Source organism: Paraburkholderia sp. BR13439 (assembly GCF_040948805.1).
GTDB lineage: Bacteria > Pseudomonadota > Gammaproteobacteria > Burkholderiales > Burkholderiaceae > Paraburkholderia > Paraburkholderia youngii.
In genome coordinates this window covers 112,368-163,602 of record NZ_JBFPKN010000020.1, presented here as the reverse complement: position 1 = coordinate 163,602, position 51,235 = coordinate 112,368, and the positions used below count along the sequence as shown (strand labels likewise).

Genomic DNA, 51,235 nt, shown 5'->3' with positions numbered 1-51,235 from the left:
CTACCACCCGGCACTGCTTCGTTTGCGTCGCTGCGTCTGCAGCAGAGAAGCGAGATTATGGAGAACTTTCACCGGATCGTCAACAGGTTTTTATCACTTGCTTAACCTGCCCACGCCGCTGAAGCCCCCGCCAACAAAGCTTCCCGCTTCCCCGCGCCCCGGCGTCCGGAGCACGAAAGAGCGGAATTCTAGTCGCCGCCATCGCGACTTGCAAGCGATCTTTTGACAAATGTATTAACGATGTTTGAAAACCGGTTTGCGCTTTTCTACGAACGCGGCCATGCCCTCCTTCTGGTCTTCGGTAGCGAAGAGCGAATGGAACAGGCGGCGCTCGAAATGCACGCCCTCCGCGAGCGTCGTTTCATAGGCTCGATTGACCGATTCCTTGACCATCAGCACCGCCGGCAGGGGGAATTCCGCAATGGTGGCAGCCGCGGCAACCGCTTCGTCAAGCAACGATGCAGCCGGGATCACGCGCGAAACGAGTCCGGCGCGCTCCGCTTCGGCGGCATCCATGAAACGGGCGGTCAAACAAAGGTCCATCGCCTTTGATTTTGACACCGCCCGCGGCAAGCGCTGCGTGCCGCCCGCGCCCGGCATGATCCCGAGCTTGATTTCCGGCTGACCGAACTTCGCCGTGTCGGCGGCGAAAATGATGTCGCACATCATCGCCAGTTCGCAGCCGCCGCCGAGCGCGAAGCCCGCCACCGCGGCAATGATCGGCTTACGGATCGAGCGAACCGTTTCCCAGTTGCGAGAAATGTAGTCACCCTTGTAGACATCCATATAGGTGTAAGACGCCATCATGCCGATATCCGCGCCGGCCGCGAACGCCTTCTCGCTGCCCGTTACGACGATTGCGCCAATCGACTCGTCGCCGTCGAATTCGCGCAACGCAGCGCCCAGTTCGTCCATCAGTGCGTCGTTCAGTGCATTTAGAGCCTTCGGACGATTGAGAGTAACCAGTCCGACCCGCCCTCGCGTCTCAACCAGAATGTTTTCGTAAGCCATGCCACCTCCATAAGGGTTAATCGCACGCGAAAAACGCTTCGCGCATAGTTCGTAGTGATGCTACCATTCCCCAACCAACCGGTCGGTCAATTATTTGACAGGTTTTCCCCCAACGTACAGCCGAGCCCCTTTGCCATGACACATCCGCTATTCACCAAGCACGAAGACACGCTGCACAAAGCGCTCGCCGCGCTCGAAACGCGCGGCTACTGGAGCCCGTTCGCCGAGATGCCCAGTCCGAAAGTGTACGGGGAAACAGCCAACGCGGACGGCGAAGCCGCGTTCAACGCGCATCTAGACAGGACCTTCGACCTGGACCAACCGTCGACGGGAGAGACCGTCGGCGCGGAAGTTTCGCCGTTCGGCTTCCCGCTCGGCGTGCGTTACCCGAAAGCCGATCCGAACGCGCTTATCGCCGCATCCACTGCGGCGCAACGCGAGTGGCGCGCGGCCGGCCCGCAGACATGGATCGGCGTGAGCCTGGAAATCCTCGCCCGTCTGAATCGAGCCAGTTTCGAACTCGGCTACAGCGTGATGCACACGACCGGCCAGGCGTTCATGATGGCCTTCCAGGCGGGCGGTCCGCACGCCCAGGATCGCGCGCTCGAAGCGGTCGCGTATGCCTGGGATCAACTGCGCCGGATTCCCGCCGACGCGCATTGGGAAAAACCGCAAGGCAAAAACCCTCCGCTCGCGATGCACAAGCGCTACACCGTCGTGCCGCGCGGCATCGGCCTCGTGCTCGGCTGCTGCACATTCCCGACGTGGAACGGCTATCCGGGCCTGTTCGCCGATCTGGCCACCGGCAACACGGTAATCGTCAAGCCGCATCCGGGCGCAATCCTGCCGCTCGCGCTGACCGTGCGCATCGCGCGTGACGTGCTGCGCGAGGCGGGCTTCGATTCGAACGTCGTCACGCTGCTGGCCACCGAGCCGAACGACGGCGCCCTCGTCCAGCAACTGGCACAGCGCCCGGAGATCAAGCTGATCGACTTCACGGGCAGCACCCAGAACGGCACCTGGCTCGAGCGCAACGCGCACCAGGCGCAGGTCTACACCGAGAAAGCCGGCGTCAACCAGATCGTTATCGACTCGGTCGACGACATCAAGGCGGCCGCCCGCAATATCGCGTTCTCGCTGGCGCTGTACTCGGGCCAGATGTGCACCGCGCCGCAAAATATCTATGTGCCGCGCGGCGGCATTCGCACCGCAGATGGCACGCTCAGCTTTGACGAGGTCGCCCAGGCGCTTGCCGGTGCGGTGCAAAAGCTCGTCGCCGATCCGGCCCGCGCAGTCGAACTGCTCGGCGCGATCCAGAACGAAGGTGTCATGCAGCGCATCGACGAAGCCGCCAAACTTGGCCGCGTTCTCGTCGCGAGCCAAACGCTCGAGCATCCGGCGTTTGCGGGCGCTCGCGTGCGCACTCCGCTCGTACTGCAACTCGACGCCGCAACCGATCATGCCCAGTTCACGAAAGAATGGTTCGGGCCGATCTCATTCGTCATCGCGACGGACTCGACCGCGGAGTCGCTCGACCTCGCTGGCGAGATTGCCGCCGAGCACGGCGCGCTGACGCTGGCGGTCTACAGCACGGACGACGCAGTGCTCGAAGCCGCGCACGAAGCGTCGATTCGCGGCGGTGTTGCGCTGTCGATCAACCTGACCGGCGGTGTGTTCGTCAACCAGTCCGCGGCTTTTTCGGACTTCCACGGCACCGGCGCCAACCCGGCCGCCAATGCCGCGCTGGCCGATGCCGCTTTCGTCGCGAACCGCTTCCGTGTCGTTCAAAGCCGCGTTCATGTTGAACCGAAAACGCCGCCGGCGGTAGCTGGCTGAACGGCATAAGACACGGCTTCAACGCTACGCACGACTTCGTCCTATGCCGTTCGGCGGATGGACTGGGTCGTGCGCTCTGACTAGCATCAGACATCGGGTCGGCATCACGCGCCGACGCAGCCGAGCCACCGTGCCCATCGGCCAAAGAGAGTTTGAGGAGACACCCCATGTCATATGAAGCGATCCGGCTGGACATCGACTCATCGAGCCACGTCGCCACTATCACGCTGAACCGCCCGGACAAGCTCAACAGCTTCACGCGTGTGATGCATCAGGAACTCGGCGCGGCGCTCGACCAGGTCGAAAACTCCGGTGCCCGTGCGCTCGTGTTCACCGGCGCAGGCCGCGGCTTCTGCGCCGGCCAGGATCTCGCCGACCTCGATTTCACGCCCGGCGCGATGACCAACCTCGGCGCCGTGATCGATGAATTCTTCAATCCGCTGATCCGCCGTCTGCAGGCGCTGCCGTTTCCGGTGATCGCGGCGGTCAACGGCACGGCCGCTGGCGCGGGCGCCAATCTGGCGTTCGCGTGCGACCTGGTGCTCGCGGCTCGCTCCGCGAGTTTCATCCAGGCATTCGTGAAGATCGGCCTCGTGCCGGATTCGGGCGGCACGTGGTTCTTGCCGCAGCGCGTTGGCATGGCCCGCGCGCTCGGCCTCGCAATCACCGGCGACAAGCTCAGCGCCGAAAAAGCCGAAAGCTGGGGCTTGATCTGGCAAGTGCTCGACGACGCCGAACTGGCGCCGGCAGCGACAAAACTCGCGGCCCAGCTCGCGCAGCAACCGACGCGCGCGATCGCCGCGATCAAGCAGGCGATGCGTGCGGGCACGACGCAAACGCTCGACCAGCAACTCGATCTCGAGCGCGATCTGCAGCGCGAACTAGGCGCCTCGCACGATTATGCGGAAGGCGTGCAGGCATTTATCGAAAAACGCGCGCCGCGCTTCGAGGGACGTTGAGATGCCCACACAAACCACCTGGCCCGACCAAATGACGGCAGACGAACTCGCCCGCGCGACGGCCGCCGCGATGTACGAAAACGACGCCTGCAGTCGCGCGCTCGGGCTCGAGATTCTCGAAGTGCGCCCCGGCTATGCGCGGCTGCGCATGGCGGTGCGCGACGACTTCCTGAACGGGCATCAGATCTGCCACGGGGGCCTGATCTTCACACTCGCCGATTCGACCTTCGCGTTCGCCTGTAACACCTACAACATCAATACAGTCGCCGCCGGCTGCTCGATAGAGTATCTGCGGCCGGTCCACGGCGGCGACGTGCTGAGCGCCGAAGCGGTCGAACAGACATTGAGCGGGCGCACTGGAATCTACGATATTCGCGTGACGAATCGCGCCGGCGAGACTGTCGCAATGTTTCGCGGCAAGTCGGCGCAAATCAAGGGTAACCTGATTCCCACCGGCGACTAACGATTGGCGGCGGCCAGCCAGAACCGCCCGCGCGGGCAATTGTCCGCGTGGGCGGTTCTGGCGCCAATGCGTCACATATCAGACCCAGATACTGAGGCAGCAAGGAGACATTCGATGAGCACCGCTCTTCCGCTCGATCCGATCGAGACCGCCAGCCGCGACGAGCTCGCCGCGCTCCAACTTGAACGGCTCAAATGGTCGCTCACCCATGCGTATGAAAATTCGTCGGTGTATCGGCGCAAGTTCGACGAAGCCGGCGTTCATCCGCGCGACGTTAGGTCGCTCGCGGACATCGCTCGGTTTCCGTTCACGACGAAAAAGGATTTGCGCGACAACTACCCGTTCGGAATGTTCGCCGTGCCCCAAGAGCAGATTTCGCGAATCCATGCGTCGTCTGGAACGACCGGCAAGCCGACTGTCGTCGGCTATACGGCGCGCGACATCGACACGTGGGCGAATCTCGTCGCCCGTTCGGTACGCGCCGCCGGCGCGAAGCGCGGCGACAAGGTGCACGTGAGCTATGGCTACGGCCTCTTCACCGGCGGCCTCGGCGCGCACTACGGCGCCGAGCGCGCGGGGCTCACCGTGATTCCGTTCGGCGGTGGCCAGACCGAAAAGCAGGTGCAGCTGATCCAGGATTTCCGGCCGGACATCATCATGGTGACGCCGAGCTACATGCTGTCGATCGCCGACGAATTCGAACGCCAAGGTATCGACCCGGCCAGCTGCTCATTGCGCATCGGGATCTTCGGCGCTGAGCCGTGGACCAACGACATGCGCGAGGCGATCGAAAAACGTATGGGCATCGACGCGGTCGACATCTACGGTCTTTCCGAAGTGATGGGACCGGGCGTCGCCTCGGAGTGCGTCGAAACAAAAGACGGTCCGACGATCTGGGAGGACCATTTCTATCCCGAGATCATCGACCCCGAAACGGGCGAGGTGCTGCCCGATGGCGAACTCGGCGAGCTCGTGTTCACGTCGCTGACGAAAGAAGCGCTGCCGATCATCCGCTACCGCACGCGCGATCTCACGCGCCTGCTGCCGGGCACCGCCCGCACGATGCGGCGTATGGAAAAGATCACGGGCCGCTCGGACGACATGATGATCGTGCGCGGTGTCAACGTGTTCCCGACCCAGATCGAAGAACTATTGCTCAAGCAGCGCGCGCTTGCGCCGCACTATCAGATCGTGCTGACGAAGGAAGGGCCACTCGATGTGTTGACGCTGAACGTCGAACCATGCCCCGAAAGCGCGCCGGATACCGCGGCGCTAACCGCCGCGAAAAACGCGCTGGCTTACGACATCAAGGCGCTGATTGGCGTGAGCGCGGTGGTGAACGTGCTGCCGGTGAATGGAATCGAGCGCTCGGTGGGCAAGGCGCGGCGCGTGATAGACAAGCGCAAGTCGGGCCTCTAAGTCGGGCAAGATGCAACGGGCAACGACGCGCAGCGTACTAGCCCAACGAAAAACGGCGTCGAGCACGGTTTCTGATCCACACGTGACGCCGATTTCAAACGACATCTATTTGAGGCTTCGCGGTAGCCTCAAACCCGCCTTGCGAAAACTGCTGCTAGTCAAACGGCAGTCACGCTTCCGTCTCCGCCCCACCGCCTCACGAATTCGGCAGCAGCAACCACATCCGGCCGCCCTGCTTCATCTTGCCAGCCAGATCGCCGGCATCGTCGCCGAGGCCCCAGAAGTAGTCGGCGCGCACGCCGCCTTTGATCGCGGTACCAGTATCCTGCGCGAACACGAGACGGTTCATTGGCGAATTCGTCAGCGGCCGCGTGGTCTGCAGGAACACCGGCGTGCCGAGCGGAATCGCGCTCGGATCGACCGCAATCGAGCGCTCCGGCGTCAACGGTACGCCGAGCGCGCCGATCGGACCGTCTGCGCCGCCGCTCGGCACACTTTCGGCCGACGGCATCTCGCGGAAAAACACGAAGCGCGGATTGGTGTCGAGCAGGCCATCGACGCGCGTCGGATTCGCGCGGGCCCATGCCTTGATGCCCTGCATCGTCGCCTGCGCCGGCGTGATCTCGCCATGATCGAGGAGCCAGCGCCCGATCGACTTGTACGGCTGATTGTTGGTCCCGCCAAAGCCGACGCGCATCACGCTGCTGTCTTCCATCACGATGCGCCCGGAGCCTTGCACCTGCAGAAAGAACGCTTCGATCGGATCGTCGACCCACACGAGTTCGTTGCCGCTGAGCGCGCCCGAGCGTTCGAGCTGGGCGCGAGCCGGCAACGGCGCCCCCGCGCGATAGCCGGCGGGCCAGCGGTACAGCGCGGTCTGATACACGCCGTGCCGCGTGCGCGAGCCCCGCAGCAGGGGCTCGTAGTAACCGGTAACCAGACCGTCGAGCGTGCCGTCGCTATTCGCGAGTTGGAACGGCGTGAAGTAGGCTTCGAAGAAGGCGCGCGCGCTGGTGACGTCGAGATCGTCGATTTGCGCGGCCGCCGCGCACGCACGCGACCAGTTCGGCTGACGCGCGAGCCTCGTGCAGTTTTGCCGCAATGCGGCGGTCGCGCCGATCAGCGAGTCGTCCTGCCAGCCCGGCACCTGTTGCCATGCAACCGCGGTCAGGCGCGCCGACGCGATCTGGCCGGGGATGATCGCCGCACCGCTCGGCGGTGAAGGTCGGATCGCGCCGCCGCCACCGCAGGAGGCAAGCAACACTGCAACCGACAACGCTCCGAGCCACGCGCTGGCCCTGCGGACAAAACGCATACAATGTTCGTTCTTGATGGAAACCGCCATGTCTGATCTGTTCGACGAATACCCGATGCTCATCTTCGCGCTGGAATCGCTGGTCGCGCTATTCCTGCTCGTCTTTATCGTTGTGTGGACGTCGTCCGGCAAGAAAAAAGCGCGACGTGCCAGCTCGGCGGCACGGTCCCAACAGCAAAAGCCGCATTGACCTTGACCTGCGGGCTGCACGCAGAACCGCGCCACCCCTCGTGCATCGAGTGCTCGCCCGAGCGCTCATCCAACCTGCCACTCAACCGCCCGCTGCTTCGCGCGCCCACACGAACTCATTAATGACCGCGCAGGACCGCGCCGGTTCAATGCAACGTTCGCGGCATGCGCAACACGAACTCCGGCACCGGCGCCTCGAAGCGCTCGCCATCCTCCGCCACGCAGAAATAATCGCCGCGCATCGTGCCGACCGGCGTCGCGATCACTGCCCAACTCGTGTATTCGAAATGCTCGCCCGGTTTGAGCAGCGGCTGATGACCGACCACGCCCAGGCCTTTGACTTCCTGCACGGTGGTTTCGCTGTCGGTGATGATCCAGTGACGCGCGATCAACTGTGCAGGCACCTGGCCGGTGTTACGGATGGTCAGGGTGTAGGCAAAGGCGTACTGGCGACGCTCCGGGTCCGATTCTTCGGGCAGGTATTGCACCTGCGCCGACACGCTGAATTCGTACTGGCTCATCCTGATTCCGATCTGATCAAACGGGCTGTGAAAAATCGTGGGAGGCCCCGAACGCCAATGGTCTGCCGGTGCAGCGGCGATGGGGCGCTCATGGAGTGGCATTCTGCTTGATGCGCGGCATGGCCGCAACCAGACACGCCTTTCGGCCAGGAGTGTCTAAGACGTTGGGACACGGCTGCTGGCCGCGCCGCCTTTCGATGCCGTTGTTGCGCCGGCACTTTGCGACGTTTCATCGCGCGATTCCGCCACGCCAACCGCGGCCAGCGCGCCGGTCCGCACGCGCAAAAACGGTAAAATGGCGCTTTCCCGCTTGCATCTGCCTCCCGTCATGACCCAATTTCGCATCGCCCCCAGCATTCTCTCGGCCGATTTCGCCCGTCTGGGTGAAGAGGTCCGCAACGTCGTCGCTGCCGGCGCCGACTGGATCCACTTCGACGTGATGGACAACCACTACGTGCCGAACCTGACCATCGGCCCGCTCGTTTGCGAAGCGATCCGCCCGCACGTCGACGTGCCGATCGACGTGCACCTGATGGTGCGCCCGGTCGACCGCATCGTGCCGGACTTCGCGAAAGCCGGCGCGAACCTGATCAGTTTTCACCCGGAAGCGTCGGATCACATCGACCGCACGCTGTCGCTGATCCGCGATCACGGCTGCAAGGCCGGCCTCGTGTTCAATCCGGCGACGTCGCTGAACTATCTCGATCATGTGATGGACAAGGTCGATCTCGTTCTGATCATGTCGGTGAATCCGGGCTTTGGCGGCCAGTCGTTCATCCCCGAGGCGCTCAACAAGCTGCGCGAAGCGCGCAAGCGCATCGACGCGTACAGCGAGCGCACCGGCCGCGAGATCCATCTCGAAGTGGACGGCGGCGTGAAGGTCGACAACATCGCGGAAATCGCGGCGGCCGGCGCGGACACGTTCGTGGCCGGCTCGGCGATCTTCGGCCAGCCCGATCACAAGGTCGTGATCGACAAGATGCGCGCCGCCCTCGCCACCGTCCAGCGCTGACCCGACGATGACTGCTCCGTACCCCGCTCCGTCCTTCGCCGGCCCGCGCCTCGAAGCCGCGATCATCGACCTCGACGGCACGATGATCGACACCGCCGACGACTTCACCGCCGGCCTGAACGGCATGCTCGCTCAGCTCGACGCGGAGGAAACGACGCGCGAGGAAGTGGTCGGCTATGTCGGCAAGGGTTCGGAGCATCTGATCCGCAGCGTGCTCGCCCCGCGCTTCGAAACCGAACACGCGCAAGAGCGCTTCGACGAAGCGCTCGCGATCTATCAGGCCGAGTACGCGAAGATCAACGGCGTGCACACACGGCTTTATCCGGACGTCGAAGCCGGTCTGCGCGCGCTGCGCGACGCGGGCCTGAAGCTCGCCTGCGTGACCAACAAGCCGCACCGCTTCGCGCTCGAGTTGCTGCAGCAATACGGACTGGCGCAGTATTTCAGTGTCGTGCTCGGTGGCGACAGTCTCGCGAAAAAGAAACCGGACCCGCTGCCGATGCTGACCGCCGCCGCTCAACTCGGCGTCGAACCGAGCGCCACGGTCGCGATCGGCGACTCGGAAAACGACGCGCTGGCGGGCCGCGCGGCCGGTATGGCGACGCTGACCGTGCCCTACGGCTACAACCACGGCCAAGCTATACAAACAATAAAATCCGATGGTATAGTTGCCTCGCTGCTCGACGCCGCCAGGGCGATCGCAGCGCACCAATCCACGACTTAACAGTCCTTCATCTTCATGTTTCTGAATAAAAAACGGAGTCTGATTAGCATCGACCGGGGAGCCTGGCCCTGGCGTCGCTGGTCGCGCTAACCTCGCCTGAGGTAGGCTGAAGCTTGTCTTCGGCAACCGTTTTTTACTTCGCTGCGCTTACGCGCCATTTCCATCGTTTTGTATTTGCGCTGCTGCATCGGCTGATTGGGCCTGCGCGTACCCGCAAGGTACTGTCGCTCACCCGCACCGCTCGCACGCGCCGATGGAAGACCCGCGCCGGTCGGTATCATCGTGTCGAGAACGTCGACCCACGCCCTGACCGGAGGCGCTTCGCCCCGCTTTGCCCGACGCTTGCTGCCGCCGGACCACCGTACAGGATCGGAACATGACCGAACTCGAATTCCAGTCCCTCGCCAACGAGGGTTTCAACCGCATCCCGCTGATCGCCGAAGCGCTCGCCGACCTCGAAACGCCGCTGTCGCTGTACCTGAAGCTCGCGCAGACCGAGCGCAACGGCGCAAACTCGTTCCTGCTGGAATCGGTGGTCGGCGGCGAACGCTTCGGGCGTTATTCGTTCATCGGGCTGCCGGCGCGCACTCTCGTGCGCACGCGCAACGGCGTGTCGGAAGTGGTGCGCGACGGCAAGGTCGTCGAAACGCACGACGGCGATCCGCTCGCCTTCATCCAGCAGTTCCAGGCGCGCTTCAAGGTCGCGCAACGCCCGGGGCTGCCGCGCTTCACGGGCGGTCTCGCCGGCTACTTCGGCTATGACGCGGTGCGCTACATCGAGAAGAAGCTCGCGCACAGCGCGCCGAAAGACGATCTGAACCTGCCCGACATTCAGTTGCTGCTGACCGAGGAAGTGGCCGTCATCGACAACCTCGCGGGCAAGCTCTATCTGGTGGTCTACGCGGACCCGACCCAAGCCGAGGCCTATACGAAAGCGAAGCACCGTCTGCGCGAACTGCGCCAGCGGCTGCGCGTCACCGTCGAGCCGCCCGTCGTGTCGGCTAGTGTGCGCACCGAGATCTACCGCGAGTTCGCGAAAGACGATTACCTGGCCGCCGTGCGCAAGGCCAAGGAATACATCGCCGCCGGCGAACTGATGCAGGTGCAGGTCGGCCAGCGCCTGACCAAGCCGTACCGCGACAATCCACTGTCGCTGTATCGCGCGCTGCGCTCGCTGAATCCGTCGCCGTATATGTATTACTACAACTTCGGCGACTTCCACGTGGTCGGCGCGTCGCCGGAAATCCTGGTGCGCCAGGAAAAGCGCGGCGAGGACCGTATCGTCACGATCCGCCCGCTCGCTGGCACGCGTCCGCGCGGCAACACGCCCGAGCGCGACGCCGCGCTCGCGACCGAACTGCTGAACGACCCGAAGGAAATCGCCGAACACGTGATGCTGATCGACCTCGCGCGCAACGACGTCGGCCGCATCGCGCAGATCGGCTCGGTCGTCGTGACCGACAAGATGGTGATCGAAAAATACTCGCACGTGCAGCACATCGTCAGTTCGGTCGAAGGCAAGCTCAAGAACGACATGACCAATTTCGACGTGCTGCGCGCCACCTTCCCGGCCGGCACGCTGTCGGGCGCGCCGAAGGTCCGCGCGATGGAGCTGATCGACGAGCTCGAACCCATCAAGCGCGGCCTCTACGGCGGGGCGGTCGGTTATCTGTCGTTCACCGGCGAGATGGATCTGGCCATCACGATCCGCACCGGCGTGATCGCGAACGGCAATCTGTATGTGCAGGCGGCCGCGGGCGTGGTCGCCGATTCAGTGCCGGAATCCGAATGGCAAGAGACCGAGAACAAGGCGCGCGCGGTGCTGCGCGCTGCCGAGCAGGTCCAGGACGGCCTCGATAGCGACTTCTGACCGGAGACACACCATGCTGCTCATGATCGACAACTACGACTCGTTCACCTACAACCTGGTGCAGTACTTCGGCGAACTCGGCGAAGACGTGCGCACCTACCGCAACGACGAAATCACACTCGATGAAATCGCCAGGCTGAACCCCGAGCGCATTTGCCTGTCGCCGGGTCCAAGCAATCCGCAACACGCGGGCATCACGCTCGACGTGCTGCGCGAATTCTCCGGCAAGACGCCGATTCTCGGCGTGTGCCTCGGCCACCAGGCGATCGGCGAGGCATTCGGCGGCCGCGTCGTGCGCGCGCAAACCATCATGCACGGCAAGGTCAGTACGATCGAAACCGACTGCAAGGGCGTATTCGCGGACCTGCCGAAGCATTTCACGGTGACGCGCTATCACTCGCTCGCGATCGAACGCGAATCGCTGCCCGACTGCCTCGAAGTATCGGCATGGACCGAAGACGGCGAGATCATGGGCGTGCGCCACAAGGAACTCGCCGTGGAAGGCGTGCAGTTCCACCCGGAATCGATCCTCTCCGAACACGGCCACGCGCTGCTCGAAAACTTCGTCAAGCAGTCGAAGCTCGCCGTCGGCGGCAAGGCTGCGCATCATCCGGCTTCCCGCAATGCCTGACCAGAAGAGAGACGAGATCATGTCCATTACGCCCCAGGAAGCCCTGCAGCGGACCATCGAGCACCGCGAGATTTTTCACGACGAAATGCTGCACCTGATGCGCCTGATCATGCGCGGTGAGCTGTCACCGGTGATGTCGGCGGCGATCATCACCGGCCTGCGCGTCAAAAAAGAGACCATCGGCGAAATCACCGCGGCCGCCACGGTGATGCGTGAATTCGCCCGGCACGTCGACGTGCAGGACAACTCGAACTTCGTCGACATCGTCGGCACCGGCGGCGACGGCGCGCACACGTTCAACATTTCCACCGCGACGATGTTCGTATCGGCCGCGGCCGGCGCGAAGGTCGCGAAGCACGGCAATCGCGGCGTATCGAGCAAGTCGGGCAGCGCGGACGTGCTCGAGGCGCTCGGCGTCAATATCGATCTGCAGCCGGAGCAGGTCGCCGAATCGATTGCGGAAACGGGCATGGGCTTCATGTTTGCGCCGAACCATCATCCGGCGATGAAAAACGTCGCGCCGGTACGCCGCGAACTCGGCATCCGCACGATCTTCAATATCCTCGGGCCGCTCACCAATCCGGCCGGCGCCCCGAATCAGCTGATGGGCGTGTTCCACCCCGACCTCGTCGGCATTCAGGTACGCGTGATGCAGCGCCTCGGTGCCAGGCACGTGCTCGTCGTGTACGGGGTGGACGGCATGGACGAAGTGTCGCTCGGCGGCGCCACGCTGGTCGGCGAGTTGCGCGACGGCGAAATCCGCGAGTACGAAATTCATCCGGAGGACTTCGGCATGCAGATGGTGTCGAATCGCACGCTGAAGGTGGCCGACGCGAACGAGTCGAAGGTCATGCTGCTCGACGCGCTCGACAACAAGCCCGGCGTCGCGCGCGAGATCGTCACGCTGAACGCCGGCACAGCGCTCTATTCGGCGAACGTCGCGGCCACGATCGCGGACGGCATCGTGCTCGCGCGCGAAGCGATCGCGAGCGGCAAGGCGCGCGCGAAGGTCGACGAACTGGTGCGCTTCACCCAGCAATTCAAGCAGTAATCACGTAGCGAGACATTTATGAGCGACATTCTCGACCGCATCATCGCGGTCAAACGCGAAGAAATCCGGGCGGCCGAACAAAGCGTGCCGCTCGAAGAACTGCGGCTCGAAGCGTCGTCGCGCGACCTGCGCGACTTCGTCGGCGCAATCCGCGCCGAGCACACGGCGGGTCTCGCCGCGGTGATCTCGGAAGTGAAGAAGGCAAGCCCGTCGAAGGGCGTGCTGCGCGAGCACTTCGTGCCGGCCGACATCGCGCGTTCGTATGAAAAGCACGGCGCGGCGTGTCTGTCCGTGCTGACCGACGTGCAGTTCTTTCAGGGCAGCGTCGCCTATCTGCAGCAAGCGCGCGCCGCGTGCCAGTTGCCGGTGATCCGCAAGGACTTCATCGTCGATCCATATCAGGTCGTCGAAGCGCGCGCGATGGGCGCCGACGCGATCCTGCTGATCGCCGCCGCGCTCGAAACCGCCGAGATGCAGGACCTCGAAGCGCTCGCGCATTCGCTCGGTCTCGCGGTGCTCGTCGAAGTGCACGACAGCGATGAACTCAAGGAAGCGCTGACGCTGAAGACGCCGCTGATCGGCATCAACAACCGCAATCTGCGCACCTTCGAGACCTCGCTCGACACGACGCTCGGCATGCTCGACGCGATTCCCGACGACCGCATCGTCGTGACCGAATCGGGCATCCTGTCGCGCGACGACGTCGAGCGCATGCGCGCGCGCAACGTGCATACGTTCCTCGTCGGCGAGGCGTTCATGCGCGCGGACGAGCCGGGCGTGGAGCTTGCGCGGATGTTTTTCTGAGCACGCGCTCGCATAAGCAAGGACACGCATCATGAGCATGGAACGCGAAATCAAGCTGGCACTGCCGGCTTCGCAGGTGCAGGCGGCAACGCACTGGTTCGCCGCGCGCGCCGGCAGGAAAGGACGCGCGATCAAGCTCGTGAACATTTACTTCGACACGCCGCAGTTGACGCTGGCGTCATCGAAGAGCGCGCTGCGTCTGCGCCAGACGCCGGACGGCTGGCTGCAGACCTTCAAGACGGTCGGCACGGCGACCAACGGCCTGCATAGCCGGCACGAATGGGAAATGCCGGTCGCCGGCGCGAAACTCGAAATCGATTCGTTGCTGAACGCTTGCGACGAACCCGCCGCCGCGGACGCTCTGAAACAGGCCGCGCCTGCGCTGATCGAGCTGTTCCACACCAATTTCACCCGCACGCTCTGGCTGCTCGATACCGACGGCGCTCAGATCGAGGCAGCGATCGATCAGGGCGACGTGCTCGCCGAAGTCGACGATCAAACGCGCCGCGCGCCCATTTCGGAGATCGAACTCGAACTGAAGTCGGGCGACGAAGCGGCGCTTCACACGCTCGCCGCCGAACTCGGCAAACGGATTGCCGGCCTCGCGCCGGATGACATCAGCAAGGCGCAGCGCGGCTATCGGTTGCGCGCGGGGTAAGCGCGGGATGGGCGCGGAATGGCCGCGGGTTGACGAAACCCGCGGCACCTCATGCGCTCGCTCGCCGCACCTTGAGCTAGCCAGCGTTTGCTGCGACACTTCCCCGCCATGACCTCCGCTACCCGTACCCGCTCCAGTTCGCCGCAGGCGTCGTTGTTCGACGATGCCGCGCCAGCTCCCGCCGCAGCCTCGGCCGACACCACCGCCGCTGCCCCGCCCACGCTCGAAGCCCAATTCGCCGCGCTGCCGGCGGCTTGGCGTGCGCATTTGAAACCCTTCATCGACAGCGACACCTACGCGCCGCTGTGCCGCTTCGTCGACGGCGAGCGTGCTGCCGGCAAAACCATCTATCCGGCCGACGTGTTCCGCGCGCTGCGCCTGACGAGTCCCGACGAAGTGAAAGTCGTGATCCTCGGCCAGGACCCGTACCACGGCGAAGACCGCGGCACACCGCAGGCGCACGGTCTCGCGTTTTCGGTCGCGCCGCACGTGCGGCCGCCGCCGTCGTTGCGCAACATCTTCAAGGAAATCGGCGCGAGTCTCGGTCACGCAACGCCGCAGCACGGGTGCCTCGACAGCTGGGCCAGACAGGGCGTGTTGCTGCTGAACACGGTGCTGACCGTCGAGCGCGACAGCGCCGCGAGCCACGCGAAACGCGGCTGGGAAAAATGCACGGACACGCTGATCCACGAACTGGCTACGCGGCATCAGAATCTCGTGTTCATGCTGTGGGGCGCGCATGCGCAGGCCAAGCGCGCGCTGCTCGGCGGCAAGTCGCACTATGTGCTGGAGGCGCCGCATCCGTCGCCGTTGTCCGCGCATCGCGGCTTTCTCGGTTGCGGTCATTTCGCGAAGGCGAACGAATATCTAATGCAGCACGGCCGCGAGCCGATCGACTGGCGTCTGCCGGACGACGCGCAAATGCTTGCGTGACGGCGTCGCCGTCGGAAGATGTCGATACGAAGCGAAAACGCCACGGAGGGTGAACCCATCCGTGGCGTTTTTTATTTCACCGCTTGCGCCGCATCGAAGCGGCGCAATGCGGCACGACGAAGCCGCTTAAACCGCGGCGATCGCTTCGCGTGCCGAGCTCAGCGCGGCGGTCGCGGCGTCCGGGCCCATGTTCAGGCCTTCGGCGTAGATGAAGTTCACGTCGGTCATGCCGAGGAAGCCGAGGAAGCTCTTCAGATAGGGCGTCTGGCTATCGTTCGGCGTGCCCAGATACTTGCCGCCGCGCGCCGACACGACGTGGACCTTCTTGCCCGTCACGAGGCCTTCCGGGCCGTTCGCGGTGTAGCGGAACGTGATGCCCGCACGCGCGATGAAGTCGAAGTACGTCTTCAGTTGCGACGAGATGCCAAAGTTGTACATCGGCGCGCCGATCACGATGACGTCGGCGGCTTGCAGTTCGGCGATCAGCGCTTCGCTGCGCGCGGCGATCTCGGCCTGTTCCGGCGTGCGCTGCTCGGCCGGCGTGAAAAACGCGCCGAGCACGGCGTCGTCGAGGTGCGGCAGCGGTTCGGCTTGCAGGTTACGGACGACGACTTGCGCGCCCGGATTCGACTGTTGCAGCTTTTCGGTCAGTTCGTTGACGAGAAGCGTCGAGTTCGCGCCTTGCGAACGGGCTGCCGAGTTGATTTGCAGGATCGTGGTCATGGTTGACTCCAGTAGGGGGCGCGCAGTGTTGCGCGAGTGGAGCCATTGTGTTTTTTTACCGAGCGGCGAAAAAGCCGTCTGGCGGCGACGGATTGTTGCATGGGTAGAACAATCCACCGCCCTCCTCCGCCGATTGATGACGAGACGGGCGACGATCGGTGGACCGCCCGGTGCGGCCCACCGCCACGCCGTTCACTTCGTCAGCCAGCGCTCGAGGGCTTTGCGCGCGGCGGGACGGTGATCGCTGACCGTGAGCTTGTAGCGCGCCACTTCGGGACCGTCGAGCTTCACTTGGGTGACCCGCAGCTCCTCGCGGCGGAACGCGTGCACCTCGACTTTCGCGCCCGGCTGGTAGCGCGCCAGCAGCGCATCGATATTCCCGCCGGTCACGCGCAGGCCATCGAGCGCGATCAGCACGTCGCCAGCGGAAAGGCCCGCTTTCTGCGCGGCGCTGCCCTCGTGCACCGTCGCGAGCCCGCAGTCCGCGCCGCCGCGCAGCCGCACGCCGAGCGACGGCTTGCCGTTCTTGTCGACGTCCGGCGCGAGCGTCACGCCGAACGGCGCGAGCAACGCGTCGAGCGGCAGATCGCGCGTGCCGCGCACGCCCTCGGCGAACAGTTCGGCAAGTTCCGCGCCGCTCGCTTCCGCAAAAATCGCCTCGATCTCGCTTTCGTCGACGCCGACCGGCTTGCCGCGATAAAAATCACGGCCAAAGCGCTTCCACAGCAGACGCATCACGTCGTCGAGCGATTTCTGATTGCCGGTTTGCGCGCGGATCGTCAGATCGAACGCGAGCGCGATCAGCGAGCCCTTCGTGTAATAGCTGACGATCGCGTTCGGCGCGTTCTCGTCCTGCCGGTAGTACTTGACCCATGCGTCGAACGAGCTTTCGGCGACGCTCTGCTTCAGGCGCCCGCTGCCGCGCTGCACGCCGCCGATCACCTTGCCGAGCAGGCCGAAATAGTCGTCCTGCGAGATCACGCCGCTGCGCACGAGAATCAGGTCGTCGTAATACGACGTGAAGCCCTCGAACAGCCACAGCAGCGACGTGTAGTTTTCGACGCCGAGATCATACGGCGCGAACACGGCCGGCTTGATCCGCTTCACGTTCCACGTGTGGAAATACTCGTGGCTGCACAGACCGAGATAAGTCCGGTAGCCCTCGCTCATCGCATCGCGGCCCTGCACCGGCAGATCGGTGCGATTGCAGATCAGCGCGGTCGACGCGCGATGCTCGAGACCGCCGTAACCGTCGGTGACGGCCTGCGTCATGAACACGTAGCGCTCGACCGGCGCCTTCTTCGATTTCGGTTCGAACAGTGCGATCTGCGCCTCGCAGATGCGCTTCAGGTCGCGGCACAACCGCTCCATGTCGAGCCCGATCACTCGGCCGCCGATCACGACGTCGTGCGGTACGCCGTGCGACTTGAACGTCGCGAGCGCGAACTCGCCGAGCGTCACCGGATGGTCGACCAGCTCGTCATAGTTCTGCGCGCGGTACTCGCCGAAGCCGTAGCGCCGGGTGCCGCGCGCTTCCGGCAGCGCGGTCGCGACGCGCCAGTCGCGATACGCGGCGCCCTGCGGCTTCTGGATATCGACCACGCACTGCGCGTCTTCGTGGCCGAGCGGCGACAGGAACACGCTCGTGCCGTTGAAAAAGCCGATGGTGGCGTCCAGATGCGCGGCGCGCACCGACATGTCCCATGCGTACACCTCGTAGCGCAGCGTCAACGCTCCCTTGACCGGCGCGGCCTGCCACGTGTGCTTATCGACCTTCTCGACGCGCACCTTGCGGCCCGCGTCGTTGACCGCGCGCAGCGTCACGATGTTGCGCGCGAACTCGCGCACCATGTAGCTGCCCGGAATCCACACCGGCAGCATGAAACGCTGGCCGGCCGGATCGGGATCGGCGACGGTCACGGTGACTTCGAACAGGTGGGCGGCAGGGCTACTCGGAACGATGGTGTAGCGGATCGGCTTCATCGGCGGCGTTTGGGAGTGTCAGGAGAGTGAGACGAAGAAGTTCGGGGCTCGATGCGAAAGGAGGCGCTGCGTGCGCCTCCTTTCGTTTGAACGTTGCATCTGTTGCGCGCCTGAGGCGTGCGGGGTGCTGCGTGCAGCGCGCGGCTCAGTGCACCGCCGACAGTTCCTTGTCGAGCCGGTCGGCCGGCACGGCGCCCGGCAGTCGGCGGCCGTCGGCGAGGAACACAGTCGGCGTGCCCTCGACGTTCATCGAACGGCCGAGCGCGAGGTTCTTGTCGATCGCGGCGGTGTCGCAGGTGGCGGCGGCGGTCGGCGCCTGACGGTCCTGCATCCACGATTCCCACGCCTTCGCGCGATCGGCCGAGCACCAGATCGACTTCGACTTGGCCGTCGAATCCGGCGACAGCACCGGGTACAGGAAGGTGTAGACCGTCACGTTATCGATCGACTGCAGCGTTTTTTCGAGCTGCTTGCAGTACGGGCAGTTCGGATCGGAGAACACCGCGATCTTGCGCGCGCCGTTGCCGCGCACGACCTTCACCGCGTCGCCGAACGGCAGGGTCGCGAAGTCGATGCGGTTGGTTTCCGACAGGCGTGCCTCGGTCAGATTCTTGCGCGTCTTCGAGTCCACCATGTCGCCGAGCATCAGGTAGTCGCCGCTCGCATCGCTGTAAATGATCTGCGTGCCGAGGTTCACTTCGTACAGGCCCGCGATCGGCGTCTTCGACACGCCCTTGATCGTCACGTCGGACAGACGGTTTTGCAGGGTGGCTTTGAGCTTGTCGGTGGTCTGGTCGGCCTGCGCCGAGCAGCCGAGCGTGACGGCAGCGATCGCGAGGGCGGCGGCGGCGATGCGGAAAGTCTTTTTCATGCTGGAGTCCTGGGGGTCATTCGCGCACCTGCGCGTTCGTTACGTTCCGGCCGCGCGCGTTGGCCGCCTATCGGTTCGATCAGGCTCGATCAGGTTCGATCGGGTTCGGATAAGGGCCGGATAGGGGCGGATCGCAGCGCGTCGATCCGGTCATGATACCTGTCCCGGGCGCCCGCGACCGGCCATCGGCTATCCGCGCGACGCCTCGTTGCGGTTTACCCCAGCGCGGCCGACACGAGCCAGCGCTTGATGAATGGCTGCGCGCCGACGAACGCCATGCCGGTATTGCGCACGGCGCGCGCGAGCGGACCGGACACCGAAAACAGTTTCTGCAGGCCGTCGGTGGCGATCATCAGCGCGCGGATGTCTTCGCGGCGCGCGCGTTCGTAGCGACGCAGCAGCACCATGTCGCCGAGATCGCGAAACGACTCCTTGCCACCGATCGTGCTCGCGAGCGCGGCGACGTCGCGCAAGCCGAGGTTCATGCCCTGCCCCGCCAGCGGGTGGATCAGATGCGCGGCATCACCGACCAGCGCGACACGCGGCGCGACCAGCCGGTCGACGGTTTGCAGCGCGAGCGGGAAGCCCTGCGCGGGCGTGACACACTCGAGCGCGCCGAACTGTTCACCGCTCACGTGCTCGACTTCGGCGGCGAGCCGCTCGGGATCGAGCGCGAGCAATTGCTCGGCGTGTTCGGTGCGGGCCGACCAGACCAGCGACAGGTGGCCGTCCGGCATCGGCAGCAACGCGATGATCTCGCCGTCGCGGAACCACTGGTACGCGGTTTCGCCGTGCGGCTTCGCAGCCTTGAAATTGGCGACCACGCCGATCTGCCGATAGTCGCGGCGCACCATCTTCGAGCCGATCTGGGCGCGCACCCACGAGTGCGCTCCGTCCGCGCCGACTACGAGGTCCGCTTCGAGCACGTTGCCGTTCGCGAGGCCGACGCTCGCGCTGACGACGGAGAAATCGAGTGCCTGCGCGCGCGTGTCGATCCATGTGAGGTTCGGCTGGAAGCGCAGCGCGGCATCGAGCGCACGCTCGATCACCGACGACTCGACGATCCACGCAAGCTGCGGCACCGATGCCTGAAACGCGGAGAAATGCAGTTCGGCGTGGGCGTCGCCGTAGACGCGCATGTCGTAGACGGGACCGAGCCGTGAGTGATCGAGCGCCTGCCAGACCCGCAGCCGTTCGAGCAAGTCCTGCGAACTCGACGACAACGCATAGACGCGCGAGTCGAAGGCAGCACCCGCCGGCAGCGCCGCGCAAGGCTGCGCGAGCAGTGCGACGCGCAGTCCGGCTTGCGTGAGCGCGAGCGCCGCGGTCTTGCCGACGAGCCCGCCGCCGATCACGGCGGCATCAAAGGTCTGGTGGTGTGCGTTCATGCGCGCATTATAGCCGCGGGGGGTGCGGGGGACGGATCGACGGGCGCGGGCATTTGGGCTCCATGCGCGGGCCCCTGATGGGTCGTGCTAACGCGTCGCGGCGCTCGCCGCGAGCGCCGCGTTCGCCTCGCGCATGCGCATGAAATCGCGATCAGACGAGAGGTTGCGCCATGCGGCCGCCTCGAGCTCGGCCTTGCGATCGCGCTGATCGCTGCGCACCGCGCAGTCGGGGAACACGCGGTCGAACACGCTCCACAACGAGTCGTAGTCGTTCTTGTCAGCGAACCGTGCGATGTCGGCGCGATCTGCGTGCGACAGGTGGGTCGACAAACAGTCGATCGTCTGACGGTCCGTGGTTGCCTGGGCTTCGTCGAAATCCGGCGCGACCCATGCCGCGACCACGCCTACCACGATCGCGGCGGCGACGCCAATTCCGACCCATCTCATCATTCGCACGCTGGTCCTCCGGAAATGGGGCTCTGCCGGCTTTGAACTGACGATTCTACCGTGGCGATGCGCGAATGCGCCGCCCGGTCCGCGCGGGCGAACGGGTTACAATTGCGCTTTCCGTGAAAACTCGCACTCAATCGTCGAGCCAACGCCCCGATTCGGTGACTTGTCCGCTCCGCTGAGCCTGCCGCGCCCCTTCTAACGCGAAGGCTTTCCGAATTCGCGCGCAGCGTCGAGCGCATCACGCAACCTACTGATTCACTGAAGGATTTCCATGAGCCTCCAATGCGGCATCGTCGGCCTGCCTAACGTCGGCAAGTCCACCCTGTTCAACGCACTCACGAAGGCGGGCATCTCCGCTGAGAACTATCCGTTCTGCACGATCGAGCCGAACGTCGGCATCGTCGAGGTGCCGGACACCCGTCTGAAGGCGCTTGCCGAAATCGTCAAGCCGGAACGCATCCTGCCGGCGGTGGTCGAGTTCGTCGACATCGCGGGTCTGGTGGCCGGCGCGAGCAAGGGCGAAGGCCTCGGCAACCAGTTCCTCGCGAACATCCGCGAAACCGATGCGATCACACACGTCGTGCGCTGCTTCGAGGACGACAACGTGATTCACGTCGCGAACAAGGTCGATCCGCTGTCGGACATCGAGGTGATCAACACCGAACTCGCGCTTGCCGACCTCGGCACCGTCGAAAAGGCGCTCGCGCGCTACTCCAAGGCGGCCAAGTCCGGCAACGACAAGGAAGCCGTGAAGAACGTGGCGGTGCTGGAGAAGGTCCGCGCGCAACTCAACCAGGCGAAGCCGGTCCGCGCGCTCGATCTGAGCGATGAAGAAAAGGCCACGCTCAAGCCTTTCTGCCTGATCACCGCGAAGCCGACCATGTATGTCGCCAACGTGAAGGAAAACGGCTTCGAGAACAATCCGCACCTCGACGCGGTCACGAAGTTCGCGGCCGCGGAAGGCTCGCCGGTCGTGGCCGTGTGCGCGGCGGTCGAAGCGGACATCGCCGACCTCGACGAAGCCGACATGGAAGTATTCCTCGCCGACATGGGCATGGAAGAGCCGGGCCTGAACCGCGTGATCCGGGCGGGCTACAAACTGCTCGGCCTGCACACCTACTTCACGGCCGGCGTGAAGGAAGTGCGCGCGTGGACGATCCACATCGGCGATACGGCGCCGAAGGCGGCCGGCGCGATCCACACGGACTTCGAGCGCGGCTTCATCCGCGCGCAGACGATCAGCTTCGCCGACTACATCACCTACAAGGGTGAACAAGGCGCGAAGGAAGCCGGCAAGATGCGCGCGGAAGGCAAGGAGTACGTCGTGCACGATGGCGACGTGATGAACTTCCTGTTCAACGTGTAAGAGCGAAGCGGCGCACACTGCGCTGCCCGGGTAAGGCCCGCGAACCCTCAGGGGTTGCGGGCTTTTTTGTTTGCGCGCTACGGTTTGCGCAGTGCGTCGAGACAACGGGCCTTGATGCGCGGATTTGCAGTGGTGATCGCCGAGACAGCGTGCAATGCTTTGGCCTTGTAGTTTTTCGGCGCATCGTCAATAAACGGAATGCCGCACACACGTGATATCGCCAGAATGTGGCCATCGCCCTCGAGCGGGTCTACGACCTTCAAGACGGCCGCGGGATTCCTCGGCAACGCATAGGCAAGAGCGATTCCCAACCCTTCCGCGTTGGCACCGTCGGCCCCGACAGCCAGTTTGGGCGCAAGTGCGACCCAATCTGCGCGGCCTGTCCCGATCTGCCCGAAAAGCCTATCGACAGCCGCTTCGTCCAACGACCTGAAAAACGCGCTCGCCCCTTGCCGGCCAATCGCCGCTGATACCTCGGCGGGCGTGTTGCTTTGCACGGCCCCCACCGCTGCTGACGCACACACCAAGATCAGGAGTGCAAGGAGTTTCTTCATCGTTCTACCCGAAGCTGGTGGTCACCGCTTAACCAGATTCGCTCGCGGACGGCGCGGTTCGAAATAACGATGCATCCGTTCGACGCGCTACCTGGATGACTCTTGCTGTCGCCATGCATGAAGAAGGCATTCCGGCCGAAGGTTTCTGTTATACGGATCGGACCGCCTGCGTCCAAGTCATGTTAAACACCTCAGTATCAGATCGCGTTACCGAGCTTACGGCATTTGCAGACGGGCGAATGTCAAAAGTGGTAATGGTCGCGCAAACACATTTATGCGGCCCCATGCAATGAGCCGGATCGCCGACGAACTTCCCGAATAGAGTCCCATTTATTTCCTTTCCATGACAGCCGATGCTAAATTTCGGCTTCCGGCGCGCCGTCATCCACGGACCGCGCCACCCGGCCACCGACGCCGGAATGTCATCGAACACAAATAGAATCGCGCGATTCGCGTCCGCGCCCTTATGAACAGGAGATAAATCGATGAATTACAAGCCGCTGTTCCGCTCACTTTCCGTCGCCGCTGTATTGAGCATCGGCATCAGCCAGGCGGCTCACGCCGCGACCGAAATCCAGTTCTGGCATGCGATGGAAGCCGCACTGGGCGAACGTCTGAACGACATCGCGAACGACTTCAACAAATCGCAGAGCGACTACAAGATCGTGCCCGTGTTCAAGGGCACCTACGACCAGACCCTCGCCGCCGGCATCGCCGCCTATCGCAGCGGCAACGCGCCGGCGATCCTGCAGGTCTACGAAGTCGGCACCGCAACGATGATGCAGGCGAAGAAAGCCATCGTCCCGGTCACGCAGGTCTTCAAGGACGCGGGCGTGCCGCTCGATCAGAAGGCCTTCGTGCCGACCATCGCCAGCTATTACAGCGACTCGAAGACCGGTGAGCTGATCTCGATGCCGTTCAACAGCTCGACGCCGGTGCTGTACTACAACAAGGATGCGTTCAAGAAGGCCGGCCTCGATCCGAACCAGCCGCCGAAGACCTGGGCCGAGTTGCACGCCGATGCGCAGAAGCTGAAGGCCTCGGGCATGTCGTGCGGCTATTCGTCGGGCTGGCAGAGCTGGATTCAGCTCGAGAACTACAGCGCGTGGCATGCGGCGCCGTTCGCGTCGCGTAACAACGGCTTCGACGGCATGGACGCGCAGGTCGAATTCAACAAGCCGCTTCAGGTCGCGCACATCCAGTTCCTGCAGGGCATGGCGAAGGACGGCACGTTCACCTACGTCGGCCGCAAGGACGAGGCGATGTCGAAGTTCTATAGCGGCGACTGCGGCATCATCACGAACTCGTCGGGTTCGCTCGCGACGATCAAGAAATACGCGAAGTTCAGCTTCGCCACCGGCATGATGCCGTACGACGACAGCGTGAAGGGCGCGCCGCAGAACGCGATCATCGGCGGAGCGAGCCTGTGGGTGCTGTCGGGCAAGGACCCGGCCGTCTACAAGGGCGTCGCAAAGTTCCTCGCGTATCTGGCCACGCCGCCGGTCGCCGCGAAGTGGCATCAGGACACCGGCTATCTGCCGATCACGACCGCCGCATATGATCTGACGCGCCAGCAGGGGTTCTACGACAAGAACCCGGGCAGCGACACCGCGATCCGCCAGATGCTGAACAAGCCGCCGCTGCCGTACACGAAGGGTCTGCGTCTGGGCAACATGCCGCAGATTCGCACCGTGATCGACGAAGAACTCGAGCAGGTGTGGGCGGAGAAGAAGACGCCGCAACAGGCGCTCGATTCGTCCGTCTCGCGCGGCGACGAACTGCTGCGCCGCTTCGAAAAGGCCGGTAGCTAAGCATCGCCCTCTGGCAGGGTTCCGGCGTTCTTGCGCCGGAACCCGAAGTCGTTGCAACACATCTCGAGAACCCCGATGGATAAGCGCTCTTACTTCGGCACCAGCGCGCTGCCCTACCTGCTCGTCGCGCCGCAGCTGATCATCACGCTGGTGTTCTTCCTGTGGCCGGCCGGCGTCGCGCTCTGGCAATCGACGCAAACTCAGGACGCGTTCGGCACGTCGAGCGAGTTCGTCGGACTCGCGAACTTCAAGCAGCTGTTTGCCGATCCTTTATATCTCGCGTCGTTCAACACGACGATCGTGTTTTGCACGCTCGTCACCGTGTCGGGCCTCGTGATCTCGCTGTTGCTGGCGGTCTGTGCGGACCGCGTGACGCGCGGCGCGAAGGCCTATCAAACGCTGCTGATCTGGCCGTACGCGGTCGCGCCCGCGATCGCCGCGGTGCTGTGGTCGTTCCTGTTCAACCCGAGCATCGGCCTCGTCACGTACGCGCTCGCGAAATACGGCGTCGTGTGGAATCACGCGCTGAACCCCGGTCAGGCGATGTTCCTCGTCGTGCTCGCGTCGGTCTGGCAGCAGATCAGCTATAACTTCCTGTTTTTCTACGCGGGGCTGCAGGCGATTCCGCGCTCGCTGATCGAGGCGGCCGCGATCGACGGCGCCGGTCCGGTGCGGCGCTTCTTCGGCATCGCGCTGCCGCTGCTGTCGCCGACCACGTTCTTTCTGCTGGTGATCAACATCACCTACGCGTTCTTCGACACCTTCCCCGTGATCGACGCGGCGACCGGCGGCGGACCAGGCCAGGCGACCCGCACACTGATCTACAAGATCTTCGCCGAAGGCTTCCAGGGGCTCGACATCGGCAGCTCGGGCGCGCAGTCGGTCGTGCTGATGATCATCGTCGTCGCGCTGACCGTCGTGCAATTCCGCTTCATCGAACGCAGGGTTCAATACTCATGATCGAGAACCGACGCGGTTTCGACCTGTTCTGTCACGCGGTGCTGATCATCGGCGTCGCGCTGGTGGTGTTTCCGGTGTACGTCGCGTTCTGCGCGGCGACGATGAGCGAGCACGAGGTGTTCACAGTGCCGCTGTCGCTCGTGCCGAGCACGCACCTGTTCGAAAACATCGTCACGATCTGGACGCAGGGCACCGGCAACGCGGCGGCGCCGTTCAACCGCATGCTGCTCAACAGCCTCGTGATGGCGCTCGTGATTGCGGTGGGCAAGATCGCCGTGTCGATGATCTCCGCGTACGCGATCGTCTACTTCCGCTTTCCGTTTCGCACGGCCGCGTTCTGGCTGATTTTCATCACGCTGATGCTGCCGGTCGAAGTGCGGATTTTTCCGACCGTGCAGGTGGTGTCGTCGATGCATCTGAGCAATACGTACACCGGTTTGACGCTGCCGCTGATCGCGTCGGCGACCGCGACGTTCCTGTTCCGGCAGTTCTTCAAAACGCTGCCGGACGAATTGATGGAAGCCGCGCGCATCGACGGCGCGGGCGCGCTGCGTTTCTTCTGGGACGTCGTGCTGCCGCTATCGCGCACCACGATGGCGGCGCTCTTCGTGATCACGTTCATCTACGGCTGGAACCAGTATCTGTGGCCGATCCTGATCACGAGCCAGCAGTCGCTGACCACCGCGGTGATCGGCATCAGGGGGATGATCGCCTCGGGCGATACCGCGACCGAATGGCATCTGGTGATGACGGCCACGCTGCTCGCGATGCTGCCGCCGCTCGCCGTGGTGCTGACGATGCAGCGCTGGTTCGTGCGCGGCCTCGTGGACTCGGAAAAGTGATCCGGTATGGCGGACTGCGACAAGCACTCAAAATCAAAGGCTAGAACCGCATGGCTGCACTGACTCTGCAAAACGTTAAGAAAACCTACGACGGCAAACAGTTCGTATTGCACGGCATCGACGTCGACGTCGCCGCCGGCGAATTCGTCGTGATGGTCGGCCCGTCCGGCTGCGGCAAATCGACGTTGCTGCGGATGGTCGCCGGCCTCGAGCGCATCTCCGACGGCAGCATCTCGATCGCCGGCAAGGTCGTCAACGACCTGGAGCCGAAGGATCGCAACATCGCGATGGTGTTCCAGAACTACGCGCTGTATCCGCATATGAGCGTGGCCGAGAACATGGGTTACGCGCTGAAGATCGCGGGCGTCGATCGCGCGCAGATCGCGAAACGCGTCGAAGCCGCCGCGCAGATTCTCGAACTCGGCGCGCTGCTGCAGCGCAAGCCGCGCGAACTGTCGGGCGGACAGCGCCAGCGCGTCGCGATGGGCCGCGCGATCGTGCGCGAACCGGCGGTGTTTCTGTTCGACGAACCGCTGTCGAATCTCGACGCGCGTCTGCGCGTGCAGATGCGCCTCGAAATCCAGCGCCTGCATGCGCGCCTTAAGACCACGAGCCTGTACGTCACGCACGACCAGATCGAAGCGATGACGCTGGCGCAACGCGTGATCGTGATGAACAAGGGCCACGCCGAGCAGATCGGCGCGCCCACCGAAGTCTACGAGCGGCCGGCGACGGTGTTCGTCGCGAGCTTCATCGGCTCGCCGGGGATGAACCTGCTCGAAGGCCGGGTTTCGGACGACGGCTCGACCTTCGACGTCGCCGGCAACGGCCCGAAGCTGCCGCTCGCGGGCGTGCCGTCGATCGGCCGCGAAGTCGCGACGGGCCGCGAATGGACGCTCGGCATTCGCCCCGAGCATCTGAGCCCCGGCACGGCCGATGCGACGCTCACCGTCGATTCCTGCGAGATTCTCGGCGCGGACAATCTCGCCCACGGCCGCTGGGGCAAGCACGACGTGACCGCGCGACTGCCGCACGCTCATCGTCCGGCGGCAGGCGAGACGCTGCAGCTCGCGCTGCCCGCACGACATCTGCACTTCTTCGATCCGGTGACGGGACGGCGCGCGAACTGACACCGCGGCTGGACGCCGCCGCCTGCTCACGGCACGGCGGCGTCGCGCAACGGCTCCGAAGATCGGCGACACGGTGCGCGCAAATAGCGCACCACCCGGTGCGTGAAGCGGCCCGCCAGCGGTCCGCCCTGCCGCCCGGCCCCCGCCGCGAAGTACAATGCCACCTGAACCCCATGCCGCGCGTGGCAGCGTCGTCGAATCCGGCGCCGCGCCGGCCGGCGCCGGGTGTTCCGCCCGGCCCTCACACCGATTACCCATTCAACCCCGACTGCCCGCCCGCACGCGGCCGGCATCGTCAACGTCTACTGCAAGCAAATGGCCCAATACGTTTTCACCATGAACCGGGTCGGCAAAATCGTGCCGCCCAAGCGCCAGATCCTCAAAGACATTTCGCTATCGTTCTTCCCCGGCGCGAAGATCGGCCTGCTCGGTCTGAACGGCTCGGGCAAGTCGACGCTGATTCGCATCATGGCCGGTGTGGACACGGAGATCGAAGGCGAAGCCACGCCGATGCCGAATCTGAACATCGGCTATCTGCCGCAGGAGCCGCAACTCGATCCGCAGAAAACCGTGCGTGAAGCGGTCGAGGAAGGCCTCGGCGACGTGTTCAACGCCCAGAAGAAGCTCGACGAGATCTACGCGGCCTATGCGGAGCCGGACGCCGACTTCGACGCTCTCGCGGCCGAGCAGGCGAAGTACGAAGCGATCCTCGCGACGACCGACGGCAGCGCCGAGCAGCAGATCGAAATCGCCGCCGACGCACTGCGCCTGCCGGCGTGGGACGCGAAGATCGAGCATCTGTCGGGCGGCGAAAAGCGCCGCGTCGCGCTGTGCAAGCTGCTGCTGCAAAAGCCCGACATGCTGCTGCTCGACGAGCCGACCAACCACCTCGACGCGGAATCGGTCGAATGGCTCGAGCAGTTCCTGACGCGCTTCCCGGGTACCGTGGTCGCCGTCACGCACGATCGCTACTTCCTCGACAACGCCGCCGAGTGGATTCTCGAACTCGACCGCGGTCACGGCATTCCGTGGAAGGGCAACTACAGCAGCTGGCTCGATCAGAAGGAAGAGCGCCTGAAGCAGGAAGAAGCGTCGGAGTCGGCGCGCCAGAAGGCGATCAAGAAGGAGCTCGAGTGGGTGCGCCAGAACCCGAAGGGCCGTCAGGCGAAGTCGAAGGCGCGTATCGCGCGCTTCGAGGAACTGAACAGCCAGGACTACCAGAAGCGCAACGAAACGCAGGAAATCTTCATTCCGGTCGGCGACCGCCTCGGCAATGAAGTGATCGAGTTCAAGAACGTCAGCAAGTCGTACGGCGATCGTCTGCTGCTCGATAACGTCAGCTTCAAGATTCCGGCCGGCGCGATCGTCGGCATCATCGGTCCGAACGGCGCCGGCAAGTCGACGCTGTTCCGGATGCTGACCGGCCGCGAACAACCGGATTCGGGCGAGATCGTGCAGGGCCCGACCGTCAAGCTCGCTTACGTGGACCAGAGCCGCGAAGCGCTCGCAGCCAACAAGACGGTGTTCGAGGAGATCTCGGGCGGCGCCGACGTGCTGACGGTCGGCAAGTACGAAACGCCGTCGCGCGCGTATATCGGCCGCTTCAACTTCAAGGGCGGCGACCAGCAGAAGATCGTCGGCAATCTGTCCGGCGGCGAGCGCGGTCGTCTGCATCTGGCGAAGACGCTGATCGCGGGCGGCAACGTGCTTCTGCTCGACGAGCCGTCGAACGACCTCGACGTCGAAACGCTGCGCGCGCTCGAAGACGCGCTGCTCGAATTCGCGGGTTCGGTGCTCGTGATCTCGCACGATCGCTGGTTCCTCGACCGTATCGCGACGCATATCCTCGCGTTCGAAGGCGACTCGCAAGTCACGTTCTTCGACGGCAACTACCAGGAATACGAAGCGGACAAGCGCGCGCGTCTCGGCGAGGAAGGCGCGCGCCCGAAGCGTCTGCGCTACAAGCCGATCTCGCGCTAACAGGCGGGACACACCGGCCCGTCTGGCGCAATGCCGGACGGGCCCCGGGGCATGCGCGTTGCTATTCGTCACTTGATGGAGGCGCGCGTGACAGTCCCGCGCACACGACAGACGGTCAACACGGCGCCGCGCGACGCGCAGCGCGTTGACGAGGAGACACAGGCATGGCGATGTCGAAAGGCAGGCGCTGGATCGTCGTCGTGGGCGGAACGCTATTGGCGTTGATTCTGATCTTGATCGGCGCGATGCAATTCGCGCAACAGGAAGTCAAGAATCGCGTCAGCGCGGCGCTCGGCCCGCTCGGCAGCGCCGACAGTATCGACGTCGGCCTCACTTCGGTACACCTGACCCATGTCGTGCTGAAAGCGCCGCCAGGCTGGCCGGCGGGCGAACCGCTACGCGCCGACGAAATCACGATCACCCCCGACGTGCGCGATCTGATCGCGCGGCGCATGCATATCCGCGAGGTCGTCGTGCGCGGCTTCGACATGGCCGTGTTACGCACGAAGGACGGCTCGCTGAATCTGCTGCCGAACCTGCGCGAATCGCTGAACCGAGGCGATCATCGGGGCGGCGCCGGCACGGCGGCGTCGATCCCACGCGAAAAACTGGTCGACCATATCCGCTTCGAACACGGCAACTTCCACTTCTACGACATGAGCGTCGGGCCGCCGCCGTTCAAGGTCACGGTCAGCAACGCGAACGCGAGCGTCGACAATCTGCATCTGCCGTCGCTTGCCGAGCCGACCAATGTCAGCGTTCGCGGCTCGTTGAAGGGTCCGGCGCATACCGGCACCGTGACGTTCGACGGCTGGATCAAGATCGCCAGCCGCGATTCGCAGACGACGACCACGCTGCATGGTGTCGATGTCGCGATGCTCGATCCCTATCTGCTGAAGAAGGCCGGCACGCGCGCGCAGGTGACGGGCGGTACGGTCGATCTGTCGATCGAATCGACAGTGCGCAACTATCATCTGCACGCGCCCGGCACGGTGACGGTCCACAATCTGCAACTCGCCGAAACCGACAATCCGCTCGACACGTTCATGTCGATTCCGACACGCGCCGCCGTCGCCGCGCTCAAGACGCATGACGGCAACATCACACTGCATTTCGTGCTCGACGGCGATCTGCGCGATCCGAAGTTCTCGATACGCGAAGGGATCCTCAAGCGCATTGGCGAGGGGTTTGCAAAGGCGCTGGGGGTCAGCGTCGAAGGTGTCGCGAAGGGTGCGGGCGAGACCGTCAAAGGCCTCGGCAATGCGTTGAAGAATCTGCTGGGACAGTAGCGGTAGCGCTCAGCTCAAACCGGCAAGCCCAACTCGCGCAGCTTCGCTTCCGTTTGCGCGGCGCTCGTGTGATGCACGCCGTGCCAGCCGAGCGCCGTAGCCGCTTCGGCGTTTTTCGCGTTGTCGTCGATGAAGACGAGCTCGGCCGGCTCGACGCCGGGCATCTGCAGCTCGATGCGCCGGCGCATCTCGGCGAAGATCGCCGGATCGGGCTTCACGAGCTTCACGCGCCCCGACACGACGATGTCGCGAAAGCGCCGCAGCACCGGATAGTGCTCCCACGCATACGGGAAGGTCTCGGCCGACCAGTTGGTGAGCCCGAAGAGCGGCACCTCGGCCACTTCGAGCTTCTCCATCAGCGCGATGCCGTCGTCGAGCACGCCCGCGACCATTTGATGCCAGCGCTCGTAGAACGCGCGGATCAGCGGTTCGTGATCGGGAAACTGCGCGATCAGCTCGTCGGTGGCTTCGACGATCGGCTGTCCGCCGTCCTGGCGGATCACCCAGTCCATCGAGCAGACGTGCGTGAGGAACCAGCGCCGCTCGGCTTCGTCGGGAATCAGTTCGCGGTACAGGTACTCGGGACTCCAGTCGATCAGCACGCCGCCGAAATCGAACACCACTGCCTTGATCGCCATGCACCACGCTCCGTCTGGAAGGTCGCCGCTACGCTCAGATCGGTTTCGTGCGCAGTTCGAGCCACGCCTGGGCGTCGCCCGATACATGCGGCGTGAGGCGCACGCGCACCGTCTCGTGATACGCGTTGAGCCACGCGCGTTCGTCGTCGCGCAGCAGCGCCAGCTCGATGCAGCGCGTGTCGATCGGGCACAGCGTCAGGGTTTCGAACTTCAGGAAGTCACCGAATTCGGTTTTTTCCGCGGCCACGTTCAGCACGAGGTTTTCGATGCGCACGCCCCACTTCCCCGGCCGATACAGACCCGGCTCGTTCGACGTGATCATGCCCTCTTCCATCGCGGTCCACGGTTCGGCCGGCGCGTAGTGCGAGATCACCTGCGGGCCTTCGTGCACATTCAGGAAGTAGCCAACCCCGTGACCGGTGCCGTGGCCATAGTCCGCGCCGGCCTGCCAGATCGGCGCGCGCGCGATCGCGTCGAGCATCGGTGAGCGGATACCGCGTGGGAATTGCGCGCGTGACAGCGCGATCATGCCCTTCAGCACGACCGTGAAATCGCGGCGCTGTTCGTTGCTCGGCGTGCCGATCGGAACGACGCGCGTGATGTCAGTCGTGCCGCTCAGGTACTGGCCGCCCGAATCGATCAGCAGCAGGCCGTTGCCTTCGATCACCGCATGCGACTCCTCGGTCGCGCGATAGTGCGGCATCGCGCCGTTCGCGTTGAAGCCCGCGATCGTCGCGAAGCTCAGCGACACGAAGCCGGGACGGCGCGCGCGAGCGGCAGTCAGACGCTCGTCGATCGTCAGTTCGGTGATGCGCTCGCGGCCCAGCGCGCTTTCGAACCAGGCGAAGAATTCGGCGAGGGCCGCGCCGTCCTGCTCCATCGTGTCCCGCACGTGCGCGGCATCGGCGGCGGTTTTGCACGACTTGAGGAACGTGGACGGATTGACCGCCTCGATCACCTTGACCGACGACGGCACCGCCTGCAGCGAGCCGTATGTGATGCGGCGCGGGTCGATCAGCAGCGTGCTGCCGGCTGGTAGCGCGGCGAGCGCGTCGGCGGCCTTCGGGTATGGCTCGACGCTGATGCCGTCGCGCGCGAGCACGTCGGCGAGCGCCGGCGACACTTTGCCGTCGGCGATAAAGAGGGACACGCGATCCACGCCGATCAGCGCGTGCGCGACGAACACCGGGTTGTAACTGACGTCGGCGCCGCGCAGGTTGAGCAGCCAGGCGAGGTCGTCGAGCGTCGAGATGAAGTGCCACTGCGCGCCTTTGTCGGCCATCGCGCGACGCACCTGCGCGAGCTTGTCCGCGCGCGCGACGCCCGCTTGCGGCGCAGCGTGCTCGAAGACGGCGTCGGCGGGCAGCGCCGGGCGCTGCGCCCAGATCGCCTCGAACAGGTCGATGTCGGTGCGCAGTTGCACGCCGCGCGCGTTCAGCGCCGCGCTCAACGCACGCGCGGCCGCGACGCCGAGCACCGCGCCATCCACCCCGACCGTGCCGCCGCTCGCGACGTTCTGCGCGAGCCATTCGAAATGCGGCGTCGTGAGCTGGCCGCCGGTCATCTTCATCAGCTCGACACCGGTGCCGGCGAGCTGCGCGGTTGCCTGCTCCCAGTAGCGACTGTCGGTCCAGACGCCGGCGAAATCGGCGGTGACGATCAGCGTGCCGGCCGAGCCGGTGAAGCCCGACAGCCACTGGCGGCCTTGCCAGCGCCCTGGCAGATACTCGGACAGATGCGGATCGGCCGACGGCACGAGGTAAGCGGAGATGCCTTCGCGCGCCATCGCGGCGCGCAGGCTCGCGAGGCGCTCGGGAATGGAGGAGGTTTCGGGGAGTCGGGCGTTCATGGAGTTACCTGCAAGGATTCATCGACGGATTGACCGGCGCGAAAAGAGACCGACCGTCATGGCGACGGTGATCAGCGCGACGGCGGTACATATCGGCCATTCGAGCATGTCGCCGTCATGGAAAAGACCCGTCACGTTGCCGGCCATGCGCGCGACGCTCGCGCCGAGCACGCCGGCCAACAGCGCGGCCCACCAGCGCGCGCGGCTCAGCCTGCGCAGCGGGTGCAACCACCAGCCCGCGAGGCCGATCACGACGCCGAGAACGAGAATGCCTGGCCACCCCATCAGGTGTGGGCTCCGGATTGGGTGCCGAAACAGGGCAAGTTTAATTTCGGATTCGTCTCATAGGACGACGGAGCCGCCAAGGCTAGCATTTTGGCCTCTTTAACTATAGAAGTTCAGCACGGCGCTTTCCGCATAGCGGTTGAGTTTAGGGGTCGGGGGGTACTTAGGCAAGTTACAAGCCTGATGAAAACACCTCACGCTCCGCTCGTTGCCAGGCTGACGCAGCGCCATGCGTATCGCACTTATCGAACCCGACCTGCAACACGCCAAGCTGGTCGACCGGCTCATTTTCGCCGGCGGCCATGTGTGCCTTCACTTCACCACCAGCGCCACCTTCCTGCAGCACGCCACCGATGAATTTTTCGATCTGCTGATCACCGAAAGCTGGGCCGGCGATCATTGCGCCGAAGACGTGATCCCGCGCGCGCGCTCAATTCTGCCAGGTCTGCCCATCATGATGCTGATTGCGGCACCGAGCGAATGCCAGATCGTCGCCGCGCTGCACGCGGGCGCCGACGACTGCCTCAGCAAACCGGTGCGCGGCCCCGAAATGCTTGCGCGAGTCGAGGCGCTGCAACGCCGCGCGGGCCTTCGGCGGCCACCCAAACGTCGGCGCGACGTGATCGGCGGCTATACCTTCGACGCGGCGAATTGCGCCGTGACCTTCCGTGAGATGACCGTCATCCTGACGCCAAAGGAATTCCGCCTCGCGCTGCTGCTGTTCAACAATCTGGCGCGACCGGTGTCGCGCGCGCATATTCTCGAAACCGTGTGGTCGCGCCGGCGCGACGTAAAGTCGCGCACCATCGACACTCACGCGTCGCGCGTGCGCGGCAAGCTGCAACTGCGTCCGGAACTTGGCTACGCGCTGACGCCGGTCTATGGTTACGGTTACCAGCTCGACGCGATTCCGCCGGAGACCCAGACAGGCGAGAGCTGAGGCATGCTGCGTATTCGGCGTGCAGAATGTGAGAATCGTGAAAACGCTATAATATAAGGCTGAACGATAGCTCCCCCAAATGCAGCTTCTAACGATCGGAATCAACCATCACACTGCGCCTGTCGCCTTGCGCGAACGCGTGGCGTTTCCGCTCGAACAGATCAAGCCCGCTCTGGATACGTTCAAAGGGATCTGGCTGGGCCGCATGGCCCCCAACGCGCCGGAAGCGGCAATTCTTTCCACCTGCAACCGCACTGAACTCTACTGCGCGACCGACGACCTCGCAGTACGCGAAGCCTCGGTCCAGTGGCTGTCGAAGTACCACAATCTCCCCATCGATGAACTCGCGCCGCACGTCTACGCGCTGCCGCAGTCCGAAGCAGTGCGGCATGCGTTCCGCGTCGCGTCGGGGCTCGATTCGATGGTGCTCGGCGAGACGCAGATCGTCGGGCAAATGAAGGACGCGGTCCGCACCGCCTCCGAAGCCGGCGCACTCGGCACCTACCTGAATCAGTTGTTCCAGCGCACCTTCGCCGTCGCAAAGGAAGTGCGCAGCACCACTGAAATCGGCGCGCAGTCGGTATCGATGGCCGCCGCCGCAGTACGCCTCGCCCAACGCATTTTCGACAAGATCGCGAACCAGCGCGTGCTGTTCATCGGTGCCGGAGAAATGATCGAGCTCTGCGCGACGCATTTCGCCGCGCAGCATCCGCGTGAACTCGTCGTCGCGAACCGCACGGCTGAGCGCGGCATGCGGCTCGCCGAGCGCTTCAACGGCCGCGCCATTCCGCTTTCCGAGCTGCCCTCCCGGATGCACGAGTTCGACATCATCGTGTCGTGCACGGCGTCCACGCTGCCGATCATCGGTCTCGGCGCGGTCGAGCGCGCGGTCAAGGCGCGCCGTCATCGGCCGATTTTCATGGTCGACCTCGCGGTGCCGCGCGACATCGAACCCGAAGCCGGCCAGCTCGAAGACGTGTTCCTGTACACCGTCGACGACCTCGGCGCGATCGTCCGCGAAGGCAATGCGTCGCGCCAGGCCGCGGTCGCGCAGGCCGAAGCGATCATCGAAACGCGCGTGCAGAACTTCATGCAGTGGCTCGACGCGCGCAGCATCGTGCCCGTGATCCGCCACATGCACACGCAGGCCGACACGCTGCGCCGCGCGGAAGTCGAACGCGCACAGAAAATGCTCGCGCGCGGCGACGACCCGGCTGCAGTGCTCGAAGCACTGTCGCAGTCGCTCACCAACAAGCTGATCCATGGTCCTACTCACGCGTTGAACCGCGCGAGCAGCGACAACCGTGACAAGCTGATCGAGCTGATGAGCGGCTTCTACAAACACCCCGGCTCTTCCGAGCGTTAGCGGCGCAGTGTTCGCCGCACCCCGCGCGCCACCGCCGTGGCTCGCGAAGTGCTTCCGCCCCGGGCATTCGCCCGTTCCCCTGGCCGCATCCTTTCCGGAGTCCGCTCCGCTACCCGCCCGATGAAAACGAGCATGCAACGCAAGCTCGACCAGCTGACCACCCGGCTGGCCGAACTGAACGACCTGTTGAGCCGCGAGGACATCACCGCCAACCTCGACCAATACCGCAAGCTCACGCGCGAGCACGCGGAGCTCGGCCCGGTCGTCGAGCATTACGGGCTGTGGCGCCAGGCGCAGAACGACGCAGCCACCGCGCAGGAATTGCTCGCCGACGTGTCGATGCGTGATTTCGCCGAAGAGGAAATCCGCGCGGCGCGCGATCGTATGGAGACGCTCGGCGTCGAACTGCAGAAAATGCTGCTGCCGAAGGACCCGAACGACGAGCGCAACATCTTCCTCGAAATCCGAGCCGGCACCGGCGGCGACGAATCCGCGCTGTTCGCTGGCGATCTGCTGCGCATGTATCTGCGCTATGCCGAGCGCAATCGGTGGCAGGTCGAGATGATGTCGGCGAGCGAATCGGATCTCGGCGGCTATCGCGAAGTCATCGTGCGAATTGCCGGCGATGCCGCGTATTCGAAGCTGAAATTCGAGTCCGGCGGGCATCGCGTGCAGCGCGTGCCGGCCACCGAAACGCAAGGCCGCATCCATACTTCGGCGTGCACGGTCGCGGTGATGCCGGAAGCGGACGAGATCGGCGAGGTCGAGATCAATCCGGCCGATCTGCGTATCGACACGTTCCGCGCGTCGGGCGCGGGCGGCCAGCACATCAACAAGACCGACTCGGCAGTGCGCGTCACGCACTTGCCGACCGGCATCGTCGTCGAATGTCAGGACGACCGTTCGCAGCACAAGAACAAGGACCGCGCGCTGAAGGTGCTCGCCGCGCGCATCAAGGATAAGCAAACGCACGAGCAGCAGACGAAGGAAGCGGCGACGCGTAAGAACCTGATCGGCTCGGGCGATCGCTCGGAGCGCATCCGCACCTACAACTTCCCGCAGGGGCGCCTCACCGATCACCGCATCAACCTGACGCTGTATCGCCTCGACGCGATCATGGACGGCGATCTCGAAGAACTGATCGCGGCGCTCGTCAGCGAGCATCAGGCCGAACTGCTGGCCTCGCTCGGCGACGCGGACTGACGCCCCGCCAATGACCGACGCTTCCCCAATCCCGCTAGACCCCGCCGCTCCGCCCGCGACGGCCGACGCGCTATTGCGCGCATCGCCATTGCCGCCGCTCGAAGCGCGGATTCTGCTCACCCATGTGCTCGGCTGGCGGCGCACGCAGCTGATCACGCGCGGCGAGGAGCCGCTCGAGCGGGCGAGCGTCGAGCGTTATCGCGCGCTGGAGGCGCGGCGCATGGCCGGCGAGCCGGTCGCGCAACTCGTCGGCGCGCGCGAGTTCTTCGGGCTCGAATTCGAAGTCACGCCGCACGTGCTGATTCCGCGTCCCGAAACCGAGCTGCTGGTGGAGACCGCGCTCGCGGCGATCGAAACCCGGCCGCGCCCACGTGTGCTCGATCTCGGTACCGGAACCGGCGCAATCGCGGTGGCGATCGCGTCGATGCGGCCCGACGCCCAAGTCTGGGCACTCGACCGCTCGGCCGACGCGCTCGCCGTCGCCGCGCGCAACGGCGCGCGCCTGCTCGACGCGAAGCGCCCCGGCGGCGCCGTGACGTTCCTGCACAGCGACTGGTACGCCTCGCTCGACGCCGCGCCGCGCTTCGACGCGATCGTCAGCAATCCGCCATATATCGCGAGCGGCGACCCGCATCTGGCCGAAGGCGATCTGCGCTTCGAGCCGCGCGGCGCGCTCACCGACGAGGCCGACGGCCTCAGCGCGATCCGCGCGATCGTCGCCGGTGCCCCCGAGCGTCTCGCCGCCGATGGCGCGCTTTGGATCGAACATGGCTACGACCAGGCTGCAGCCGTGCGCGCGTTGCTGAGCGCGCGCGGTTTTGCCGAGGTCCGCTCGGAGCGCGATCTCGCCGGTATCGAGCGCATCAGCGGGGGCGTGTTGCGCGCCGCGGCGGCCTGAGCGCGGTCGCCGCGGCTAAAACCCCAGGCGCGACGCGGCTGCGGCCGCCCGTAGCGAAATCCGCTATCATTTCAGCCTATTCCCATCCTTTATCGGAACCGCAAGGTCAGTCATGGATACGCAACAACGCATCAAGCAAATCGTCGACGGCAACAACGTCGTTCTCTTCATGAAGGGCACGGCCCAGTTCCCGATGTGCGGTTTTTCCGGCCGTGCCATCCAGATCCTGAAAGCGTGCGGCGTCGGTGAAATCAAGACCGTCAACGTGCTCGAAGACGACGAAATCCGTCAGGGCATCAAGGTGTTCTCGAACTGGCCGACCATTCCGCAGTTGTACGTGAAGGGCGAATTCATCGGCGGCTCGGACATCATGATGGAGATGTACGAATCGGGCGAACTGCAGCAGCTGTTCGCCGCGGCCTGAGCGCTCTGCGCTTCGTTAGCTTTATCAGGCGCCGCACGCCATGCAGCAAGCACGCACCGCGGCGCCCCGCCGGCTGATCGTTGCAATCACCGGCGCCACCGGCGCCATCTACGGCATCCGGCTGCTCGAGACGCTGCGGCGGCTCGGCGGCGTCGAGAGCCACCTGCTGATTTCGAGCGCGGGTTGGCTCAACATCCAGCATGAACTGCAGTTGGGCAAAGAAGACGTGCATCCGCTCGCGGATGTCGTCCATTCGGTGCGCGACGTCGGCGCGAGCATCGCGTCCGGCTCGTTCGCGACTGACGGCATGATCGTCGCGCCCTGCTCGATGAAAACGCTCGCGAGCATCGCGCACGGTTTCGCCGACAACCTGATCACCCGCGCCGCCGATGTGACACTGAAGGAGCGTCGCCGCCTCGTGCTGCTGGTGCGCGAAACGCCGTTGAACCTCGCGCATCTGCGCAATATGACTGCCGTCACCGAGATGGGCGGCGTGATCTTCCCACCTCTGCCCGCGTTCTATAACCAGCCTGCCTCAATCGACGAGATGGTCGACCATACGGTCGCACGCGTGCTCGATCTGTTTGCGCTGGGCCCGGCGTTGTCGCCGGCATGGCAAGGACTGCGGGACGCGCAGGATTAGCCGCGACCACGCGAATTAACAACATTCGCGACACAATCAATTCCCCGCGAGCCCATTTATCAAGCTGGTGTGCGGACCTATATTGGTAGCAGCCCAATTTCTCAGTGCCGTGCTGTCACGGCCGCATTGCAGTCATGAACCGCTTACCTTCGCTTTTCCTGTCCCACGGCTCGCCTACGTTGCCGATCGATCCTTCGATGCCGTCCGCCGAGTTCGGCGCGCTCGGCGCGCAATTGCCGCGTCCCGAGGCGATTCTGATGTTGTCGGCGCACTGGGGCACCGCCCAGCCACTCGCCAGCATCGCGACGGCGCCTGAAACCATCCACGATTTTTATGGCTTTCCGCGTCAGCTCTACGAAATCCAATACCCGGCACCGGGCGCACCCGATGTCGCGCGCAGCGCCGCCGCGCTGCTCGGCGCGAGCGGCATCGTCGCGGACGTGCAGCCGCACGGGCTCGACCACGGCGCATGGGTGCCGATGCTGCTGATGTTCCCGCAAGCGGACGTGCCGGTCGCGCAACTGTCGATCCAGCCGCACAAGGACGCCGCGCATCATTTCCGCGTCGGCCGGGCGCTGCGCGCGCTGAAAGACGGAGGCGTGATGGTGGTCGGCTCCGGTCAGATCACCCATAACCTGCGCGCCGCCGATTTCTCCGCTCGCCCGGAAGACGCCGATCCGCGCGTGAGCGAATTCACCGACTGGTTCGAAGACAAGCTCGTCGCGCGCGATATCGACGCGCTGCTCGACTATCGCCGCCAGGCGCCGCACGCGGTGCTGATGCATCCGACCGACGAGCATCTGTTGCCGGTGTTCGCCGCCCTCGGCGCCGCCGACGACGACTATTCGCTTGCGATCCAGTCGCTCGGCACCTACCAGCGTTCGCTCGCAATGACCAACTACGTGTTCGGCACCGCCACCGCCTGATCCGCCGCGGAACCCGCCAGCCGCAAGGACCAACGAAAAAGCCCGCCTGATCATCGATCAGGCGGGCTTTTTATCTACCGCGAAGGACCCGCTTCGAGCGGTCCATTCGGTTGCGGCGAACGCTCAGTGCGCGCCGATACCTTCGAGCACTTCGTCGTGCACGAGTCGCTCGTCCAGATACTCCGAACGGTAGCCGCTGTTCACGCCCCAGAAGTAGAACACCAACGAGAAGGCGATCACGACGAGCATGTCCCAGCCGTACGGCAGGATGCCGAAGCCGCCGAACTCCTTGCTGCCGATCAGCGAGAGGATCGCCATGATCGGAAGATACGCGACCAGCCACCAGGCTGCCTTCAGGTCACGCCCCCAGCCCTCGAAGCCCTGCTTGGCCTGGAAATGAAAGTACACCGGCAGCGCGACGACCATCAGCAGAATGATTTCGCCGGTCAGCGGCCACTTCGCCCAGTACAGGATCAGCGACGCGCAGACGAACGCGAACGGCGCAATCACCTTCATGCCGGCGATGTGCAGCGGACGCTCGAGATCGGTTGCCGCGCGGCGCAGCGCCATCAGGCTGATCGGGCCGGTCAGGTACGAGATCACGGTCGCGACCGAGATCACCGCCGCGAGCGAGCTCCAGCCGCGGAAGAAGAACAGGAAAATGAACGACACGAACAGGTTGAACCACATCGCCTGACGCGGCACGCCGTAGAACGGATGCACCTGGCCGAAAATTTTCGGCATCGTGTTGTTGCGCTCCATCGCGTAGATCATCCGCGTCGTGGTCGCCATATAGGTCGTACCGGTGCCGCTCGGGCTCACGAACGCGTCGACGTACAGCAGGAACGCCAGCCAGTTCAGGTTCAGCGCAATCGCCAGTTCCGCGAACGGCGAAGCGAAGTTGAAGTGGCTCCAGCCCTTCACCACGTCGGCCGGATTCACAGCGCCGATGTACGCGATCTGCAGCAACACGTAGATCACGAGCGCGAGCAGGATCGAGCCGATCACCGCGAACGGCACGCTCCTGGCCGGGTTGCGCGCTTCACCGGCCAGGTTGACCGGGCTCTGGAAACCGTTGAACGCGAACACGATCCCGCTCGTCGCGACCGCAGTCAGCACCGCCGACCAGCCGTACGGCGCGAACGTGCCCGTCTGGCCGAAGTTCTCGGTGTGGACGCCGGTCATCATCAGACCGACGATCGTCGCGCCCGGAATCAGGAACTTGAAGATCGTGATCGCCGAATTGGCGCGCGCGAACAGCTTGACGCCCCAGTAGTTGAGCAGGAAGTAGATGATCACGAGGCCGGCGGACAACAACAGGCCGTTGGTGGTCAATGATCCGTCGACGAAGAGCGCATGCGTCCAAGGATAGGGCCACGTACTCATGTATTGGATCGATGCTTCGGCTTCGATCGGGATCACCGACACGATCGCGATCCAGTTGGCCCACGCGCTGATGAAACCGACCAGCGCGCCGTGCGAGTAGCGCGCATAGCGCACCATCCCGCCAGATTCCGGAAACATCGCGCCGAGTTCCGCGTAGGTCAGTGCAATCGCGAGAATCACGACCGCGCCGATGATCCATGCGCAAATTGCAGCGGGACCGGCAATCTTTGCAGCCTTCCACGCGCCGAACAGCCAGCCGGACCCGATGATCGAACCGAGACCGGTCAGCATCAGCGCGAATGGCCCGATGTTCCGTTGTATAGAACTTTTCACATCTTCTCCTAAATCAGAACCATGTCGGCACCGCGTGACATCGCTTGTGGCGGTGGCAACGGGGTGACGCGCATGCAAGCGCGTCCAGATGCGGAAGAGGTGCAACCGACGCGCGGCGCGTAGTTTAACGGTTGCACCGGGTTGCTGCAGGGAAACCGCCGGCCGACTAAGGGTTCTCCCTAGCAAAAAACCAGCCCGATGCGCAAGCTTTGTAAGACATCTTTGCAATAATCCAGCAAAGTTTCGTGCAGACTGTTGACCTTCGTCCGAATTCGCCGTATAACGTTCCAGCAGGATTTCAAGTGGCGAGTGAAGTGGTTCTTTCGTAGTTCGCCCATCAACGGTACTCCGGTTGGTCCCATTACCCTTCCTTGATTTTCATGCACCCCGGGCTTCGGCCTTATTCACCATTTTTAGGAAAAAGTAATATGGAAACCGGTACCGTCAAGTGGTTCAACGACGCTAAGGGCTTTGGCTTCATCACTCCGGACGGCGGCGGTGAAGATCTGTTCGCGCATTTCTCGGAAATTCGCGTCGATGGCTTCAAGACGCTGCAAGAAAACCAGAAGGTCACGTTTGAAGTGAAGACGGGCCCGAAGGGCAAGCAAGCAGCTAACATCAAGCCGGTGTAAGCTTCTAGCTTCCTTCTGGACGCAAAAAACCCCGCCTTGGCGGGGTTTTTTATTTATCGGCGGCAAATCCGAATCAATGGATTGAATTTGTCGCATTCGCAATTCGCGGCGGATTATTTTCCGATTATTCGCGATTATCCGAACACGCGTCGGGCATGAATACCGAGGCCGGTCGCCACGCTCGCGAGACGATCGCCGAACACCGCTTTCGCGTCCGGAAACGCCGCCGCCAGCGCGCCCGACAGAAACGCGAGGCCGGTCGAGCCGCCGGTGAAATAAATCGCGTCGAGCTCGCGCGGTGCGATACCCGCCGCCTGCACCGTATCGCGCGCAGCCTGCACGATGCGTCGCGTTTCATCCTCGCCGGCTTTGACGAGTTGCGCTTCGTCGAAGGCAAGACGCAGATCCTCTTCCACTTGCTCGAGATCGATCACGGTCTCGCCGCCCGCTGCAACGCCAATCTTCGCCTCTTCCGCGTGCGCCGCGAGCGCGTGCCCAAAACGCTGCTCGACCACGCGCATCAGCCGGTCGTGGTGCTTCGTCTCGGTGAAAAGGTGCCGCATCAGCGCGAGTTCGCTGACGCGCTTCGGCGTGTAGACGGTGTTGATCAGATGCCAGGTCGCGAGATCGAAATAAATCCGGTTCGGGATTTCGCGCCCTTGCGGATCGAGCGATTGGTAACCGAGCTCGCGCAGGATCGTCACGAGTTCGACCCGGCGGTCGAAGTCCGTACCCGCGACGTGCACACCGTGATGCGCGAGCACGTCGTCCTTGCGCTCGACGCGCTTCATCCGCTCCGGCCCCACTCGCACGAGCGAAAAGTCCGACGTACCGCCGCCGATGTCCGCCACAAGCACGAGTCCTTCGGCGCTCAGGTGCGATTCATAATCGAACGCAGCCGCGATCGGTTCATACTGAAAGTGGATGTCGCGCAAGCCGACGGTGCGCGCAGCGGCTTCGAGCTGTTGCTGCGCCATCTGGTCGGCGCGCGGATCGTCGTCGACGAAGAACACCGGGCGGCCCAGCACCGCGCGGTCGATCGCGCCGCCGGCGCTCGCTTCGGCCGCGCGCTTCAGATGGGTCAGGAATGTCGCGATCACGTCGGTGTACTTGATCGCACTGCCATCGCCGAGATCGGTCGTATTTTCGGCGAGTGGCGAGCCGAGAATGCTTTTCATCGAGCGCATCAGCCGGCCGTCGAAACCGTCGATGTAGGCGGCAAGCGCCGCGCGCCCGAATTCGGTGGTGTTTTCGTCGGTATTGAAGAAGACCGCGGTGGGCAGCGTCGTGTACGCGCCTTCGACCGGCGCCAGCTTTAGCTGCGGGCCGCTCGGAATCGCAACGGCCGAATTGGAAGTACCGAAGTCAATCGCGCAATAGTTCATGGCAGGAATGGCCGCTCACGGCTGGCGCGCACAGAAAGGGGAGCGGCTTTGTATCACGAAAACTCCGGCAGCATCAACTGAAGCTGACGGGACCGCGGCAAGATCGCGTGAAATCGTGGCGCGGAACGGATCTTGCTCGGTCCGACCGGATACGCCGCCCCATTTCGCCATCGAGGAGACTTCGCGTCATGAGCGTGCCGCCCACTGCCGCCGTCGATGACCACCACGCCATGCTGATCGAAACCGACCTGCCGTCGCGGCTAGACCGCCTGCCGTGGGGCCGCTTTCACACCCTGATCGTAGTCGCGCTCGGCGTGACGTGGCTGCTCGACGGGCTCGAAGTGACGCTTGCCGGCGCGGTCGCGAGCGCGCTGAAAACCAGCCCGGCGCTGCGCTTTTCGAATGCCGACGTCGGCCTCGCCGGCAGCGCGTACATTGCAGGCGCGGTGCTCGGCGCGCTCGGTTTCGGCTGGCTGACCGACCGACTCGGCCGCCGCAAGCTCTTTTTCATCACGCTGACGCTTTATCTGGCCGCGACCGCGGCGACCGCGCTGTCGTGGAATCTGATGAGCTTCATGCTGTTCCGCTTCCTGACCGGTGCGGGTATCGGCGGCGAATACACGGCGATCAACTCGACGATCCAGGAATTCACGCCGGCACGCGTGCGCGGCTGGACCGATCTCGGTATCAACGGCACGTTCTGGGTTGGCGCGGGGCTCGGCGCCGCGGGCTCGCTGGTGCTGCTCGACCCGCATCTGCTGCCTTCCGACTGGGGCTGGCGCGCGTGCTTTTTCATCGGCGCGGTGCTCGCGCTCGGGATTCTGCCGATGCGCATCTGGATACCTGAAAGCCCGCGCTGGCTGCTCACGCACGGTGACGAGCGCGATGCACGGACGATCGTCGAGGGCATCGAAACGCGTTTTCGCGACGACGGCCACCCGCTCGCCGACGACGGCCTCACGCGGCTGCGCCTGCGCGCTCGCGACCATACGCCGTTGCGCGAGGTGTTCCATACGCTGTTCAACTTGCACCGGCGCCGCTCGCTGGTCGGTCTCACGTTGATGACCGCGCAGGCATTCTTTTACAACGCGATCTTTTTCACGTATGCGCTGGTCCTCACCGACTTCTATCACGTGCCGGGCGGCGACATCGGCTGGTATCTGCTGCCTTTCGCGCTCGGCAATTTCCTGGGGCCGCTCGTGCTCGGGCGGCTATTCGACGTGATCGGCCGACGCAAGATGATCGCCGCGACGTACGCGATGTCGGCGATCCTGCTGACGCTGTCGGGTTATCTGTTCGAGCAGCAACTGCTGACCGTCGTCACGCAGACGGTCGCCTGGATGGTGATTTTCTTCTTCGCGTCGGCGGCCGCGAGTTCCGCGTATCTGACCGTCAGCGAATCGTTTCCGCTCGAAATCCGCGCGCTCGCGATTGCGGTTTTCTATGCGTTCGGCACCGCGCTCGGCGGCATCATCGGGCCGGCGTTTTTCGGTCGGCTGATCGACACGCATCAGCGCAGCGAAGTGTTTTCGGGCTACCTGGTGGGCTCGGGGTTGATGCTCGCGGCAGCGCTCGTCGCGGCGATCTGGGGTGTCGACGCGGAGCGCAAGTCGCTCGAGCATGTGGCGGCGCCGCTGTCGAGCGTGACGGATGAAGAGTACGGCGTGCACCGCGCCGATGAAAAACGCGCGGACCGTGCCGCGCGTACCTGACTGCCTGGCGAAGTCACGCGGCAAGCGCCGCGAGTCCGTTGCTCAGAACGCCTTCTTCCAGCCGCCGCCGTACGCGATTTCCGCGAGCGCCACGCGCTGACGCGGCGCCTTCTCGCGTTCGCGCAGGACCGGGTCCAGTTTGTCGACGTCGCCGTAGTGGCCAAGCGAGATCATCGCGATCGGCTCGACGTCTTGCGGCAATTCGAAGGTGGTTCGGAACGCGTTCACGTCGAAGCCGCTCATCTGGTGCGCGGCAAGGCCGAGCGCGTGCGCCTGCAGCACCAGCGCCATCGCCGCCGCGCCCGCGTCATAGAGCGCGCAGCGATTGACGTCGCCCTTGTTGGTCAAGGTGTGCGCGGTCACCGCAATCAGCACCGGCGCGGACGCATTCCAGCCCTGGTTGAACGGCACCAGCGTGGCGAAAGCCTTCTTGAACGCGACTTCATCGACGCTGCGATCGAATACGACAAAACGCCAGGGCTGCGCGTTATACGAGGACGGCGCCCAGCGCGCCGCTTCGAGCACGGCGCGCAATTGATCGCGGCTCACCGGCTCGCTCGAATACGCGCGCGGGCTCCAGCGGCCTGCAATCAGCTCGTGAATGGCAACTTCGGTTGAGGCGGGTTTCTTGGCCATGCGCTTCTCTCGGTAGAAATTCATGATCGTCGGGCGGTTGCCCGAGGCCACATAGCATAACGGGCTTTCGATGCGCGCTCCAACTTGCAGCACGGCGCTATGCGCGCTGGCTGAAAAAGCGCGCACGGCCCGTGATGGGGCCGGGCGTCGTTGCATTACTGACGGCGAATCTGCGCGGTCCGCGAAGGCGATTCAGATTGCCTGCGGCGCCGGCACTTTGACTGGACGGTTGATGCGCAGCACGATCACCGCGGCGATCAGGCACAACCCGCCGGAAATCATCGAGGCGACCGTATAAGTGCCGAGGCTCGCGCGCAGCATGCCCGCGCCGAGCGCCGCGAACGCCGCGCCGAGCTGGTGGCCGGCGACCACCCAACCGAACACGATCGGCGCCGATTCCTTGCCGTACACGTCGGTGGCGAGACGCACGGTCGGCGGCACCGTGGCGATCCAGTCGAGACCGTAGAACACCGCGAACAGCGGCAACCCGAAAAAGTCGATGCCGAACGCGTGCGGCAGAAACATCAGCGACAGGCCGCGCAGCCCGTAGTACCAGAACAGCAGCACGCGGCTATTGAAGCGATCCGACAGCCAGCCCGACAGCGTGGTGCCGAACAGGTCGAACACGCCCATCGCCGCGAGCAGCGACGCGCCCTGCACTTCGGTCATGCCATAGTCGCCGCACATCGCGATCAGATGGGTGCCGACATAGCCATTGGTGCTCGCGCCGCAAATGAAGAAGCTGAAGAACAGCAGCCAGAAATCGCGCGTTTTGCTCGCCGAGGCGAGCGTGCCGAACGCGATCGCAAGCGGGTTCTGCCTGGTGATGCTCGTGGTAATCGGCGCGTCGTGCGCTTCGCCGTATGGGCGCAGCCGCATGTCGGCCGGATGCTCGGGCAGCAGGAACGCGACGAGCGGAATCACGATGCCCGCCGCGAGCGCGACGACCCACACGACCTGGCGCCAGCCGTAATGCTCGGCGACGGCCGCGAGCAGCGGCAGGAACACCAGTTGGCCGGTCGCCGAACTGGCGGTCAGGATACCCATCACTAGACCACGGCGCGTAGTGAACCAGCGCGTGACGACGGTCGCCGACAGCGACAGCGCCGCGACCCCGGTCGATCCGCCGACCATCACACCCCAGATCAGCACCATCTGCCACGGATGCGTCATCAGCGACGACAGCGCGACGCCCGCGGCCATCGTGCCGAGCGCGCTCAGCAGCGTCGGACGTACACCGAAGCGCTGCATCGCGGCGGCCGCGAACGGCCCCATCAACCCGTACAGCGCGATGTTCACGGAGATCGCGAGCGAAATCGTCGCGCGGCTCCAGCCGAATTGGTGCTCGAGCGGCACCATCATCACGCTCGGCGTCGCGCGCGTACCGGCCGCCGCGAGCAACACCAGGAACACCACGGCGACGGTCAACCAGCCATAGTGGAAACGTCCGCCTATCAGTCGCGCAGCCCAGTTCATCGGTTCTCCAATCGACGCGGCCGGGGTGGCGGCATCGTTCGTATTGTTACGGCTTCGGTAAATGATTTGTGACAGATCAGTCACAATGGTGTTGCGATGTTAGTTACTGGTCGGTAACATGTCAAGGCGTCAATTTCATTCGGGTGACTTGCCATGTCCAACAGCGAAACTCTCAAGCCCGCCGCTGCTCGCTCGCGGCGTGCGCGCGGCGCACAGACCGCGGGGCCGCAGGCGCAGCAGCATCTGCTGCGCGCGGCTAGCGAGTTGTTCTATCGCGAGGGCGTGCGCACGGTCGGCGTCGATGCGGTGGTCGAGCGCGCGGGTGTGAACAAAATGAGCCTGTACCGGCAGTTTTCGTCGAAGGACGAGCTGGTGATGGCGTATCTGGAACAGAAGGACGAGCAGTTCTTCGGCTACGTCGAGAAGAGTTTCGCCAAACATCCGGGTGAGCCGGCGAAGCAGCTTCAGCAGTACTTCGACGACCTCGCGGTGCGCGCCTCGGTCGACCATTACCGCGGCTGCCCGTTCGTGAACGTGTCGGTGGAGTTTTCGGACACCGCGCATCCGGCGCGGCAGTTCGTGTTCCGCAACAAGGAGCGCTTGATGGCGCGCCTCGTCGAACTGTCGACGGCGGCCGGCGCCGACGATCCGCAAGCGCTCGCCGATGGGCTCGGCCTGCTGATCGAGGGCGTGTACGCGGCGAGCCAGACTTACGGGCCGGGCTGCGGGCCGATCCTCGCCGCGCCTCGAGTCGCCGCGCAGTTGATTGCGGCCGCTTGCGCAATGAAGCAGGCTCGCTGAGTCAGTCCGTCGGCCGGGTCCTTTAGAATTGCGCGTTTCCCCGTCTCATCCTTCCGCCATGCCGTTGCCCGCCGAATCCCACTATGCCGTTATCGCCACGACCCGTCACTGGCTGACCGAGGCCGTGATCGGCTTGAACCTGTGTCCGTTCGCAAAGGCCGTGCATGTGAAGGAGCAGATTCGCTACGCGGTCAGCGAAGCGGACACGCTCGAAGCGGTACTCACCGACCTCGAAGCCGAACTGCAGACGCTCGTCGCCGCCGACCCCGCCGCCATCGACACGACGCTGCTGATCCTGCCACGTGCGTTCGGCGACTTTCTCGACTTCAACGACTGCCTGTTCTTCGCCGACCGCCTGATCCAGCAACTGCGGCTCGAAGGCGTGATTCAGATCGCGAGCTTTCATCCGCACTACCAGTTCGAAGGCAGCAAGCCCGACGACATCGAAAACTACACGAACCGGGCGCCGTATCCGATCCTGCATCTGCTGCGTGAAGACAGCATCGAGCGAGCCGTGCAGGCCTTTCCCGACGCGGAAGAGATTTACGAGCGCAATCAGGAAACGCTGCGGCGCATTGGCCTCAAAGGCTGGGATGCGTTGATGAAGCGCTAGGTGAAGCGCCCGGCTGCGCCTCAGGCCGGCACGAAAAAACGCTCCTTAAGCGCATCGAGTCCGAGCGTGTCCAGCACTTCGCCGAGCCGCTCAGCCGGCCGGCGCCGCGGCAGATCCTTGTAGTGCGCGATGATCAGCTCGTTTTTCATCGAGTGTTCCCAGCCGACCAGCTCGGTCACACTGACCTGATAGCCATGCGCTTCGAGCTGCAGGCAGCGCAGCACGTTCGTGATCTGACTGCCGAATTCGCGCGTGTGCAGCGGATGCCGCCAGATTTCCGTGAGCGCGTTCTTCAGAGCCTTCCCTTTGTTCTGCCGCAGCACGCCGGCCACCTCGGCCTGGCAGCACGGCACGACGACGATGTACTTCGCGTGCTTTTCGAGCGCGAAACGGATTGCGTCGTCGGTCGCGGTATTGCACGCGTGCAGCGCGGTCACGATGTCGATTTCGGCGGGCAACCGCGTCGAGGTGATCGACTCCGCCACCGACAAATTCAAAAACGACATCCCCTTGAAGCCGAGCCGCGCCGCCAGCTCTTCGGACTTCGTCACCAGTTCCTCGCGCGTTTCGATGCCATAAATGTGCGAAGCCCCACCAGCGGCGTCCTGAAACTCCTTGAAAAACAGGTCGTACAGGATAAAACCGAGGTATGACTTGCCCGCGCCGTGATCGACGAGCGTCAGCGAACCCTGCTGGTCCTTCAGGTCCTTGAGCAGCGGCTCGATGAACTGGAACAGGTGGTAGACCTGCTTCAGCTTGCGACGGCTGTCCTGATTCATCTTGCCGTCGCGCGTGAGGATGTGGAGTTCTTTGAGCAGTTCGACGGACTGGTTGGGACGGATTTCGTGGGTTTTGCCGGACATCGTGTGGGTCGCCATCAATTGCAGCGCGAACGTGCGACAGATGACGGAAAAAGAGAAAAGTTACTGCCAGTTTACCCAAACTGCGGCATTCCCAGCGAGCACGCCGCGCGGACCACGCGACATAGGTGCTCTGCTGGGAACACTTCCTGCTCGACAGGCGCTGCGCGGAAGTGTCTCGAGAATGGCTGAAAACAGCTTGCGCGCCGGCTGAGCCCGCGGGTACAAGCCGTGTCGCCGAAAACAGGCGGCTGTCCGGCCGTGCGACCGGACACGCGAACCGGATGCATGTGGGGAGAGCGGTCCCGCAACGCGGGCCGAACGTTACGTAACCAGCAGCGGCCGGCTTTGCTACCGGTCGCGCGCTCGGAAGATCACCGAAGAGGCGGCAATGGATACGGTACCCAACGGAAATGTCGAACAGAAGTTTCAGGAAATGCTTGCGAAGCTCACCACCGCGCCGGCATGGTCGGAGAAACAGCAACTCGAACTGGAGATGGCTCGCGATATCTCCACGGAAATGCTGCGGCTCGCCGAGGTCATGCGCGACGGCAACGTCGACCTCGAAACTTGCCTGACGATGCTCAAGTACGCCAAGGTGCTCGACTTCGTGATGACGACGCTCGCGTCGCGACGCGACATCAAGCCGCAGACGTTGCGGGTGATCTTCAAGCTCGCCGGGCTGAAGGTCGATGAGGCTTATCCGGGTTAGCGCGTCAGCATGTTGGTTAGGATGGCTTGGTATCGCGTTTCGCGTGTGACCAAAAGACTGCTGCAACACGACCGCGCGCGGGCGGCTAGATGCCGCTCGCGACGCGGGCTTCCACACTCCCCTTGCACGGGTATCTCAAGCGCGCGGCGCCTCTGCGGGCGGCGTTCCCTCATGAAATAGGGTCTTCAGCTGCGCGCGCAGCTCCGGCGAATCCGCGTGCTTGTGAACGCTGACGGCATGCTGGACCGCGGCTTCGAGCAGTTCGCTGTCGCTGTCGGCGGACATCGCGACGGTGCAGTTCATTTCGCTCGGAAATTCGCGGCAGTCGATGTATTTGCGGGTCATGACAATCTCCTTGAACCAGTCGATCGAGGAAGATGTGTGAAAAGTATAGGTCGCGTGCGGCGCGAGCCAAGCGGTGAACGCAGTTCGACCGCGTTCGACGGCGTTTGCCGCGCGCCGCGCGCGGTGTGACAATAACGCCCTTCGCGCCGCCCGTCCGTTCGGTCGCTGGCGGCGCAGCGCCCTTTTTCCCCGCAGATCCGCCGAACCGCATGCCCTCCTCGCTCGATTCCGCCCGCGTCGCCGTAATCGGCGGCGGCCCCGCCGGCCTGATGGCCGCCGAGACGCTTGCCCGGCGCGGCGTGCAAGTCCACGTACATGACGCGATGCCGTCGGTCGGCCGCAAATTCCTGATGGCGGGCAAAGGCGGCATGAACATCACGCATTCGGAAGCGCTGGAGCCGTTTCTCGACCGCTACGGCGCGCGCC

Annotated in this window: 51 protein-coding genes (1 of these 51 running past the window's edge); 33 read left to right on the top strand and 18 right to left on the bottom strand. The window is 64.3% G+C overall.

Annotation, left to right across the window (positions count from 1 at the left end; translation table 11 throughout):
* Positions 1 to 234: 234 nt before the first annotated feature.
* Complete coding sequence (locus tag AB3X96_RS32000) at positions 235 to 1,011, bottom strand: enoyl-CoA hydratase (RefSeq protein ID WP_368592792.1); 777 nt, start codon at positions 1,009 to 1,011, stop codon at positions 235 to 237.
* A gap of 135 nt (positions 1,012 to 1,146) precedes the next feature.
* Here AB3X96_RS32000 and paaN point away from each other — a divergent pair, with 135 nt between their 5' ends.
* The 4 genes from paaN to paaK all read left to right on the top strand — a co-directional run bounded on the left by paaN (position 1,147) and on the right by paaK (position 5,688).
* Positions 1,147 to 2,847, top strand: coding sequence for a phenylacetic acid degradation protein PaaN (gene paaN / locus AB3X96_RS31995; protein ID WP_368592791.1), 1,701 nt, complete (start codon positions 1,147 to 1,149; stop codon positions 2,845 to 2,847).
* A 167-nt stretch (positions 2,848 to 3,014) separates the two neighbouring features.
* The gene (gene paaG, locus AB3X96_RS31990; protein ID WP_368592790.1) at positions 3,015 to 3,806 is read left to right on the top strand and encodes a 2-(1,2-epoxy-1,2-dihydrophenyl)acetyl-CoA isomerase PaaG; all 792 of its coding nucleotides are present in this window, start codon (positions 3,015 to 3,017) and stop codon (positions 3,804 to 3,806) included.
* A gap of 1 nt (position 3,807) precedes the next feature.
* A complete protein-coding gene (gene paaI / locus AB3X96_RS31985; protein ID WP_368592789.1) occupies positions 3,808 to 4,269 on the top strand; it encodes a hydroxyphenylacetyl-CoA thioesterase PaaI in 462 nt (153 codons plus the stop codon).
* A gap of 114 nt (positions 4,270 to 4,383) precedes the next feature.
* Positions 4,384 to 5,688 carry a phenylacetate--CoA ligase PaaK gene (gene paaK, locus AB3X96_RS31980; protein WP_368592788.1) on the top strand — a complete coding sequence of 435 codons (1,305 nt, stop codon included), beginning with the start codon at positions 4,384 to 4,386 and terminating at the stop codon, positions 5,686 to 5,688.
* Between the two features lie 196 nt (positions 5,689 to 5,884).
* On the opposite strand, the gene AB3X96_RS31975 is transcribed toward paaK, so the two are convergent.
* Positions 5,885 to 7,003 (bottom strand): murein transglycosylase A, encoded by a 1,119-nt coding sequence (locus AB3X96_RS31975; protein ID WP_368592787.1) that lies wholly within the window; start codon positions 7,001 to 7,003, stop codon positions 5,885 to 5,887.
* A 28-nt stretch (positions 7,004 to 7,031) separates the two neighbouring features.
* Here AB3X96_RS31975 and AB3X96_RS31970 point away from each other — a divergent pair, with 28 nt between their 5' ends.
* Positions 7,032 to 7,193, top strand: a complete 162-nt coding sequence (locus tag AB3X96_RS31970) for a hypothetical protein (protein ID WP_368592786.1) — start codon at positions 7,032 to 7,034, stop codon at positions 7,191 to 7,193.
* Positions 7,194 to 7,338: 145 nt separating this feature from the next.
* Here AB3X96_RS31970 and apaG read toward each other — a convergent pair whose 3' ends face one another.
* Entirely contained in the window at positions 7,339 to 7,713 is a 375-nt protein-coding gene (apaG, locus tag AB3X96_RS31965; RefSeq protein WP_368592785.1) for a Co2+/Mg2+ efflux protein ApaG, read from the bottom strand.
* A gap of 328 nt (positions 7,714 to 8,041) precedes the next feature.
* On the opposite strand from apaG, the gene rpe reads away from it, so the two are divergent.
* The 8 genes from rpe to AB3X96_RS31925 all read left to right on the top strand — a co-directional run bounded on the left by rpe (position 8,042) and on the right by AB3X96_RS31925 (position 15,396).
* Complete coding sequence (gene rpe / locus AB3X96_RS31960) at positions 8,042 to 8,725, top strand: ribulose-phosphate 3-epimerase (protein WP_176124324.1); 684 nt, start codon at positions 8,042 to 8,044, stop codon at positions 8,723 to 8,725.
* 7 nt (positions 8,726 to 8,732) lie between these two features.
* Positions 8,733 to 9,449, top strand: coding sequence for a phosphoglycolate phosphatase (locus AB3X96_RS31955; protein ID WP_176110228.1), 717 nt, complete (start codon positions 8,733 to 8,735; stop codon positions 9,447 to 9,449).
* Positions 9,450 to 9,825: 376 nt separating this feature from the next.
* Complete coding sequence (trpE, locus tag AB3X96_RS31950) at positions 9,826 to 11,319, top strand: anthranilate synthase component I (protein WP_176367423.1); 1,494 nt, start codon at positions 9,826 to 9,828, stop codon at positions 11,317 to 11,319.
* A gap of 13 nt (positions 11,320 to 11,332) precedes the next feature.
* Positions 11,333 to 11,950 carry an aminodeoxychorismate/anthranilate synthase component II gene (locus AB3X96_RS31945; protein WP_176110225.1) on the top strand — a complete coding sequence of 206 codons (618 nt, stop codon included), beginning with the start codon at positions 11,333 to 11,335 and terminating at the stop codon, positions 11,948 to 11,950.
* Positions 11,951 to 11,969: 19 nt separating this feature from the next.
* Entirely contained in the window at positions 11,970 to 13,001 is a 1,032-nt protein-coding gene (trpD, locus tag AB3X96_RS31940; RefSeq protein WP_368592784.1) for an anthranilate phosphoribosyltransferase, read from the top strand.
* An 18-nt stretch (positions 13,002 to 13,019) separates the two neighbouring features.
* Positions 13,020 to 13,805: an indole-3-glycerol phosphate synthase TrpC gene (trpC, locus tag AB3X96_RS31935; protein WP_368592783.1), complete on the top strand. Its 786-nt coding sequence runs from the start codon at positions 13,020 to 13,022 to the stop codon at positions 13,803 to 13,805.
* 31 nt (positions 13,806 to 13,836) lie between these two features.
* On the top strand, positions 13,837 to 14,463 hold the full coding sequence (locus AB3X96_RS31930) for a CYTH domain-containing protein (protein ID WP_368592782.1): 627 nt from the start codon (positions 13,837 to 13,839) through the stop codon (positions 14,461 to 14,463).
* 108 nt (positions 14,464 to 14,571) lie between these two features.
* Positions 14,572 to 15,396, top strand: coding sequence for a uracil-DNA glycosylase (locus AB3X96_RS31925; protein WP_368592781.1), 825 nt, complete (start codon positions 14,572 to 14,574; stop codon positions 15,394 to 15,396).
* A 126-nt stretch (positions 15,397 to 15,522) separates the two neighbouring features.
* On the opposite strand, the gene AB3X96_RS31920 is transcribed toward AB3X96_RS31925, so the two are convergent.
* The 5 genes from AB3X96_RS31920 to AB3X96_RS31900 all read right to left on the bottom strand — a co-directional run bounded on the left by AB3X96_RS31920 (position 15,523) and on the right by AB3X96_RS31900 (position 20,811).
* Complete coding sequence (locus AB3X96_RS31920; RefSeq protein WP_013090642.1) at positions 15,523 to 16,119, bottom strand: FMN-dependent NADH-azoreductase; 597 nt, start codon at positions 16,117 to 16,119, stop codon at positions 15,523 to 15,525.
* A gap of 192 nt (positions 16,120 to 16,311) precedes the next feature.
* A complete protein-coding gene (locus tag AB3X96_RS31915) occupies positions 16,312 to 18,102 on the bottom strand; it encodes a M61 family metallopeptidase (protein ID WP_368592780.1) in 1,791 nt (596 codons plus the stop codon).
* 145 nt (positions 18,103 to 18,247) lie between these two features.
* Complete coding sequence (locus AB3X96_RS31910; RefSeq protein ID WP_176110212.1) at positions 18,248 to 18,973, bottom strand: DsbC family protein; 726 nt, start codon at positions 18,971 to 18,973, stop codon at positions 18,248 to 18,250.
* 215 nt (positions 18,974 to 19,188) lie between these two features.
* Positions 19,189 to 20,361 carry a UbiH/UbiF family hydroxylase gene (locus AB3X96_RS31905; protein WP_368592779.1) on the bottom strand — a complete coding sequence of 391 codons (1,173 nt, stop codon included), beginning with the start codon at positions 20,359 to 20,361 and terminating at the stop codon, positions 19,189 to 19,191.
* Positions 20,362 to 20,448: 87 nt separating this feature from the next.
* Positions 20,449 to 20,811, bottom strand: coding sequence for a hypothetical protein (locus AB3X96_RS31900; RefSeq protein ID WP_368592795.1), 363 nt, complete (start codon positions 20,809 to 20,811; stop codon positions 20,449 to 20,451).
* A gap of 274 nt (positions 20,812 to 21,085) precedes the next feature.
* Between AB3X96_RS31900 and ychF the strand changes: the two genes are divergently transcribed.
* Complete coding sequence (gene ychF / locus AB3X96_RS31895) at positions 21,086 to 22,180, top strand: redox-regulated ATPase YchF (protein WP_368592778.1); 1,095 nt, start codon at positions 21,086 to 21,088, stop codon at positions 22,178 to 22,180.
* 77 nt (positions 22,181 to 22,257) lie between these two features.
* Here ychF and AB3X96_RS31890 read toward each other — a convergent pair whose 3' ends face one another.
* Positions 22,258 to 22,734 (bottom strand): hypothetical protein, encoded by a 477-nt coding sequence (locus AB3X96_RS31890; protein ID WP_368592777.1) that lies wholly within the window; start codon positions 22,732 to 22,734, stop codon positions 22,258 to 22,260.
* Between the two features lie 485 nt (positions 22,735 to 23,219).
* Here AB3X96_RS31890 and ugpB point away from each other — a divergent pair, with 485 nt between their 5' ends.
* The 6 genes from ugpB to AB3X96_RS31860 all read left to right on the top strand — a co-directional run bounded on the left by ugpB (position 23,220) and on the right by AB3X96_RS31860 (position 30,746).
* A complete protein-coding gene (ugpB, locus tag AB3X96_RS31885) occupies positions 23,220 to 24,545 on the top strand; it encodes a sn-glycerol-3-phosphate ABC transporter substrate-binding protein UgpB (protein WP_368592776.1) in 1,326 nt (441 codons plus the stop codon).
* 75 nt (positions 24,546 to 24,620) lie between these two features.
* A complete protein-coding gene (ugpA, locus tag AB3X96_RS31880; protein WP_018433769.1) occupies positions 24,621 to 25,505 on the top strand; it encodes a sn-glycerol-3-phosphate ABC transporter permease UgpA in 885 nt (294 codons plus the stop codon).
* Positions 25,502 to 26,347, top strand: a complete 846-nt coding sequence (ugpE, locus tag AB3X96_RS31875) for a sn-glycerol-3-phosphate ABC transporter permease UgpE (protein ID WP_368592775.1) — start codon at positions 25,502 to 25,504, stop codon at positions 26,345 to 26,347. The genes ugpA and ugpE overlap by 4 nt, the downstream gene beginning before the upstream one ends.
* Positions 26,348 to 26,397: 50 nt before the next feature.
* Complete coding sequence (locus AB3X96_RS31870) at positions 26,398 to 27,477, top strand: sn-glycerol-3-phosphate import ATP-binding protein UgpC (protein ID WP_176381154.1); 1,080 nt, start codon at positions 26,398 to 26,400, stop codon at positions 27,475 to 27,477.
* Positions 27,478 to 27,792: 315 nt separating this feature from the next.
* Positions 27,793 to 29,457 (top strand): energy-dependent translational throttle protein EttA, encoded by a 1,665-nt coding sequence (gene ettA, locus AB3X96_RS31865; RefSeq protein ID WP_152853645.1) that lies wholly within the window; start codon positions 27,793 to 27,795, stop codon positions 29,455 to 29,457.
* A 164-nt stretch (positions 29,458 to 29,621) separates the two neighbouring features.
* Positions 29,622 to 30,746 (top strand): DUF748 domain-containing protein, encoded by a 1,125-nt coding sequence (locus AB3X96_RS31860; RefSeq protein WP_368592774.1) that lies wholly within the window; start codon positions 29,622 to 29,624, stop codon positions 30,744 to 30,746.
* A gap of 14 nt (positions 30,747 to 30,760) precedes the next feature.
* Here AB3X96_RS31860 and AB3X96_RS31855 read toward each other — a convergent pair whose 3' ends face one another.
* From AB3X96_RS31855 to AB3X96_RS31845, 3 genes are read right to left on the bottom strand one after another with little or no spacing between them, the layout of a single operon-like run.
* Positions 30,761 to 31,384, bottom strand: a complete 624-nt coding sequence (locus AB3X96_RS31855; RefSeq protein WP_368592773.1) for an HAD family hydrolase — start codon at positions 31,382 to 31,384, stop codon at positions 30,761 to 30,763.
* Between the two features lie 34 nt (positions 31,385 to 31,418).
* Positions 31,419 to 33,233, bottom strand: a complete 1,815-nt coding sequence (locus AB3X96_RS31850; RefSeq protein WP_368592772.1) for an aminopeptidase P family protein — start codon at positions 33,231 to 33,233, stop codon at positions 31,419 to 31,421.
* A gap of 18 nt (positions 33,234 to 33,251) precedes the next feature.
* Positions 33,252 to 33,518, bottom strand: coding sequence for a hypothetical protein (locus AB3X96_RS31845; protein WP_368592771.1), 267 nt, complete (start codon positions 33,516 to 33,518; stop codon positions 33,252 to 33,254).
* Between the two features lie 229 nt (positions 33,519 to 33,747).
* On the opposite strand from AB3X96_RS31845, the gene AB3X96_RS31840 reads away from it, so the two are divergent.
* The 7 genes from AB3X96_RS31840 (at position 33,748) to AB3X96_RS31810 (ending at position 39,918) form a co-directional block, all read left to right on the top strand.
* Positions 33,748 to 34,458 carry a response regulator transcription factor gene (locus tag AB3X96_RS31840; RefSeq protein ID WP_176124305.1) on the top strand — a complete coding sequence of 237 codons (711 nt, stop codon included), beginning with the start codon at positions 33,748 to 33,750 and terminating at the stop codon, positions 34,456 to 34,458.
* A 79-nt stretch (positions 34,459 to 34,537) separates the two neighbouring features.
* A complete protein-coding gene (gene hemA, locus AB3X96_RS31835) occupies positions 34,538 to 35,824 on the top strand; it encodes a glutamyl-tRNA reductase (protein ID WP_176110189.1) in 1,287 nt (428 codons plus the stop codon).
* Positions 35,825 to 35,944: 120 nt separating this feature from the next.
* Complete coding sequence (gene prfA / locus AB3X96_RS31830) at positions 35,945 to 37,027, top strand: peptide chain release factor 1 (RefSeq protein ID WP_176110186.1); 1,083 nt, start codon at positions 35,945 to 35,947, stop codon at positions 37,025 to 37,027.
* 10 nt (positions 37,028 to 37,037) lie between these two features.
* Positions 37,038 to 37,925 (top strand): peptide chain release factor N(5)-glutamine methyltransferase, encoded by an 888-nt coding sequence (gene prmC, locus AB3X96_RS31825; protein WP_368592770.1) that lies wholly within the window; start codon positions 37,038 to 37,040, stop codon positions 37,923 to 37,925.
* A gap of 112 nt (positions 37,926 to 38,037) precedes the next feature.
* The gene (gene grxD / locus AB3X96_RS31820; protein ID WP_008918687.1) at positions 38,038 to 38,349 is read left to right on the top strand and encodes a Grx4 family monothiol glutaredoxin; all 312 of its coding nucleotides are present in this window, start codon (positions 38,038 to 38,040) and stop codon (positions 38,347 to 38,349) included.
* Positions 38,350 to 38,389: 40 nt separating this feature from the next.
* Entirely contained in the window at positions 38,390 to 38,992 is a 603-nt protein-coding gene (locus AB3X96_RS31815; RefSeq protein ID WP_176110182.1) for a UbiX family flavin prenyltransferase, read from the top strand.
* 134 nt (positions 38,993 to 39,126) lie between these two features.
* Positions 39,127 to 39,918, top strand: coding sequence for a class III extradiol ring-cleavage dioxygenase (locus AB3X96_RS31810; RefSeq protein WP_368592769.1), 792 nt, complete (start codon positions 39,127 to 39,129; stop codon positions 39,916 to 39,918).
* 123 nt (positions 39,919 to 40,041) lie between these two features.
* Here the strand turns inward: AB3X96_RS31810 and AB3X96_RS31805 are convergent, their stop codons facing one another.
* Positions 40,042 to 41,637 (bottom strand): APC family permease, encoded by a 1,596-nt coding sequence (locus AB3X96_RS31805; protein ID WP_368592768.1) that lies wholly within the window; start codon positions 41,635 to 41,637, stop codon positions 40,042 to 40,044.
* 428 nt (positions 41,638 to 42,065) lie between these two features.
* On the opposite strand from AB3X96_RS31805, the gene AB3X96_RS31800 reads away from it, so the two are divergent.
* Positions 42,066 to 42,269 carry a cold-shock protein gene (locus AB3X96_RS31800; protein WP_013090665.1) on the top strand — a complete coding sequence of 68 codons (204 nt, stop codon included), beginning with the start codon at positions 42,066 to 42,068 and terminating at the stop codon, positions 42,267 to 42,269.
* A 134-nt stretch (positions 42,270 to 42,403) separates the two neighbouring features.
* Here the strand turns inward: AB3X96_RS31800 and AB3X96_RS31795 are convergent, their stop codons facing one another.
* Positions 42,404 to 43,654 carry an Hsp70 family protein gene (locus tag AB3X96_RS31795; protein ID WP_368592767.1) on the bottom strand — a complete coding sequence of 417 codons (1,251 nt, stop codon included), beginning with the start codon at positions 43,652 to 43,654 and terminating at the stop codon, positions 42,404 to 42,406.
* Positions 43,655 to 43,842: 188 nt separating this feature from the next.
* Between AB3X96_RS31795 and AB3X96_RS31790 the strand changes: the two genes are divergently transcribed.
* Positions 43,843 to 45,366, top strand: a complete 1,524-nt coding sequence (locus AB3X96_RS31790; RefSeq protein ID WP_368592766.1) for an MFS transporter — start codon at positions 43,843 to 43,845, stop codon at positions 45,364 to 45,366.
* Positions 45,367 to 45,408: 42 nt separating this feature from the next.
* On the opposite strand, the gene AB3X96_RS31785 is transcribed toward AB3X96_RS31790, so the two are convergent.
* The gene (locus tag AB3X96_RS31785; protein ID WP_368592765.1) at positions 45,409 to 46,002 is read right to left on the bottom strand and encodes a nitroreductase family protein; all 594 of its coding nucleotides are present in this window, start codon (positions 46,000 to 46,002) and stop codon (positions 45,409 to 45,411) included.
* Positions 46,003 to 46,194: 192 nt separating this feature from the next.
* Positions 46,195 to 47,478 carry an MFS transporter gene (locus AB3X96_RS31780; RefSeq protein WP_368592764.1) on the bottom strand — a complete coding sequence of 428 codons (1,284 nt, stop codon included), beginning with the start codon at positions 47,476 to 47,478 and terminating at the stop codon, positions 46,195 to 46,197.
* A gap of 153 nt (positions 47,479 to 47,631) precedes the next feature.
* On the opposite strand from AB3X96_RS31780, the gene AB3X96_RS31775 reads away from it, so the two are divergent.
* Positions 47,632 to 48,279 (top strand): TetR/AcrR family transcriptional regulator, encoded by a 648-nt coding sequence (locus tag AB3X96_RS31775; RefSeq protein WP_368592763.1) that lies wholly within the window; start codon positions 47,632 to 47,634, stop codon positions 48,277 to 48,279.
* A 58-nt stretch (positions 48,280 to 48,337) separates the two neighbouring features.
* Complete coding sequence (locus AB3X96_RS31770) at positions 48,338 to 48,892, top strand: DUF1415 domain-containing protein (protein WP_368592762.1); 555 nt, start codon at positions 48,338 to 48,340, stop codon at positions 48,890 to 48,892.
* 20 nt (positions 48,893 to 48,912) lie between these two features.
* On the opposite strand, the gene AB3X96_RS31765 is transcribed toward AB3X96_RS31770, so the two are convergent.
* Positions 48,913 to 49,755, bottom strand: a complete 843-nt coding sequence (locus AB3X96_RS31765) for an SAM-dependent methyltransferase (protein WP_368592761.1) — start codon at positions 49,753 to 49,755, stop codon at positions 48,913 to 48,915.
* 388 nt (positions 49,756 to 50,143) lie between these two features.
* On the opposite strand from AB3X96_RS31765, the gene AB3X96_RS31760 reads away from it, so the two are divergent.
* Entirely contained in the window at positions 50,144 to 50,464 is a 321-nt protein-coding gene (locus AB3X96_RS31760) for a hypothetical protein (protein ID WP_013090673.1), read from the top strand.
* Between the two features lie 135 nt (positions 50,465 to 50,599).
* Here the strand turns inward: AB3X96_RS31760 and AB3X96_RS31755 are convergent, their stop codons facing one another.
* Complete coding sequence (locus AB3X96_RS31755; RefSeq protein WP_176124292.1) at positions 50,600 to 50,809, bottom strand: DUF1059 domain-containing protein; 210 nt, start codon at positions 50,807 to 50,809, stop codon at positions 50,600 to 50,602.
* Positions 50,810 to 51,018: 209 nt separating this feature from the next.
* Here AB3X96_RS31755 and AB3X96_RS31750 point away from each other — a divergent pair, with 209 nt between their 5' ends.
* On the top strand, positions 51,019 to 51,235 hold the 5' portion of the coding sequence (locus AB3X96_RS31750) for a TIGR03862 family flavoprotein (protein ID WP_368592760.1). 1,055 nt of this gene lie beyond the right edge of the window; the window shows 217 of its 1,272 coding nt (coding positions 1-217); its start codon is at positions 51,019 to 51,021; the stop codon falls past the right edge of the window.

Bases quoted from the DNA above. Each gene is read 5' to 3' on its own strand.
- AB3X96_RS32000 (WP_368592792.1), bottom strand. From the start codon at position 1,011: ATGGCTTACGAAAACATTCTGGTTGAGACGCGAGGGCGGGTCGGACTG.
- paaN (WP_368592791.1), top strand. From the start codon at position 1,147: ATGACACATCCGCTATTCACCAAGCACGAAGACACGCTGCACAAAGCG.
- paaG (WP_368592790.1), top strand. From the start codon at position 3,015: ATGTCATATGAAGCGATCCGGCTGGACATCGACTCATCGAGCCACGTC.
- paaI (WP_368592789.1), top strand. From the start codon at position 3,808: ATGCCCACACAAACCACCTGGCCCGACCAAATGACGGCAGACGAACTC.
- paaK (WP_368592788.1), top strand. From the start codon at position 4,384: ATGAGCACCGCTCTTCCGCTCGATCCGATCGAGACCGCCAGCCGCGAC.
- AB3X96_RS31975 (WP_368592787.1), bottom strand. From the start codon at position 7,003: ATGCGTTTTGTCCGCAGGGCCAGCGCGTGGCTCGGAGCGTTGTCGGTT.
- AB3X96_RS31970 (WP_368592786.1), top strand. From the start codon at position 7,032: ATGTCTGATCTGTTCGACGAATACCCGATGCTCATCTTCGCGCTGGAA.
- apaG (WP_368592785.1), bottom strand. From the start codon at position 7,713: ATGAGCCAGTACGAATTCAGCGTGTCGGCGCAGGTGCAATACCTGCCC.
- rpe (WP_176124324.1), top strand. From the start codon at position 8,042: ATGACCCAATTTCGCATCGCCCCCAGCATTCTCTCGGCCGATTTCGCC.
- AB3X96_RS31955 (WP_176110228.1), top strand. From the start codon at position 8,733: ATGACTGCTCCGTACCCCGCTCCGTCCTTCGCCGGCCCGCGCCTCGAA.
- trpE (WP_176367423.1), top strand. From the start codon at position 9,826: ATGACCGAACTCGAATTCCAGTCCCTCGCCAACGAGGGTTTCAACCGC.
- AB3X96_RS31945 (WP_176110225.1), top strand. From the start codon at position 11,333: ATGCTGCTCATGATCGACAACTACGACTCGTTCACCTACAACCTGGTG.
- trpD (WP_368592784.1), top strand. From the start codon at position 11,970: ATGTCCATTACGCCCCAGGAAGCCCTGCAGCGGACCATCGAGCACCGC.
- trpC (WP_368592783.1), top strand. From the start codon at position 13,020: ATGAGCGACATTCTCGACCGCATCATCGCGGTCAAACGCGAAGAAATC.
- AB3X96_RS31930 (WP_368592782.1), top strand. From the start codon at position 13,837: ATGAGCATGGAACGCGAAATCAAGCTGGCACTGCCGGCTTCGCAGGTG.
- AB3X96_RS31925 (WP_368592781.1), top strand. From the start codon at position 14,572: ATGACCTCCGCTACCCGTACCCGCTCCAGTTCGCCGCAGGCGTCGTTG.
- AB3X96_RS31920 (WP_013090642.1), bottom strand. From the start codon at position 16,119: ATGACCACGATCCTGCAAATCAACTCGGCAGCCCGTTCGCAAGGCGCG.
- AB3X96_RS31915 (WP_368592780.1), bottom strand. From the start codon at position 18,102: ATGAAGCCGATCCGCTACACCATCGTTCCGAGTAGCCCTGCCGCCCAC.
- AB3X96_RS31910 (WP_176110212.1), bottom strand. From the start codon at position 18,973: ATGAAAAAGACTTTCCGCATCGCCGCCGCCGCCCTCGCGATCGCTGCC.
- AB3X96_RS31905 (WP_368592779.1), bottom strand. From the start codon at position 20,361: ATGAACGCACACCACCAGACCTTTGATGCCGCCGTGATCGGCGGCGGG.
- AB3X96_RS31900 (WP_368592795.1), bottom strand. From the start codon at position 20,811: ATGATGAGATGGGTCGGAATTGGCGTCGCCGCCGCGATCGTGGTAGGC.
- ychF (WP_368592778.1), top strand. From the start codon at position 21,086: ATGAGCCTCCAATGCGGCATCGTCGGCCTGCCTAACGTCGGCAAGTCC.
- AB3X96_RS31890 (WP_368592777.1), bottom strand. From the start codon at position 22,734: ATGAAGAAACTCCTTGCACTCCTGATCTTGGTGTGTGCGTCAGCAGCG.
- ugpB (WP_368592776.1), top strand. From the start codon at position 23,220: ATGAATTACAAGCCGCTGTTCCGCTCACTTTCCGTCGCCGCTGTATTG.
- ugpA (WP_018433769.1), top strand. From the start codon at position 24,621: ATGGATAAGCGCTCTTACTTCGGCACCAGCGCGCTGCCCTACCTGCTC.
- ugpE (WP_368592775.1), top strand. From the start codon at position 25,502: ATGATCGAGAACCGACGCGGTTTCGACCTGTTCTGTCACGCGGTGCTG.
- AB3X96_RS31870 (WP_176381154.1), top strand. From the start codon at position 26,398: ATGGCTGCACTGACTCTGCAAAACGTTAAGAAAACCTACGACGGCAAA.
- ettA (WP_152853645.1), top strand. From the start codon at position 27,793: ATGGCCCAATACGTTTTCACCATGAACCGGGTCGGCAAAATCGTGCCG.
- AB3X96_RS31860 (WP_368592774.1), top strand. From the start codon at position 29,622: ATGGCGATGTCGAAAGGCAGGCGCTGGATCGTCGTCGTGGGCGGAACG.
- AB3X96_RS31855 (WP_368592773.1), bottom strand. From the start codon at position 31,384: ATGGCGATCAAGGCAGTGGTGTTCGATTTCGGCGGCGTGCTGATCGAC.
- AB3X96_RS31850 (WP_368592772.1), bottom strand. From the start codon at position 33,233: ATGAACGCCCGACTCCCCGAAACCTCCTCCATTCCCGAGCGCCTCGCG.
- AB3X96_RS31845 (WP_368592771.1), bottom strand. From the start codon at position 33,518: ATGGGGTGGCCAGGCATTCTCGTTCTCGGCGTCGTGATCGGCCTCGCG.
- AB3X96_RS31840 (WP_176124305.1), top strand. From the start codon at position 33,748: ATGCGTATCGCACTTATCGAACCCGACCTGCAACACGCCAAGCTGGTC.
- hemA (WP_176110189.1), top strand. From the start codon at position 34,538: ATGCAGCTTCTAACGATCGGAATCAACCATCACACTGCGCCTGTCGCC.
- prfA (WP_176110186.1), top strand. From the start codon at position 35,945: ATGAAAACGAGCATGCAACGCAAGCTCGACCAGCTGACCACCCGGCTG.
- prmC (WP_368592770.1), top strand. From the start codon at position 37,038: ATGACCGACGCTTCCCCAATCCCGCTAGACCCCGCCGCTCCGCCCGCG.
- grxD (WP_008918687.1), top strand. From the start codon at position 38,038: ATGGATACGCAACAACGCATCAAGCAAATCGTCGACGGCAACAACGTC.
- AB3X96_RS31815 (WP_176110182.1), top strand. From the start codon at position 38,390: ATGCAGCAAGCACGCACCGCGGCGCCCCGCCGGCTGATCGTTGCAATC.
- AB3X96_RS31810 (WP_368592769.1), top strand. From the start codon at position 39,127: ATGAACCGCTTACCTTCGCTTTTCCTGTCCCACGGCTCGCCTACGTTG.
- AB3X96_RS31800 (WP_013090665.1), top strand. From the start codon at position 42,066: ATGGAAACCGGTACCGTCAAGTGGTTCAACGACGCTAAGGGCTTTGGC.
- AB3X96_RS31795 (WP_368592767.1), bottom strand. From the start codon at position 43,654: ATGAACTATTGCGCGATTGACTTCGGTACTTCCAATTCGGCCGTTGCG.
- AB3X96_RS31790 (WP_368592766.1), top strand. From the start codon at position 43,843: ATGAGCGTGCCGCCCACTGCCGCCGTCGATGACCACCACGCCATGCTG.
- AB3X96_RS31785 (WP_368592765.1), bottom strand. From the start codon at position 46,002: ATGGCCAAGAAACCCGCCTCAACCGAAGTTGCCATTCACGAGCTGATT.
- AB3X96_RS31780 (WP_368592764.1), bottom strand. From the start codon at position 47,478: ATGAACTGGGCTGCGCGACTGATAGGCGGACGTTTCCACTATGGCTGG.
- AB3X96_RS31775 (WP_368592763.1), top strand. From the start codon at position 47,632: ATGTCCAACAGCGAAACTCTCAAGCCCGCCGCTGCTCGCTCGCGGCGT.
- AB3X96_RS31770 (WP_368592762.1), top strand. From the start codon at position 48,338: ATGCCGTTGCCCGCCGAATCCCACTATGCCGTTATCGCCACGACCCGT.
- AB3X96_RS31765 (WP_368592761.1), bottom strand. From the start codon at position 49,755: ATGTCCGGCAAAACCCACGAAATCCGTCCCAACCAGTCCGTCGAACTG.
- AB3X96_RS31760 (WP_013090673.1), top strand. From the start codon at position 50,144: ATGGATACGGTACCCAACGGAAATGTCGAACAGAAGTTTCAGGAAATG.
- AB3X96_RS31755 (WP_176124292.1), bottom strand. From the start codon at position 50,809: ATGACCCGCAAATACATCGACTGCCGCGAATTTCCGAGCGAAATGAAC.